General features: G+C 76.1%; 53 protein-coding genes. 28 read left to right on the plus strand and 25 right to left on the minus strand.

The window, feature by feature from the left end:
• Positions 1-135: 135 nt before the first annotated feature.
• Entirely contained in the window at positions 136-1,716 is a 1,581-nt protein-coding gene (locus tag ACI79V_RS18525; RefSeq protein WP_456891538.1) for a helix-turn-helix domain-containing protein, read from the minus strand.
• 89 nt (positions 1,717-1,805) lie between these two features.
• Here ACI79V_RS18525 and ACI79V_RS18530 point away from each other — a divergent pair, with 89 nt between their 5' ends.
• Complete coding sequence (locus ACI79V_RS18530) at positions 1,806-2,558, plus strand: SDR family oxidoreductase (RefSeq protein ID WP_456891539.1); 753 nt, start codon at positions 1,806-1,808, stop codon at positions 2,556-2,558.
• 101 nt (positions 2,559-2,659) lie between these two features.
• Positions 2,660-3,574, plus strand: coding sequence for a DMT family transporter (locus ACI79V_RS18535; RefSeq protein ID WP_456891540.1), 915 nt, complete (start codon positions 2,660-2,662; stop codon positions 3,572-3,574).
• Here the strand turns inward: ACI79V_RS18535 and ACI79V_RS18540 are convergent.
• The 5 genes from ACI79V_RS18540 to ACI79V_RS18560 all read right to left on the minus strand — a co-directional run bounded on the left by ACI79V_RS18540 (position 3,565) and on the right by ACI79V_RS18560 (position 6,111).
• Entirely contained in the window at positions 3,565-4,014 is a 450-nt protein-coding gene (locus ACI79V_RS18540; protein WP_456875298.1) for a pyridoxamine 5'-phosphate oxidase family protein, read from the minus strand. The two genes, ACI79V_RS18535 and ACI79V_RS18540, sit on opposite strands and share 10 nt — an antisense overlap.
• Positions 4,015-4,054: 40 nt before the next feature.
• Positions 4,055-4,903: a DUF998 domain-containing protein gene (locus ACI79V_RS18545; protein WP_456891542.1), complete on the minus strand. Its 849-nt coding sequence runs from the start codon at positions 4,901-4,903 to the stop codon at positions 4,055-4,057.
• Between the two features lie 38 nt (positions 4,904-4,941).
• Positions 4,942-5,355, minus strand: coding sequence for a hypothetical protein (locus tag ACI79V_RS18550; protein WP_456891544.1), 414 nt, complete (start codon positions 5,353-5,355; stop codon positions 4,942-4,944).
• A gap of 176 nt (positions 5,356-5,531) precedes the next feature.
• On the minus strand, positions 5,532-5,735 hold the full coding sequence (locus tag ACI79V_RS18555; protein WP_456875301.1) for a hypothetical protein: 204 nt from the start codon (positions 5,733-5,735) through the stop codon (positions 5,532-5,534).
• Between the two features lie 67 nt (positions 5,736-5,802).
• Positions 5,803-6,111: a hypothetical protein gene (locus tag ACI79V_RS18560; protein WP_456891546.1), complete on the minus strand. Its 309-nt coding sequence runs from the start codon at positions 6,109-6,111 to the stop codon at positions 5,803-5,805.
• A 218-nt stretch (positions 6,112-6,329) separates the two neighbouring features.
• On the opposite strand from ACI79V_RS18560, the gene ACI79V_RS18565 reads away from it, so the two are divergent.
• Positions 6,330-8,972 (plus strand): ExeM/NucH family extracellular endonuclease, encoded by a 2,643-nt coding sequence (locus ACI79V_RS18565; protein WP_456891548.1) that lies wholly within the window; start codon positions 6,330-6,332, stop codon positions 8,970-8,972.
• A 73-nt stretch (positions 8,973-9,045) separates the two neighbouring features.
• On the opposite strand, the gene malQ is transcribed toward ACI79V_RS18565, so the two are convergent.
• Positions 9,046-10,938: a 4-alpha-glucanotransferase gene (malQ, locus tag ACI79V_RS18570; RefSeq protein WP_456891550.1), complete on the minus strand. Its 1,893-nt coding sequence runs from the start codon at positions 10,936-10,938 to the stop codon at positions 9,046-9,048.
• Positions 10,939-11,031: 93 nt separating this feature from the next.
• On the opposite strand from malQ, the gene ACI79V_RS18575 reads away from it, so the two are divergent.
• From ACI79V_RS18575 to ACI79V_RS18590, 4 genes are all read left to right on the plus strand, one after another.
• Positions 11,032-11,697, plus strand: a complete 666-nt coding sequence (locus ACI79V_RS18575; RefSeq protein ID WP_456891552.1) for a hypothetical protein — start codon at positions 11,032-11,034, stop codon at positions 11,695-11,697.
• 59 nt (positions 11,698-11,756) lie between these two features.
• On the plus strand, positions 11,757-12,827 hold the full coding sequence (locus ACI79V_RS18580) for a TIGR03885 family FMN-dependent LLM class oxidoreductase (protein WP_456891554.1): 1,071 nt from the start codon (positions 11,757-11,759) through the stop codon (positions 12,825-12,827).
• 129 nt (positions 12,828-12,956) lie between these two features.
• Positions 12,957-14,627, plus strand: coding sequence for an alpha-amylase family protein (locus ACI79V_RS18585; RefSeq protein ID WP_456891556.1), 1,671 nt, complete (start codon positions 12,957-12,959; stop codon positions 14,625-14,627).
• A 43-nt stretch (positions 14,628-14,670) separates the two neighbouring features.
• Positions 14,671-15,252, plus strand: a complete 582-nt coding sequence (locus tag ACI79V_RS18590) for a hypothetical protein (protein WP_456891557.1) — start codon at positions 14,671-14,673, stop codon at positions 15,250-15,252.
• Between the two features lie 10 nt (positions 15,253-15,262).
• Here ACI79V_RS18590 and ACI79V_RS18595 read toward each other — a convergent pair whose 3' ends face one another.
• The 5 genes from ACI79V_RS18595 to ACI79V_RS18615 form a co-directional block, all read right to left on the minus strand.
• The gene (locus tag ACI79V_RS18595; protein WP_456875309.1) at positions 15,263-16,003 is read right to left on the minus strand and encodes a hypothetical protein; all 741 of its coding nucleotides are present in this window, start codon (positions 16,001-16,003) and stop codon (positions 15,263-15,265) included.
• Positions 16,004-16,070: 67 nt separating this feature from the next.
• Complete coding sequence (locus ACI79V_RS18600) at positions 16,071-16,835, minus strand: sulfite exporter TauE/SafE family protein (RefSeq protein ID WP_456891559.1); 765 nt, start codon at positions 16,833-16,835, stop codon at positions 16,071-16,073.
• 62 nt (positions 16,836-16,897) lie between these two features.
• Positions 16,898-17,671, minus strand: coding sequence for a sulfite exporter TauE/SafE family protein (locus tag ACI79V_RS18605; protein ID WP_456891561.1), 774 nt, complete (start codon positions 17,669-17,671; stop codon positions 16,898-16,900).
• A 21-nt stretch (positions 17,672-17,692) separates the two neighbouring features.
• Complete coding sequence (locus tag ACI79V_RS18610) at positions 17,693-18,277, minus strand: GNAT family N-acetyltransferase (RefSeq protein ID WP_456891563.1); 585 nt, start codon at positions 18,275-18,277, stop codon at positions 17,693-17,695.
• Entirely contained in the window at positions 18,268-20,829 is a 2,562-nt protein-coding gene (locus ACI79V_RS18615) for a DEAD/DEAH box helicase (protein ID WP_456891565.1), read from the minus strand. The genes ACI79V_RS18610 and ACI79V_RS18615 overlap by 10 nt, the downstream gene beginning before the upstream one ends.
• Positions 20,830-20,998: 169 nt before the next feature.
• Here ACI79V_RS18615 and ACI79V_RS18620 point away from each other — a divergent pair, with 169 nt between their 5' ends.
• Positions 20,999-21,136: a hypothetical protein gene (locus ACI79V_RS18620; RefSeq protein ID WP_456875314.1), complete on the plus strand. Its 138-nt coding sequence runs from the start codon at positions 20,999-21,001 to the stop codon at positions 21,134-21,136.
• Between the two features lie 114 nt (positions 21,137-21,250).
• On the plus strand, positions 21,251-22,108 hold the full coding sequence (locus tag ACI79V_RS18625) for an SDR family oxidoreductase (protein ID WP_456875315.1): 858 nt from the start codon (positions 21,251-21,253) through the stop codon (positions 22,106-22,108).
• A gap of 80 nt (positions 22,109-22,188) precedes the next feature.
• On the opposite strand, the gene mmuM is transcribed toward ACI79V_RS18625, so the two are convergent.
• Entirely contained in the window at positions 22,189-23,103 is a 915-nt protein-coding gene (gene mmuM / locus ACI79V_RS18630) for a homocysteine S-methyltransferase (RefSeq protein ID WP_456891567.1), read from the minus strand.
• A 36-nt stretch (positions 23,104-23,139) separates the two neighbouring features.
• On the opposite strand from mmuM, the gene arfB reads away from it, so the two are divergent.
• Positions 23,140-23,580, plus strand: a complete 441-nt coding sequence (gene arfB, locus ACI79V_RS18635) for an alternative ribosome rescue aminoacyl-tRNA hydrolase ArfB (RefSeq protein ID WP_456891570.1) — start codon at positions 23,140-23,142, stop codon at positions 23,578-23,580.
• Here arfB and ACI79V_RS18640 read toward each other — a convergent pair.
• The 5 genes from ACI79V_RS18640 to ACI79V_RS18660 form a co-directional block, all read right to left on the minus strand.
• Positions 23,552-24,769 (minus strand): RNA polymerase sigma factor, encoded by a 1,218-nt coding sequence (locus ACI79V_RS18640; protein ID WP_456891573.1) that lies wholly within the window; start codon positions 24,767-24,769, stop codon positions 23,552-23,554. The two genes, arfB and ACI79V_RS18640, sit on opposite strands and share 29 nt — an antisense overlap.
• A gap of 5 nt (positions 24,770-24,774) precedes the next feature.
• Positions 24,775-25,134: a YciI family protein gene (locus ACI79V_RS18645; protein ID WP_456891576.1), complete on the minus strand. Its 360-nt coding sequence runs from the start codon at positions 25,132-25,134 to the stop codon at positions 24,775-24,777.
• Positions 25,135-25,228: 94 nt separating this feature from the next.
• A complete protein-coding gene (locus tag ACI79V_RS18650; RefSeq protein ID WP_456875320.1) occupies positions 25,229-25,873 on the minus strand; it encodes an N-acetyltransferase in 645 nt (214 codons plus the stop codon).
• A gap of 122 nt (positions 25,874-25,995) precedes the next feature.
• Entirely contained in the window at positions 25,996-26,952 is a 957-nt protein-coding gene (locus tag ACI79V_RS18655) for a DUF2382 domain-containing protein (protein ID WP_456891578.1), read from the minus strand.
• 111 nt (positions 26,953-27,063) lie between these two features.
• Entirely contained in the window at positions 27,064-27,849 is a 786-nt protein-coding gene (locus ACI79V_RS18660; protein WP_456891580.1) for a TetR/AcrR family transcriptional regulator, read from the minus strand.
• A 268-nt stretch (positions 27,850-28,117) separates the two neighbouring features.
• On the opposite strand from ACI79V_RS18660, the gene ACI79V_RS18665 reads away from it, so the two are divergent.
• On the plus strand, positions 28,118-29,602 hold the full coding sequence (locus ACI79V_RS18665) for an aromatic amino acid lyase (RefSeq protein ID WP_456891582.1): 1,485 nt from the start codon (positions 28,118-28,120) through the stop codon (positions 29,600-29,602).
• A gap of 3 nt (positions 29,603-29,605) precedes the next feature.
• Here the strand turns inward: ACI79V_RS18665 and ACI79V_RS18670 are convergent, their stop codons facing one another.
• The 3 genes from ACI79V_RS18670 to ACI79V_RS18680 all read right to left on the minus strand — a co-directional run bounded on the left by ACI79V_RS18670 (position 29,606) and on the right by ACI79V_RS18680 (position 32,683).
• Entirely contained in the window at positions 29,606-30,397 is a 792-nt protein-coding gene (locus ACI79V_RS18670) for a hypothetical protein (protein WP_456891584.1), read from the minus strand.
• Between the two features lie 80 nt (positions 30,398-30,477).
• Positions 30,478-31,587 (minus strand): uroporphyrinogen-III synthase, encoded by a 1,110-nt coding sequence (locus tag ACI79V_RS18675; RefSeq protein ID WP_456891586.1) that lies wholly within the window; start codon positions 31,585-31,587, stop codon positions 30,478-30,480.
• A 46-nt stretch (positions 31,588-31,633) separates the two neighbouring features.
• Positions 31,634-32,683: an MBL fold metallo-hydrolase gene (locus ACI79V_RS18680; RefSeq protein ID WP_456891588.1), complete on the minus strand. Its 1,050-nt coding sequence runs from the start codon at positions 32,681-32,683 to the stop codon at positions 31,634-31,636.
• Positions 32,684-32,728: 45 nt separating this feature from the next.
• Between ACI79V_RS18680 and ACI79V_RS18685 the strand changes: the two genes are divergently transcribed.
• The 5 genes from ACI79V_RS18685 (at position 32,729) to ACI79V_RS18705 (ending at position 35,844) form a co-directional block, all read left to right on the plus strand.
• Positions 32,729-33,220 (plus strand): PH domain-containing protein, encoded by a 492-nt coding sequence (locus tag ACI79V_RS18685; protein ID WP_456891590.1) that lies wholly within the window; start codon positions 32,729-32,731, stop codon positions 33,218-33,220.
• Between the two features lie 336 nt (positions 33,221-33,556).
• A complete protein-coding gene (infC, locus tag ACI79V_RS18690) occupies positions 33,557-34,159 on the plus strand; it encodes a translation initiation factor IF-3 (RefSeq protein ID WP_456875328.1) in 603 nt (200 codons plus the stop codon).
• Positions 34,160-34,256: 97 nt separating this feature from the next.
• Positions 34,257-34,451: a 50S ribosomal protein L35 gene (gene rpmI, locus ACI79V_RS18695; RefSeq protein ID WP_456875329.1), complete on the plus strand. Its 195-nt coding sequence runs from the start codon at positions 34,257-34,259 to the stop codon at positions 34,449-34,451.
• A gap of 35 nt (positions 34,452-34,486) precedes the next feature.
• Positions 34,487-34,873: a 50S ribosomal protein L20 gene (gene rplT, locus ACI79V_RS18700; RefSeq protein WP_091367035.1), complete on the plus strand. Its 387-nt coding sequence runs from the start codon at positions 34,487-34,489 to the stop codon at positions 34,871-34,873.
• A gap of 179 nt (positions 34,874-35,052) precedes the next feature.
• On the plus strand, positions 35,053-35,844 hold the full coding sequence (locus ACI79V_RS18705; protein WP_456891592.1) for a TrmH family RNA methyltransferase: 792 nt from the start codon (positions 35,053-35,055) through the stop codon (positions 35,842-35,844).
• 16 nt (positions 35,845-35,860) lie between these two features.
• On the opposite strand, the gene ACI79V_RS18710 is transcribed toward ACI79V_RS18705, so the two are convergent.
• Together ACI79V_RS18710 and ACI79V_RS18715 are read right to left on the minus strand one after the other, a co-directional pair.
• Positions 35,861-38,215 (minus strand): diguanylate cyclase domain-containing protein, encoded by a 2,355-nt coding sequence (locus tag ACI79V_RS18710; RefSeq protein ID WP_456891594.1) that lies wholly within the window; start codon positions 38,213-38,215, stop codon positions 35,861-35,863.
• Between the two features lie 72 nt (positions 38,216-38,287).
• Positions 38,288-39,130 carry an EamA family transporter gene (locus ACI79V_RS18715; protein WP_456891596.1) on the minus strand — a complete coding sequence of 281 codons (843 nt, stop codon included), beginning with the start codon at positions 39,128-39,130 and terminating at the stop codon, positions 38,288-38,290.
• Positions 39,131-39,331: 201 nt separating this feature from the next.
• Here ACI79V_RS18715 and pheS point away from each other — a divergent pair, with 201 nt between their 5' ends.
• From pheS to ACI79V_RS18730, 3 genes are read left to right on the plus strand one after another with little or no spacing between them, the layout of a single operon-like run.
• Entirely contained in the window at positions 39,332-40,399 is a 1,068-nt protein-coding gene (pheS, locus tag ACI79V_RS18720; RefSeq protein ID WP_456875333.1) for a phenylalanine--tRNA ligase subunit alpha, read from the plus strand.
• Positions 40,399-42,876, plus strand: a complete 2,478-nt coding sequence (gene pheT / locus ACI79V_RS18725; RefSeq protein ID WP_456891598.1) for a phenylalanine--tRNA ligase subunit beta — start codon at positions 40,399-40,401, stop codon at positions 42,874-42,876. Before pheS ends, pheT begins: the two co-directional genes overlap by 1 nt.
• Entirely contained in the window at positions 42,869-43,675 is an 807-nt protein-coding gene (locus ACI79V_RS18730) for an SDR family NAD(P)-dependent oxidoreductase (RefSeq protein ID WP_456891600.1), read from the plus strand. The genes pheT and ACI79V_RS18730 overlap by 8 nt, the downstream gene beginning before the upstream one ends.
• An 85-nt stretch (positions 43,676-43,760) precedes the next feature.
• Here the strand turns inward: ACI79V_RS18730 and ACI79V_RS18735 are convergent, their stop codons facing one another.
• Complete coding sequence (locus tag ACI79V_RS18735) at positions 43,761-44,519, minus strand: hypothetical protein (RefSeq protein WP_456891602.1); 759 nt, start codon at positions 44,517-44,519, stop codon at positions 43,761-43,763.
• A 109-nt stretch (positions 44,520-44,628) separates the two neighbouring features.
• Positions 44,629-45,282, minus strand: coding sequence for a hypothetical protein (locus tag ACI79V_RS18740; RefSeq protein ID WP_456891604.1), 654 nt, complete (start codon positions 45,280-45,282; stop codon positions 44,629-44,631).
• A 290-nt stretch (positions 45,283-45,572) separates the two neighbouring features.
• On the opposite strand from ACI79V_RS18740, the gene argC reads away from it, so the two are divergent.
• Genes argC through tyrS form a run of 9 tightly spaced genes read left to right on the plus strand, consistent with a single transcriptional unit; the run spans position 45,573 to position 54,843 of the window.
• The gene (gene argC, locus ACI79V_RS18745) at positions 45,573-46,613 is read left to right on the plus strand and encodes an N-acetyl-gamma-glutamyl-phosphate reductase (protein ID WP_456891608.1); all 1,041 of its coding nucleotides are present in this window, start codon (positions 45,573-45,575) and stop codon (positions 46,611-46,613) included.
• Entirely contained in the window at positions 46,610-47,761 is a 1,152-nt protein-coding gene (argJ, locus tag ACI79V_RS18750) for a bifunctional glutamate N-acetyltransferase/amino-acid acetyltransferase ArgJ (RefSeq protein ID WP_456891611.1), read from the plus strand. The genes argC and argJ overlap by 4 nt, the downstream gene beginning before the upstream one ends.
• Positions 47,758-48,795, plus strand: coding sequence for an acetylglutamate kinase (gene argB / locus ACI79V_RS18755; protein WP_456891614.1), 1,038 nt, complete (start codon positions 47,758-47,760; stop codon positions 48,793-48,795). Before argJ ends, argB begins: the two co-directional genes overlap by 4 nt.
• A complete protein-coding gene (locus ACI79V_RS18760) occupies positions 48,792-49,982 on the plus strand; it encodes an acetylornithine transaminase (RefSeq protein ID WP_456891616.1) in 1,191 nt (396 codons plus the stop codon). Before argB ends, ACI79V_RS18760 begins: the two co-directional genes overlap by 4 nt.
• Positions 49,979-50,926: an ornithine carbamoyltransferase gene (argF, locus tag ACI79V_RS18765; RefSeq protein WP_456891618.1), complete on the plus strand. Its 948-nt coding sequence runs from the start codon at positions 49,979-49,981 to the stop codon at positions 50,924-50,926. Before ACI79V_RS18760 ends, argF begins: the two co-directional genes overlap by 4 nt.
• Complete coding sequence (locus tag ACI79V_RS18770; RefSeq protein WP_456891620.1) at positions 50,923-51,474, plus strand: arginine repressor; 552 nt, start codon at positions 50,923-50,925, stop codon at positions 51,472-51,474. The genes argF and ACI79V_RS18770 overlap by 4 nt, the downstream gene beginning before the upstream one ends.
• Positions 51,471-52,916 (plus strand): argininosuccinate lyase, encoded by a 1,446-nt coding sequence (gene argH, locus ACI79V_RS18775; RefSeq protein WP_456891623.1) that lies wholly within the window; start codon positions 51,471-51,473, stop codon positions 52,914-52,916. The genes ACI79V_RS18770 and argH overlap by 4 nt, the downstream gene beginning before the upstream one ends.
• Positions 52,917-52,933: 17 nt before the next feature.
• Entirely contained in the window at positions 52,934-53,560 is a 627-nt protein-coding gene (locus tag ACI79V_RS18780) for a DNA-3-methyladenine glycosylase (RefSeq protein ID WP_456891628.1), read from the plus strand.
• The gene (gene tyrS, locus ACI79V_RS18785) at positions 53,557-54,843 is read left to right on the plus strand and encodes a tyrosine--tRNA ligase (protein ID WP_456891626.1); all 1,287 of its coding nucleotides are present in this window, start codon (positions 53,557-53,559) and stop codon (positions 54,841-54,843) included. The genes ACI79V_RS18780 and tyrS overlap by 4 nt, the downstream gene beginning before the upstream one ends.
• The last annotated feature ends 308 nt before the right edge of the window (positions 54,844-55,151 follow it).

Below are 55,151 nucleotides of genomic sequence, written 5' to 3' on the forward strand. Positions count from 1 at the left end.
CCCCCCCCCCCCCCCCCCCCCCCCCCCCCCCCCCCCCCCCCCCCCCCCCCCCCCCCCCCCACCCCCCCCCCCCCCCCCCCCCCCGGGGCCCCTGGAGCGTCGAGATCGCGTGATCTCGACGAAGCGGGCCTCCGGCTAGTCGGAGAAGACCTCGATCGAGGCGCCCATCTCCACCAGCCGCTCGTAGAGGTGCTCGTAGCCGCGGGCGATGATGTCGACGTTGCGCAGCACCGACGTCCCGCGCGCGGCGAGCATCGCCAGCAGGATGCACACCGCGGGCCGCAGCGCCGGCGGGCACACGACCTCGGCGTTGCGCCAGCGGGTCGGCCCGGTGACCAGCACCCGGTGGGGGTCCATGAGGCGGACGTCGGCGCCCAGGCGGGTCAGGTCCGACAGGTGGATCGCCCGGTTGTCGTAGACCCAGTCGTGGATGAGCGTCGAGCCGGTCGCCGACGCCGCGATCACCGCGAAGAACGGCAGGTTGTCGATGTTGAGCCCCGGGAACGGCATCGGGTGGATCTTGTCGATCGGGGCCTTGAGCTGCGACGGGTGGATGGTGACGTCGGCCAGCCGGGTGTGGCCGTTGTCGGCCAGGTACTCCTCCGAGAGGTCGTACCGCAGCCCCATCTCGGCCAGCACCGCGAGCTCGATCTCCAGGAACTCCACCGGCGCGCGGCGCACCGTCAGCTCCGAGCCGGTCACGATGCCGGCGGTCAGCAGGCTCATCGCCTCGACCGGGTCCTCGCTGATCGTGTAGTCGACGTCGGCGTCGAGGACGGCGCGCCCGTGCACGGTGAGCGTCGTCGTCCCGAGGCCCTCGACCCCGACCCCGAGCAGCTGCAGGTACAGGCACAGGTCCTGGACCATGTAGTTGGAGCTGGCGTTGCGGATGACGGTGGTGCCCTCGGTGCGGGCCGCGGCCAGCAGCGCGTTCTCGGTGACGGTGTCCCCGCGCTCGGTCAGCACGATCGTCCGCCGCTCGGTCGCCCAGGGGTCGACGCTGGCGTGGTACTCGCCGGCGTGCGCCTCGATCGCCAGCCCGAACGGCCGCAGCGCGATCATGTGCGGCTCCACCGTGCGGGTGCCGAGGTCGCAGCCGCCGGCGTAGGGCAGCCGGAACTCGCGGGCCCGGTGCAGCAGCGGGCCGAGGAACATGATGATGCTGCGGGTCCGGCGGGCGGCGTCGGCGTCGATGCCGGCCAGGTCGAGCTCGTCGGGGACCTGCAGGGTCAGGTCGCGGCCGGCGGCGTCCCAGGTGGCCGAGACGCCGATCGAGCGCAGCACGTCGAGGATGCGGTCCACCTCGACGATGCGGGCCACGTTGCGCAGCGTCGTCCGGCCCCGGTTGAGCAGCGCGGCGCACAGCAGCGCCACGGCGGCGTTCTTCGACGACTTCACCGTCACGCTGCCCCGCAGCGGGGTGCCGCCGGTGACCCGCAGGTGCGTGGGCCCGGCCGGGCCGACGCTGATCAGCGGGCTCTCCAGCGCCTCGGAGAGGCGGCCCAGCAGGTCGAGGGTGAGGTTCTGGCCGCCCTGCTCGATGCGGGCGACGGCGCTCTGGCTGGTGCCCAGGCGCTCGGCGAGCTGCTGCTGGGTCAGGCCGCGGTGCCGGCGGGCGTCGCGCACCAGCGCGCCGATCCGCACGGCGGTGGCGGTGGAGGAGGGCAGGACGGTCGAGGGGGCCGTCGTCTCGGCCGTGGACTCGGTCGCGGTCACGGGGGTCCACGGTATCTCGTAGGTGAGATGCCCCGGCGAGCCACGCCGGGAGGGACCGGTCCGCCCGGGGCGGACGGCAGACTGTCGGCATGGAGGTCCTGGTCACCGGAGGCACCAGTCCGCTCGGTCAGAGGTTGGTGCCCGTCCTGCAGCAGGCGGGTCACGGGGTGCGGCAGATGTCCCGCCGCGGAGCGGGGCCCGGGGGTGTGCGCGCCGACCTGGCCACCGGCCGCGACCTGGCCGCGGCGGTGCGGGGCGCCGAGGTGGTCGTGCACGCGGCCAGCGCGCCGCGGGGCGACCACTGGCAGGTCGACGTCGCCGGGACCCGCCGGCTGGTACAGGCCCTCGACCGCGAGCGGTTGCAGCACCTGGTGTACGTCTCGATCGTCGGCGTCGACCGGGTGCCGTGGAACTACTACCGGGCGAAGTTCTCCGCCGAGCAGGTGCTGCTGGCCTCCGGGTTGCCGGTGACCCTGGTCCGGATCTCCCAGTTCCACCACTTCGTCGACGAGATGCTGGCCACCGCCCGCCGCGGTCCGGTGCTGCCGGTCCCGATGGGCTGGCAGGCCGCACCGGTCGACGTCGGGGAGGCGGCCGGGTTCCTGGCCGAGGTGGCCTCCGCCCCGCCGACCGGCGACGTCGTCGAGTTCGGCGGGCCCGAGGCGCTCTCGGCCGCCGAGCTCGCCCGCGCCTGGGCGGCCGCCCGCGAGCCGTCGGTGCGGGTGGTGGCCACGCCGCTGCCCGGCAGGCTGTCGGCGGCCTTCCGGGAGGGCGGCGTGCTGCCCGGCCCGCGGGCCCAGCGCGGGCGGCGCACCTACGCCGAACACCTGCGGCAGGGCTGAACCGCGCCGTTCCTGCCGAACTCCGCAGCGGGGCTGCCGGTGCGGGCGTGACGTCCGGAAGTCGCCAGCGGACCGTCGGTGGCGCTCCCTAGGTTCGGTCCGTGCCCTCCGCCCGCCCGGTGTCCCTGCCCGTGCTGTCCGCCGTCGCCGTCACCGTGCTGGCCTGGGCGTCCGCGTTCATCGGCATCCGCGCGGTGGGCGAGGACCTCTCACCCGGCGCCCTGGCGCTCGGGCGGCTGCTGGTCGGGACGGCGGTGCTGGCGCTGCTGTGCCTGGGCCGCGGCTGGGTGGCGCCCACGCGGCAGGAGTGGCGGCTGCTGGCGGTGTGCGGGATCGGCTGGTTCGGCGTCTACAACGTGGCGCTCAACGCCGCCGAGCGGCACCTCGACGCCGGGACGACGGCGATGCTGGTCAACGTCGGGCCGATCCTCATCGCGGTGCTGGCCGGGGTCTGGCTGCGGGAGGGGTTCCCGCGCCGGCTGGTGGCCGGACTCGCCGTCGCCTTCGCGGGGGTGCTGCTGATCGGGCTGGGCGGCCGGGGGAGCGGGGGTGACCTGCTCGGCGTCCTGCTGTGCCTCGTCGCCGCGGTGACCTACGCCGTCGGGGTGGTGGCGCAGAAGCCGGTGCTGCGCCGGCTGCCGCCGCTGCAGGTGACGGCGACCGCGTGCGCCATCGGGGCGGTGTGCTGCCTGCCCTGGGCCGGTGCGCTGGTGACCGGGTTGGCCGCCGCCCCGGCGTCGTCGGTGCTCGGCACGGTCTACCTGGGCGTGGTGCCCACGGCGCTGGCGTTCAGCACCTGGGCCTACGCGCTGGCGCGCACCGAGGCCGGCCGGCTGGGGGTCACCACCTACCTGGTGCCGCCGCTGGTGGTGCTCATGTCGTGGCTGCTGCTCGACGAGGTCCCCACGCCGCTGGCCGTGGCCGGCGGGGTCGTCTGCCTGGCCGGCGTCGCGATCTCACGCCGTCGCGGGACGGTCCGTGCCGCGGTCCGCGTGGCCGAGCCGGTTCACAGGTAGGCGCGGGGGTCGACCGCCGGGGGCAGCTCACCGGGGACGATCCGCCGGCCGGTGACCGCCGTCGGGATCAGGCGCAGCCAGTGGCCGTGCTCGCCGGGCGCCCACGGCTGCAGCCCGGTGGCCCGCGTGCGGGCGACGAGGTCGGCGCGGTGCTCCGGCCCGACCTCCTCGGCGACCCCGCGCACCAGGACGCTCCACCCGCTGCGGGTGCGCCGGTCGATCTCGTCCACCTCGAACGTCACGGCGGCGTGGTCGGCGGCGGCCAGCTTGGTGCCGGGCGAGGTGCGGATGACCACCGTGGTGCCGTCCATGGCGTAGTTGACCGGGAAGACCAGCGGGTGGTGCTCGGCGTTGACGGCGAGCCGGCCGATCTCCTGGGTGGCCAGGAGCCGGTGGCACTCGTCGACGGGGATCTCCTGCAGCGTGCTCTCGGCGCTCACGGGCCCATCGTGGCGGCGGCGCCGGACGCCCGCGACCGGTTCACCTCCGGCGCGGCCCCGCCCACGGGTCGTCGGGGTCGAGGTCGTCGTCGGGGTCGTCCCCGTGCTGGTCGGCGGGGTGGACCGGGTCGCCGGCGACGGCTCCCCGCGGGCCCGCGTCGGTGCGCCGGGCGGCGGCCTCCAGGGCGTCGTCGCGCTCGGCGGCGGCGCGGGCGCGGGCCAGCCGCTCCTGCTCCCGCTCCTCCGCGCGCAGCTGCCGGCGGCTGGGACGGCCGGTGACCGGCTCGGTGCGGCGGCGGGTGAGCCACCACAGCGCCGGCCCGGCCAGCGCCAGCCCGATCGGCAGGACGTAGGCCGCGGCCCGCTCGGTGCCGCCCTCGCCGAGCAGCCCGACCACGCCGGCGCCGTAGAAGACGGTCATCGCGGTGCCGAACAGGCCCAGCAGCACCACGGTCGTGCCCAGCGCCTCCGACCACGGCCGCACCGCGTACGCCAGCGCCATCAGCCCCAGCCCGCCGGCGAGCAGGTACAGGACCGCGCCGGTGGTGTGCAGCGACGGGCTGGTCAGCCGCGGGAAGACGCCGACCAGCAGCACACCCAGCGCGGCGGCGCCGAGCAGGGCCACCGCCGGGCGGGCGGCGCGGCCGCGCAGCGCCGGCAGCAGCGCGACCGCGCCGGCGGCGATCAGGGCGGCCTGCACGACGAACGAGGCGTTCATCAGCGTGGACCCGGGCCGGGTGGGGTCGCCCAGCGCGCTGATCGCCTCCGCCGACCGCGAGTAGGGCAGCTCGGAGCGCAGCTGCACGACCGTCTCGACGACGAAGAACTGCAGGGTCAGCACCCAGGCGAGCGCGCCCGCGGTGATCCGCTTCCTCGGCACACCTCCCATGGTCCCAGCCGCCGTGGTCCCGACCCGCCGCGGCGGGGTCAGTCGAGGGCGGCCAGGACGGCGGCGTACTGGGCCGGCGTCAGGTACGACGGGTTGCTGCCCGCCGGCATCCGCAGCACCTCGGCGTCCCGGGTGACCGGGTCGGCCAGCAGGTCGGCGCGCGGGAGCGGGACCCCGAGCAGGGTGAACCGGACGACGGCGACCGGTCCGCGCCCGTCGGAGCCGACCGGGCCCGCCAGCACCCCGGTGGCGTGCACGCCCGGGCGGTCGCGGCCGCTGCGCCACAGCAGGACCGGGTCGCCCGGCCGCATCAGCCCGAGCCGGTAGGAGGGCCGCAGGCAGCGGGTCACCTCGTGCGCCCGGCCGGGTGCCCAGCCCGGGACCACCGCCTCGGGCGGGCGCGCGGTCTTCACCAGCCAGCAGCCGACGTCGGCCCGGCCCAGTCGGGTCACCGGCCCATCCCAGCAGCCGGGCCGGGCGCGCGCCCGCCGTCGCCGGCCGGGGCCGGTCCGGCGACCGGGTGCGCGACGAGCTCGGCCGGGCGCGGCGCGGCCGCGGTTCCGCGACGCCGTGGGGGAGGTCGTCGCCGCCACCCTGACCGCCTCGGCGAGGCGGTCAGGGAGGGTCTTCAGTCGGTGGCGGAGTGGAACTCCGCGCCGGCCGGGTCGGCGTCGTCGGAGCCGACGGCCTGCCGCTCCTGCTCGGTGCGGTGCTGCAGCGCGTCGTCGTTGGGCCGGGGATCGGCCTTGCCGTGCTGCTGGCGGTCCCGGGGCGCCGACTCCTCGGTGTCCATGACGTCGTCGAGGGTGGGGCGGTCGGGTGGGGTGGTCATGGTGCTGCCTCCGCTGCGTCGTCGGTCGGTCCTGCAGGCCATAGCCGTCGCGCCCGGCCGGAAACCCTCAGCGCTGCTCCAGCGAGCCGGCCGGCAGCCACGCCTCGACCAGGACCGGCCCGTGCGCGCCGGGGACGGCGTAGGCCACCCGGCCCTGCCAGCCCCCGGGCCGCTGCCGCCACTCGACGAGCAGCCCGGGGACCCGGCCGGAGCTGCCGGGCGGGTCGTGCACCCAGCAGTGCCGTCCTGCGCCCTCCTCCCGGGGCCGCGGCTGGGGAGCGGCCTCGGGGAGCGGGCCGGCCGGACGGACGCCGGAGTCGGCGGCCCGCTCGCCCAGCGACGGTCGCGACGACCCCCGGTGCATCCCACCTGCCACCTCGGCAGTCTGGCACGGCGGTCGAACGCGCGTTCGATCGTCCGGTGCGGTCGCCGCGTCGGTAGTCGTCGGCGTGTCGACATGCCGACACGCCGACTTGCCTGTGATGTGGGTCACACCGCGCGCTGACCGTCACCCGGTCGTCACGTCCCGTTGTTGGACTGTGCACGACGGGTGCTCACCATGTGCAGGTCCCCGCACCTCTCGAAGGGTCATCCGTGCGTTCAACTCCCGGCTCCCGGCGCATGCTCGTGCGCCGCGCCGCACTCGGCACCACCGCCGCGTCCCTGGCCGTCGTGGGCCTGCCCACGGCCGCCGTGGCCGCGCCGCCCACCGCGCCGTACGTCTCCGAGATCCACTACGACAACACCGGCACCGACGCCGGTGAGTTCGTGGAGGTCCACCTCCCGGCCGGCACCTCGTCGGCCGGTCTCTCGGTCGTGCTCTACAACGGTGGCAACGGCACGGTCTACGACACGGACGCGCTGCCGGCGGTCACGGCTCCGGCGGACGCCCCGGCGGTCGCCACCGTCAGCTACCCCGCCAACGGCGTCCAGAACGGCGACCCCGACGGTGTGGCGCTCGTCCGGGGGACCGAGGTCCTCGAGTTCCTCTCCTACGAGGGGACCTTCACCGCGACCGACGGTCCGGCCGCCGGCAGGACCAGCACCGACATCGGCGTCCGGGAGGCGGGCACCGAGCCGACCGGGCAGTCGCTGTCGCGCACCTACGACGCCAGCGGCGACGCGCTCGTGTGGGCCGGTCCGGCCGCGGCGACCCCGAACGCGGTCAACCCCGCCGGCACCACGACCCCGCCGCCGCCGGTGACCGGCCCCTGCGAGACCACCCCGACCCACGAGATCGGCGCGGTGCAGGGCACCGGGCCGGCCACGCCGCTCAGCGGGCGGACCGTCACCGTCCGCGGCGTCGTCGTCGGTGACGTCCCCGGGCTGTCCGGCTTCTACCTGCAGGACCCCGACGGCGACGGCGACACCGCCACCTCCGACGGCGTCTTCGTGTTCAGCCCCGCCGCCGTGGACCTCGGCGACACCGTCGCGGTGACCGGCCAGGCCGGCGAGTTCGGCGGCCAGACGCAGATCACCGCGCGCACCGACGTCGACGTCTGCGCCGACGGCACCGGCGCGGACCTGCCGCAGCCCGCGGCGCTGGACCTGCCGGCCGACGACACCGCCCGGGAGCGGCTCGAGGGCATGCTCGTCCAACCGGCCGACGCCCTCACCGTCAGCGAGGTGTTCGACCTCACCTCCTTCGGCGAGCTGACCCTCTCCGAGGGCGGCCTGCTGGTGCAGCCCACCGAGCTGGCCCGCCCGGGCAGCCCCGAGGCGCAGGCCATTGCGACGGAGAACACGCTGCGCCGGATCGTCCTGGACGACGGCCTGAGCGCCCGGGTGAACGTCAACACCCGTCCGTACCTCTCGCCCACCACCCCGGTGCGCGTCGGCGACGAGCTGACCTTCACGCAGCCCACCGTGCTCGGCTACGGCTTCAGCCAGTGGCGGCTACAGCCGGCCGACGGCACCGCGGCGGGCACCTTCGCCCCGCAGAACACGCGGCCGGCGAGTCCGGACGAGGTCGGCGGTGACGTCCAGGTCGGCGCGTTCAACGTGCTGAACTACTTCGTCACCCTGTCCGGACCCAACGCCCGGGGTGCGAGCAGCCCGGCGGAGTTCGAGGAGCAGGCGGCCAAGATCGTCACCGCCATCGAGGCGCTGGGCGCCGACGTGGTCACCCTCATGGAGATCGAGGACACCGACTCCACGGGCACCTCGCCTGGCAACGCCGACGGCGCCCTCGCGGACCTGGTGCAGCGGCTGAACACGGCCGCCGGCTACGACAAGTGGAGCTACGTGCCGCTGGCCGACGAGCTCTACGCGGTCGACCGCGACGTCATCCGCAGCGCGATCATCTACCAGAACGACGTCGTGCAGCCGGTCGGCGACTCCGTCGGCCTGGTGGACGAGACCGTGTGGGACAACGCCCGCGAGCCGCTCGCGCAGACCTTCGTGAAGGACGGCGACGCGTTCACCGTCGTGGCCAACCACTTCAAGTCGAAGAACCCCGGCACCGACCCCGCGCCGACCGGCGACAACGTCGACGACGGTGACGGCCAGGGTGCCTGGAACGGCGACCGCGTGCGGATGGCCGAGTCCCTCATCGCGTTCACCGAGGAGCTCCGCGGGACCACCGGTGACGAGGACGTGCTCCTCCTGGGCGACTTCAACGCCTACACGCAGGAGGACCCGATGGTCGCCTTCTACGAGGCCGGCTACGACGACCTGGGTTCGTTGTTCGACGAGGGCCGGTACAGCTACGTGTTCGACGACATGTCCGGCTCGCTGGACCACGCCCTGTCGACCGGTGCCCTGACCGACAAGGTCACCGGGGTAGCGCACTGGAACATCAACTCGGTGGAGTCCTTCGCCTACCAGTACACCGGCGACCCGGCGCTCTACGCCCGCGACCCGTACCGGTCCAGCGACCACGACCCAGTGGTCCTGGGCATCGACCTGGAGGAGCGCTGCAACGGCCTCGTCCCGACGATCCGCGGCACCGAGGCGGGGGAGACCCTGCGCGGCACCGCCGGCGTCGACGTGATCATGGGCCTCGGCGGGAGCGACACGATCACCGGCGGGACCGCCGACGACGTCGTCTGCGGTGGCGCCGGTGACGACCGGCTGGCCGGTGAGAACGGCAACGACCGGCTGCTCGGCGGCTTCGGCGTCGACACCCTCGACGGCGGCAACGGCGACGACACGCTGGTCGGCGGGCCGGGGGAGGACGACGTCCTGACCCAGGGCCGTGGCACCGGCAGCAGCGAGCAGGAGGGCGCGGAGTCGTGAGCGACGGCTGATCCGCAGCCGAGCACCCGTCCGGCGCGGCCCCGGGGAACCGGGAGCCGCGCCGGACGTGTTCTCAGGAGCCCGTGCGGGCCTCCCCGCCGGCCTGCTCGCCGATCGCGTCCTCCTCCGGGTCGCTGGTGCGCCGCACCCCGTCGGCCAGGATGCGCGCGACCTCCTGGAGCAGCGCGTGCCCGGCGAGTTCCTCCACGGGCACCGGCAGCGGCAGCGACCAGTTGGGGCGCTCGGTGGTGCCCGGCACGTTCGGGCGGCGCCGCACGCCGAGGGCGTCGTCGAGCGTGGCCGACAGCAGCAGCGACGGTGCCCGCCCCAGCAGCTCGTGCGCCCGCTTCACCGCCGTCTCCGGCCGGGCGTTCTTCCGAAGGCCCGGCAGCTTCTCCAGCAGCGCCGTCCGGCCCCGCTCGAGCTCCTCGTCGGTCCCGGTGCCGTGCTCGCGCTGCTCCTCGACGTCGGCGCCGCTCCACAGGCCCGCGACGGTGGGCAGGTCGTGGGTGGTGACGGCGGCCATCGCCTCCTGCGGCCACTCGGCCGGGTCGTCGTCCTCGAACCACAGCAGCCGGTAACCCAGGATCCCGTGTTCGGCCAGGGCCTCGCGGACGCCCTCCTCCACCGTGCCGAGGTCCTCGCCGACCACCACCGCCTGCGCCCGGTGGCTCTCCAGCGCGACGATGTCGAGCAGGTCCTCGGCGGGGTAGCGGACGTAGGCGCCGTCGACGGCGCCGCCCTCGGCGGGGACCCACCACAGCCGGAACAGGCCCATCACGTGGTCGATGCGCAGCCCGCCGGCGCCGGCCATCGTGGCGCGGATCGACTCGACGAACGGCTCGTAGTCCGCCTCCCGCAGCCGCCACGGGACCAGCGGCGGGGAGCCCCAGTCCTGGCCCTGGGCGTTGAAGGCGTCCGGCGGGGCCCCGACGCTCACGCCCTGCGCCAGCACGCCCTGCCAGGTCCAGGCGTCGGCGCCGCCGCCGGCCACGCCGATGGGCAGGTCCTGGATGACGGTCATGCCCTCGGTGGCCCGCTCCAGCTGCAGCGACAGGCACCACTGCAGCCAGGCGTGGAAGGCGACGTCGCGCTCGTGCTCGGCGACGAACCGGCCGACCGCCTCGCTGCGCGGGTCGCGCAGCTCGTCGGGCCAGGTGTGCCAGTCGGGGCCGTGGACGTCGGCGAGCGCCGACCAGGTGGCCCAGTCCTGCAGCTTCTGGCCCTGGTGCCACCACCAGTCGGGGAAGGCGGGGTCGTCGCGTCCGGTGGCGTCGAAGACCCGGCGCAGCGCCTCGCGCTTGCGCGCCCAGATCGCGTCGCGGTCGATCAGCTCGCCGTCGGACAGTACCCGGCCGGCGTCGCCGTCGACGTCGACCCGGTCGGCGCCGGGGACCTCCTCGACGCGCAGGTAGACCGGGTTGCGGAAGCGGCGGGTGGCCGGCAGGTACGGGCTGGCCTCCTGCTGCGGGGTGGGCGCCACGGCGTGCAGCGGGTTGACCAGCACGAACCCGGCCCCCTGGTCGGCGGCCATCTCGCGCACGGCCCGCAGGTCGGCGAGGTCGCCGATGCCCCAGCTGCCCGCGCCGCGGGTGGCGTAGAGCTGCACCGCCCAGCCCCAGGCGCGGTCCGCGGGCAGCCAGCAGCGCCCCGGCGACACGACCAGCCGGCGCCGCGGCTCGCCGGGGGCCTGCAGCCAGTGGTAGCCCAGCGGGAAGTCCTCGGGCAGCTCGCCGTCGACGTGCCGGGTCGAGCCGTCCTCGAGGGTCACCTCGGCCTCGTCGACCTCCAGGACGTCGCCGGGCCGGGCCACGATGGGCGCCCGCTCCTCGAGGTCCTCCGGCGGCTCGCCGATCACCTCCCGCAGGCGGTCGATGGTGGCCGGGGCGACCTGGTGTTCCTCGTCGAGGGCGTCGAGCCAGGTGGCGTCGATGCCCCACCGGTCGGTGCTGGGGGTGCGTGTCACCCCCCGATCCTCACGGGGGGCAGGGCTGATCGCAGCGCAGGACGGGAGTGGCGCCCCCCACCGTGCCGTGGCCCGGTGCGGCATCCTCCCCGCGTGGACGGGGCCTGGCTGCTGGTGCACCCGCCGCTGCTGGGGCCCGCGGTCCTGGGACCGCTGGCCGCCGAGCTGCGCCGCCGCGGCGCGGAGGTCGCCGTGCCGGACCTGCGTGCCCGCGTGCAGGACCCCGCGTCACCGGCTCCCTCCGCGGCCGGCTGGGACCGGCGGTGGGCGGCGGGCGCGGGCGGGCGCGCCGACGTCGTCGTCGGGTTCTCCGGCGCGGGCATCGTGCTGCCCGCGGTCGCCGCCGCCGTCCGGGCGGGGCGGGTGGTGTGGCTCGACGCGGTCCTGCCGCCGGCCCCCGGGACGGCGCGGTGGCCGGCCGACGTCCGCGAGCGGGTGGCGCCGCTGACCGGCGACGACGGCCGGGTGGCCGACTGGACGACGTGGTGGGGCCCCGACGCGATGCGCGAGCTGCTCCCCGACGAGGAGGTGCGGACCGCCGTCCTCGCCGAGGGGCACCGGCTGCCGGCGGACCTGTGGTCGACCGGCGTCGCGGTGCCGCCGCTGACCGCCGAGCCCCGCTACGTGCACCTCTCGCCGGCCTACGACGCCGACGCCGCCGAGGCGCGGGCCCGCGGCTGGCCGGTCGCCGGGGACGGCCGCGGCGGGCACCTCGACGTCGCGACCGACCCCGCGACGACGGCCGGGCTGCTGGGCTGACCTTGCGGCACCCGCCGGTCCGCCGCGCGCGCCCTCCTGACCTGCGGTAGGCACGAGCGGTGACCGTGATCGGGTTCCACAACTCCCACGAGCAGGTGCACCCGGCCGATCTGCTGGCCGCCGTCCAGCACGCGGAGGAGGTCGGCTTCACCGCGGCCATGTGCTCGGACCACTTCGCGCCCTGGAACTCCGCGCAGGGGCACTCGGGGTTCGCCTGGTCCTGGCTCGGCGCGGCGCTGGCCACCACCGGCCTGCCCTGCGGCGTGGTCAACGCCCCCGGGCAGCGCTACCACCCGGCGGTCATCGCCCAGGGCGCCGCGACGCTCGCGGCGATGTTCCCGGGGCGCTTCTGGATGGCGCTGGGCAGCGGGCAGGTGATGAACGAGCGGATCACCGGCACCCCGTGGCCGCCCAAGCGGGTCCGGGACGCCCGGCTGCGCGAGTGCGTCGACGTCATCCGCGCGCTGCTGGCCGGCGAGGAGGTGACCCACCGCGGGCTGGTCGACGTCGAGCGGGCGCGGATCTGGACGCTGCCGGAGCAGCAGCCTGCGCTGATCGGGCCGGTGATGAGCGTGCCGACGGCGCGGCGGCACGCCGACTGGGCCGACGGCATGATCACGATCAACCAGCCGCACGAGACGCTGCGCGAGCTCACCGGCGCCTACCGCGACGCCGGGGGCCAGGGCCGGCTCGTGCTCCAGGTGCACCTGTGCTGGGACCCCGACCCGGAGCGGGCGAGGTCCGTCGCCTTCGAGCAGTGGTACACGAACACCTTCCCGCCGCCGCTGTGCTGGGACCTCGACGGGCCCGAGGCCTTCGAGCAGGCCAGCGTGTACACCCCGCAGGAGGCGGTCGAGGGCGCCGTGCGGGTCAGCTCGGACCTCGGGCAGCACGCCGCGTGGCTGGCCGAGTACGTCGACCTGGGCTTCGACGAGATCTACCTGCACCACGTCGGCAAGGAGCAGAAGCCCTTCCTCGACGCGTTCGGCGAGCACGTGCTGCCGCAGCTCGGCGTCACCCGGCCCCAGCCCGCGGTCGCGCTCGACGGGCCCGGCGGCCCCCGACGTCCGCGGCAGGAGCCCGAGCCCGGCCCGTCCTTCGTGCTGCCCGAGGGCCGCCCCGGCGGGTGACCCGGCGGTCCGGGCGTCCCCGGCGCCCCGAGAGCGCACCTGGTGCCGCTCGCGGCAGCGTGTCCGCACGTGTCACCGGCAGCAACCGACCACTCGACGCCCCGCGACACCCGAGCCGAGGGAGCCCGCATGAGGATCACCGACACGGCCGACCTGTGGTGGAAGACGGCGGTCGTCTACTGCCTCGACGTCGAGACCTACATGGACTGGAACGGCGACGGCGTCGGCGACTTCGAGGGACTGGCCCAGCGCATCGACCACCTGGCCGACCTCGGCGTCACCTGCCTGTGGCTGATGCCCTTCTACCCGACCGCCGAGCGCGACGACGGCTACGACATCACCGACTTCTACGGCGTCGACCCGCGCCTGGGCACGCACGGCGACCTGGTCGAGCTGATCCGCACCGCGAACGACCGCGGCATCCGGGTGATCGCCGACCTGGTGGTCAACCACACCTCGATCCGGCACCCGTGGTTCGAGCAGGGCCGGCAGGCCCGGGACGCGCCGTTCCACGACTTCTACGTCTGGCGCGACGACGAGCCGCCCGACACCTCCGACCAGGTGGTCTTCCCCGACCAGGAGGCGTCGACCTGGACCCACAACGAGCCGACGGGCGAGTGGTACCTGCACCGGTTCTACAAGGAGCAGCCCGACCTCGACGTCACCAACCCGCGGGTGCGGGACGAGGTCGCCAAGATCATGGGGTTCTGGCTGCAGCTGGGCCTGTCGGGCTTCCGCGTCGACGCCGTCCCCTTCTTCCTGGAGACCGAGGGCGGGGACACCGACGAGTTCCCCGAGCCGCACGACTACCTGCGGGCGCTGCGGTCCTTCCTCGGCCGGCGCACCGGCAGCGGGGTCCTGCTCGGCGAGGTGAACCTGCCGCACGAGCAGCAGCGGGAGTTCTTCGGCGGCGACGAGGGCGACGAGCTGACCATGCTGTTCGACTTCGTCGGCATGCAGGCCACGTACCTGTCACTGGCCCGCGGCGACGCCGGCCCCCTGGTGCGGGCGCTCACCGCCCGGCCCTCGCTCAACCCCGACAGCCAGTGGGCGACCTTCGTCCGCAACCACGACGAGCTCACCCTCGACAAGCTCTCCGAGGACGAGCGCAAGGAGGTCTTCGCCGCCTTCGGGCCCGAGGAGCGGATGCAGGTCTACGGCCGCGGACTGCGCCGCCGGCTGCCGCCCATGCTCGACGGCGACCCGCGCCGGGTGCGGATGGTCTACAGCCTGCTGTTCTCCCTGCCCGGCACGCCGGTGCTCTTCTACGGCGAGGAGATCGGGATGGGGGAGGACCTCGACGCCGAGGGCCGGCTCGCCGTCCGCACGCCGATGCAGTGGACGTCGGGCCGCAACGGCGGGTTCTCCTCCGCCGAGCCCGACCGGCTGCCCGGCCCGGTGGTCAGCGGCGGGTTCGCGCCGGAGTTCGTCAACGTCGCCGACCAGCGCCGCGACCCCGACTCGCTGCTGTCGTTCGTCAAGCTGCTGGTCCGCCGCTACCGCGAGTCCCCTGAGCTGGGCTGGGGGTCGTTCCGGGTGCTCGAGCAGCCGCACCGCGAGGTGCTGGCCCACCTCTGCGCGTGGGACGACGGCACGACGCTGGCGGTGCACAACCTCGGCCCCGAGCCGCGGACCGTGCCGCTCGTGCTGGAGGGCTGCGACGCGTCCTCCCGGCTGGAGGACCTGCTGGAGACCCGGACGACGCCGATCGGTGACGGCGGCGCGGTCGAGCTGACCCTCGACGGCTACGGGTACCGCTGGCTGCGGCTGGTCACCGAGGGGAGCCGCCGCCTGCCCTGACCCGGGCGGTGCCGCGCGACGGCGGCCCCTAGCCTGAGCGGCGATGACCGAGCCCAGCGTCCCTCCCGCCGCCCCTCCGGCCGTTCCCTCGGCCACCGCGCCGCCGACCGCACCGGTTCCCACGGGCGCCACCGCGGCGACCGCCGTGCCCGCCGCCGGACCCGCCGTCCCGCCGGACGGGTCGCTCCCGCCCGGGCAGCGGCCCACCGGCCCGCTGCCCGGCCGCCCCCCGGCGCCGCCCGCGCCCACGCCGTCCGCGGTGCCGTCCCCGGCCCACCGGCGCTCCGGCCCGATGACCCGGATGGGCCCGTGGGCGCCGGTCGCCGGGGCCGTGCTGGGCCTGGTCGCGGGTCTGCTCGCCGCGCTGCTGCTGGCCGGCCGCGCCGACGCCTTCGCCGAGGAGCTGGCGCTGGTGCTGCTCGTCGTCGGGCTGACGCTGCTCGGCGCGGCCGGGGTGCTGCTGGCCGACGAGGTGCGGCTGGTCCGCCGCGGCACCCGGGAGGCCGGCGTCCGCCCGTCCTGGGTCGAGGCCACGGCGGGGCTGGTCAACGGGCTCACGCCGGCGCGGCTGCTGCTGGCCACCTCGGCGTTCGTGCTGTTCCTGGCCGCCTACACCGGCCGCTGAACGGGTCCGCCTAGGCGACGGTGTCGGGGTCGCGCAGGGTCGCGGGGTCCAGCCGGCCCTCGACGATGTCGTCGGCGACGTCGTCGACCACCCGGCCGGTGGCGAAGGCGTGCGCGCGCAGCACCGTCAGGGTGTCGACGACGTCGAGGCCCAGCGCGACCGTGGCCACGCCGGTGGCCTGCCACACCCGGCTGCGGCGGCGGGCGTCGGGGGAGTCCCACCACCGGGCGCCCTCGTCGGCCGGCGCCGCCCCGGACGAGCGCACCATCTCCTCGGTCAGGACCAGCAGCGCGGCCTCGACGTCGTCGCGCGGCACGGACGTGAGGGTCTCCAGCTCGCGCGCGTAGAGGTCGACGATCACCGTCGGCCCCAGCGGCGGCGCCAGCGGCAGCGAGAACACCGCCCGGAAGGGCGTCTCGCCCAGCAGCGCGGTGTGCAGCTCCGGCCAGTTGCGGTTGATGTCCTCGATGTCGAAGACGATCGCCTGACCGGTGTCGTGGGCGCGCAGGCACGGGCCGTCGCCGGCGGTGAACTGCAGCTGCTCGGCGTGCGAGGTCGTGCGGTCGCTGGCGCCGATCGGCGTCCGAAGACCCGCGCCCTCGTGGATGCTCAGCGCGGCGCCGTCGACCCCGACCGCCTGGGCGAACGCCCGGGCCAGCCGCGAGGGCGCCATCTCCGGGCCGGTCTCGTCCTGGGTCGCGGGCTCCTGCAGCGCCTGGAGGAACCGTCCCGCCGCGTCGTTGCTCGTCACCGTCTGCCGTCCTCCTTCTCCGCCGTCCACCATCGTGCCCCAACCCCCGCGGCACCACCCGGGGGCCTCAGCGGTAGGCGTCCACCGCCAGCACCACCGCCAGGCCCAGCCCGGCCAGGCCGATCAGGCGGCGCAGCAGGGGCTGCGGCGCGCGGCGCACCACCCGCGGTCCCAGCCGGCCGCCGGCCAGGCAGCCCAGGGCCAGCGGGAGCACCGCGCTCCACACCACGGGGGCGAGCACCACGAAGCCGACGGCGGCCACCGCGTTGGCCACCCCCAGGACGACGTTCTTGAAGGCGTTGCTGCGCGGCAGGCCCTCGCCGGTGCCCAGCAGGAACAGCGCCAGCAGCAGCACGCCGGCCGCGGCGCCGAAGTAGCCGCCGTAGACGGCCACCAGTGCCGTCCCGGCGACCAGCCACCACGGGTCACGGCGTCGGTGCCGGCGCGCTCCCTCGGCGGCCAGCTCGCGCGGCGGGCGCTGCAGCACGATGGCCAGCGCCGCCCCGCCGATCAGCACGGGCACCAGCCGCTCGAACGCCTCGGCCGGCGTGACGAGCAGCAGCCCCGCGCCCGCGGCCCCGCCGAGCACCCCGGCGGCGACCAGGGGCAGCAACCGGCGGCCCTGCCCGGACAGCTCCGGCCGCGAGGCGCTCACCGACCCGACGCTGGTGAGCACCAGCGCCACGGTGTTGGTGACGTTGGCGGTCACCGGCGGCAGCCCGGTGGCCAGCAGCGCCGGGTAGCTGACCAGCGAGGCGAGCCCGGCGATGCTCCCCGACAGGCCCGCCCCGATCCCCGCCAGCACCAGCAGGAGCCACTCGAGGACGCTCACGGGCGTCGGGGTCGGCGGGCGGGCATCCGGACGAGCCTGTCACGGCGGCCGGCGCACACTCCTCACCGGGCCAGCAGCACGCCGACCGCGACCGCGCCGAGCACGACGATCGCCGCCCGCAGCACCGCCTGCGGCAGCCGCCGGCCGTAGCGCGCCCCGAGCGGCCCGCCCGCCGCGGAGCCGGCCGCGACCAGCGCCGCGGCCGTCCAGTGCACCCGGTCGGTGGCCACGGCGACGTAGACCAGCGCCGCCACCGCGTTGACCGTCGAGCTCAGCACGTTCTTCAGCGCGTTGAGCCGCTGCAGCGGCTCGGCCAGCAGCAGGCCGAACAGGCCCACCTGGAGCACGCCCTGGCTGGCGGCGAAGTAGCCCCCGTAGCTGCCGGTCGCGTACGCGGCGGCGACCAGCCCGGCCAGCCGCGGCCCGCGCGGGGGAGCGCCCGGCGCCGGCTGCCGCGCCGCCAGCCGGCGGGTCAGCAGCGGCTGCACCGCGACCAGCACCACGGCCAGCCCGACCAGCGCCGGCACCACCGCCTCGAACGCCGCCGCCGGCAGGTGCAGCAGCAGGACCGCGCCGGTGAGCGCGCCCAGCGCCGAGGCCGGCACCAGCCGCAGCAGCAGCCCGCGCTGCCCGGCCAGCTCCCGCCGGTAGCCCACCGCGCCGCCGACGCTGCCGGGCACCAGCCCGAGGCTGTTGGAGATGCTCGCCGTCACCGGCGGCAGGCCGGTGGCGAGCAGGACGGGGAAGGTCACCAGCGTCCCCGAGCCGACGACGGCGTTGATCGCGCCCGCGGCCAGTCCCGCGGCGGCGACCGCGAGCGCCTCCAGCGGGGTCACGCGGTCACCGCCGCCGGGCCGTCACGCCAGGCCGGTGACCGTGGCGAGCAGGGCGTCGTCGAGCGGCCGGTCGGCGTAGACCAGGCGGACGGCGGCCGGGTCGGGGTTGCCGGCGTCCGGGCCGCGCCAGGCCAGCGTCAGCCCGGCCCGCTCGGCCCGCGCCCGGGAGCGCTCGTTGTGCTCGAGCAGGTAGGCGACCACCGGGCGGTCCGGGGCGACGGCGTGCGCGGCGTCCAGCGCGGCGGTCACGAGCTCGGCGGCCAGCCCGTGGCCCCACGCGGGCGGGGTGAAGCGGTAGTAGAGGTTCCACCACGAGGTGCCGGGCGGGCAGGCGCAGCCGCCGGTGCCCACCACCTGGCCCGGCCGCAGCGCCGGCACGTCGGCGTCCTCGCGCAGGCGGGCGGTCCAGTAGCCGAGCCCGGCGTGCGCCCAGTCCGCCACGGAGTGCCCGATCCGGGTGGCGACCTGCTCGCGCGAGGTGACCCGGCCCGAGGGCAGGTGCGTCCAGGTACCGGGGTCGGACAGCAGCGCGTAGTGCTCCTCGAGGTCGCCCGGGACGACGGCGTCCAGCCGCAGCCGCGGGGTGGTGACCGGGCTCAGGTCCACGCGTCGTCCCTCCGGCCGGCGCCCACGACCCGCAGCACGAGCTCGCCTGCCTCGTCGGAGGCGCCGAGGTCGACCTCGGCGTCGATGCCCCAGTCGTGGTCGCCAGCCGGGTCGTCGACGATCTGCCGCACCCGCCAGAGCCCCGGCGTGCTGCGGTCCCACACCAGCAGGCCGGGCCCGCGGGCGTCGGCGCCGGTGCCCACCTCGTCGTGCTCGGCGAAGTAGGCCCGGACCACCTCGCCCCAGCGCTCGGCGTCCCAGCCCGCGCCCGAGTCGAGCTCGCCCAGGTCGTACCAGCGGCGCCGGGCCCACAGCTGCACCCGGGAGAACAGCGCGTTGCGGACCATCGCGGTGAACGCCCGCTCGTTGCCGGTGAGCGGCCGCGCCCGGGCCGGGACGGCCACCGGTTCGTCGAGGGGCTGGTCGGGGCTGGTCAGCTGCTCCCACTCGTCGAGCAGCGACGAGTCGACCTGCCGGACCAGCTCGCCGAGCCACTCGACGACGTCGGTGACCTCCTCGGTGCGCGCCGCGGCCGGGACGCCCGAGCGCAGCGCCTTCACCGCGTCGGACAGGTAGCGCAGCACCGCGCCCTCGGAGCGGGTGAGGCCGTAGACCGAGACGAACTCCCGGAAGGTCATCGCCCGTTCCCACATCTCGCGGACGACGGACTTGGGCGACGGGTGCGCGTCGCGGGCCCACGGGTTGCTGCGCACGTAGACGTCGAAGGCGTGCTCGAGCAGCTCCTCCAGCGGCTTCGGGTACGTGACGTCCTCGAGCAGCTCGATGCGCTCCTCGTACTCGATCCCCTCGGCCTTCATCTGCGCGACCGCCTCGCCGCGGGCCTTGTTCGCCTGCGCGGCCAGCACCTGCCGCGGGTCGTCGAGGGTGGCCTCCAGCACGCTGACGACGTCGAGGGCGAAGGTGTCCGAGTCGGGGTCGAGCAGCTCGACGGCGGCCAGCGCGAACGTCGACAGCGGCTGGTTGAGGGCGAAGTCCGGGGGCAGGTCGACCGTCAGCCGGTAGCGCCGGCCGTCCGGCTCGGGCTCGTCGAGCCGTTCCAGGACGCCGGCCTGCAGCAGCGAGCGGGCGATCCCGACCGCCTCGCGGACGTGCCGCAGCTGCCGCTTGCGTGGCTCGTGGTTGTCGGTGAGCAGGCGGCGCATCGCCGCGACGGGGTCGCCGGGCCGGTCGACGACGTCGAGCAGCATCGCCGTCGACACCCGGAAGGAGCTCGACAGCGGCTCCGGCTCGGCGGCGACCAGGCGCTCCATCGTCGCCTTCGACCACGGCACCATCCCCTCGGGCGCCTTCTTCCGCACCAGCTTGCGGCGCTTCTTGGGGTCGTCGGCGACCTTCGCGAACTGCCGCAGGTTCTCCACCTCGTGCTCGGGGGCCTGCACGACGACGGTGCCCGCGGTGTCGTACCCGGCGCGGCCGGCCCGCCCGGCGATCTGGTGGAACTCGCGGGCGTAGAGCAGCCGGGTGCGGGTGCCGTCGTACTTGCTCAGCGCGGAGAACACGACGGTGCGGATGGGCACGTTGATGCCGACGCCAAGGGTGTCGGTGCCGCAGATGACCTTGAGCAGGCCGGCCTGGGCGAGGGTCTCCACCAGCCGCCGGTACCGCGGCAGCATCCCGGCGTGGTGGACGCCGATGCCGTGGCGCACCAGCCGGGAGAGCGTCTGCCCGAACGCCGAGGTGAACCGGAACCCGCCGATCGCCGCGGCGATGGCCGCCTTCTCCTCCTTCGAGGAGACGTTGACGCTCATCAGCGCCTGCGCCCGCTCCAGCGCCTGGGCCTGGGTGAAGTGGACGACGTAGACCGGCGCCTGCCGGGTGTCGAGCAGCTCCTGGATCGTCTCGTGCGCGGGCGTCGTCGCGTACCAGTGGTGCAGCGGGACCGGGCGCTCGGCGGAGGCGACCAGCGCGGTGGGGCGGCCGGTGCGGCGGGTGAGGTCCTCGCGCAGCCGGGTGGTGTCGCCCAGCGTCGCGCTCATCAGCAGGAACTGCGCGCGGGGCAGCTCCAGCAGCGGCACCTGCCAGGCCCAGCCCCGGTCGGGGTCGCCGTAGAAGTGGAACTCGTCCATGACGACCAGGCCGACGTCGGCGTCGGCGCCCTCGCGCAGCGCCACGTTGGCGAGGATCTCGGCGGTGCAGGCGATGACCGGGGCGCCGGCGTTGACGCTCGCGTCGCCGGTGAGCATGCCGACGTTGGCCGCGCCGAAGACGCCGCACAGCGCGAAGAACTTCTCGCTGACCAGCGCCTTGATCGGCGCGGTGTAGAAGCTGCGCCGCCCGGCGGCCAGGGCCGCGTACTGCGCGCCGGTGGCCACCAGCGACTTGCCCGACCCGGTCGGCGTCGCCAGGACGACGTTGGCGCCGCTGACCAGCTCGATCAGCGCCTCCTCCTGGTGCGGGTACAGCGGCGTGCCGCCGTCCTCGGCCCAGCCGGCGAAGGAGGTGAACAGCTCGTCGGCGTCGTCGCCGCGCGCGCGCAGCGCCGAGAGGTCGCCGGGGTCGTCGAGCAGGGGGAGGGGAGCCGTCGCGGTCATCGTGTGGACAGCGTGCCCGACGGCCGCGGCCTTCCCGCCGGGGCTCCCGAGCGGGGTCCCGGCAGGATCTCCGGGTCACGAAACGGTAACGACCGGTGCAGATCGGGTGTGAGGTGGCCGACTCGGGCAGAGAAGGTGAACAATGGGTTAACGGGAGGTGGATGCAACCATGCGAGTCGAGGAACGACCCCTGATCCGGTGGGTGCCCGTCGTGGACCGGCACGGTCACCGGCACATGGAGATGCGCTGGGACGCCGTCGCGCTCGGCGCGCCGGCCGAGGCCCCGCGGCTGGGCAAGACGGCCTGACGGCCGGTCGGGTTCTGCCGCCGGGTGTGCGGGTAGGCGGACGGCGACGCGGTACGGGGGAGACCACCCCGTCCACCGCGCGCCGCCCGCCTGTCCGCGCACCGAGGAGCACCCGTGTCGTCACCCCGCCCCGAGTCCCAGCCCGAACAGCAGCAGACCCCGCCCGGCACGCTGGGCGAGATGGACCCGAAGCCCGACCACGGCGAGGAGACCTACCGCGGGTCGGGGAAGCTGACCGGCAAGGCCGCCGTGGTCACCGGCGGCGACAGCGGCATCGGCCGCGCGGTCGCGATCGCCTTCGCCCGCGAGGGCGCCGACGTCCTGATCAGCTACCTCAGCGAGCACGAGGACGCCGAGGACACGAAGAAGTACGTCGAGGAGGCCGGCCGCACGTGCGTGCTGGTGCCCGGTGACATCTCCGACCGGGCGCACGCGAAGACGATCATCCCGAAGGCCGTCGAGGCGTTCGGCAAGGTCGACGTCCTGGTCAACAACGCCGCGTTCCAGATGAGCCACGACTCGCTGGAGGAGGTCCCCGACGAGGAGTGGGACCACACCCTCGCCACGAACCTGACGGCGATGTTCGTGCTCTGCAAGGACGCGATTCCGCACATGCCCTCGGGCGGGTCGATCATCAACTCGTCGTCGGTGAACTCCGACATGCCGAGCCCGAGCCTCGCGCCCTACGCGATGACCAAGGCCGCCATCGCCAACTTCACCGCGAGCCTGGCGCAGATGTACGCCGAGAAGGGCATCCGGGCCAACAGCGTGGCGCCCGGACCGGTGTGGACGCCGCTGATCCCCTCGACCATGCCCGAGGAGAAGGTGGCCAGCTTCGGCCAGCAGGTGCCGATGGGCCGCGCCGGGCAGCCGGCCGAGCTCGCGCCGGTGTACGTGCTGCTGGCCAGCGACGAGGCGTCCTACGTCTCCGGCGCCCGGGTCGCGGTTACCGGCGGCAACCCGATCCTGTAGCGGCGCGCCCGCGACGATCAGGGTCCCTGATCCCCGGGCGTCCTCCCTCACGTCCCACCGTGGGGGAGGACGCCGCACGATCAGGGACCCTGATCGTGGCGCAGTGCCCCCGCGAGCCCCGCGATCCCGGCCGGGCCGACCCGGCAGCAGCCGCCCACCAGCCGGGCGCCGGCCGCCACCCACCCCGGGACGGCGGCCGGGTCGACCCCGCCGGTGCCGGTCCAGCGCCGCGCCACGGCGTCCCAGCCCTCGCCGCTGTTCGGGTAGGCCACCAGCGGCAGCCCCGCGCCCGCCGCCGCCCGCAGCGCCGCCGGCACGCCCGCCGGGTCGGTGCAGTTGACCCCGACCGCGACCACGGCGCCCACCCCGCGCGCCATGCCGAACACTTCCGCCGCCGGCTCCCCGCGCCGGGTGCGCGCGACGCCGTCGCCGTCGACCACCGTGGTCAGCGACAGCCACACCGGCACACCCAGGGCCTCGGCCTCGGCCAGCAGCGCCTCGGCCTCGGCCGCCGCGGGCACCGTCTCGCAGGCCAGGACGTCGGCCCCGGCCTCGGCGAGCGTGGCCATCCGCGGCCGGTGGAACGCCCGCAGCCGGGCGACGCCGACCTCGTCCGCATAGGCGCCGGTGTACTCGGAGCCGTCGGCGAGCGCGGCGCCGTAGGGCCCCACCGAGCCGGCCACCCAGGACCCCGGTGCCCCACGCCGCGCGAGCTCCACGGAGCGGGCCACCAGCGCCAGCGCCTCCGCGCGGTCGAGGCCGGCGGCGGCGAACCCCTCGACGGTCGCCTGGTAGCTCGCCGTCGTCGCCACCTGTGCGCCGGCCGCGGCGAACGCGGCGTGCGCGGCCACGACGGCGTCCGGGTCGTCGCGCAGCAGCCGCGCCGACCACAGCGCCGAGGACACGTCGTGCCCGCGCGCCTCGAGCTCGGTGGACAGCCCGCCGTCGAGCAGGACCGGACCGGCGGCCAGCGCGGCCGGCAGGGGGGTGGTCACCGCACCATCCTGCGCCCGCCCGGCAGACTGGACGGCGTGCCCGCTGCCGACGACGCCGCCGGTGACCTCCCGGTCACCGGCTCCCTCGTCGTCCCCGCGGCGGCGCTGTCGTGGCGGTTCTCCCGCTCGTCGGGCCCCGGCGGGCAGGGCGTCAACACGGCCGACTCGCGGGTGGAGCTGTCGGTGTCGCCGCTGGAGCTGCCGACGCTGACCGACGCGCAGCGCGACCGGCTGGCCCGGCGGCTGGCCGGCCGGCTGGTCGACGGCGTGCTGACCGTCACCGCGAGCGAGCACCGGCAGCAGCTGCGCAACCGGCAGGCCGCGCGCGAGCGGCTGGCCGCGGTGCTGCGCGCTGCCCTGGCGCCGCCGCCTCCCGCCCGCCGTCGCACCAAGCCGACCCGCGGTTCGCAGGAGCGGCGCATCCAGGCGAAGAAGCAGCGCGGCGAGCTCAAGCGGTCCCGCCGCCGGTGGAACTGACCTCCGCCCGGCGGCGCTCCAGGAACGCCCGCTCGGTGGCGTTGCCGACCAGCGCGATCGCCTCGCCGTAGGCCGCGGCCGCCTCGGCGTCCCGGCCCAGGCGGCGCAGCAGGTCGGCCCGGACGGCGGGCAGCAGGTGGTGGCGCGGCAGGTCGAGCGCGTCGGCCAGCGCCAGCCCCGCCGCGGGCCCCTCGACCTCGGCCACCGCCACCGCCCGGTGCAGCGCCACGACCGGTGAGGGGGCCAGCGCCATCAGCAGGTCGTAGAGCGCGACGACCTGCCGCCAGTCGGTTGGCGGGTCGCTGTGCACCGCCTGGATCGCGGCCTGCACCTGGTAGGGCCCGGGCGCGTCCCGGCGCAGGCAGCGCCGGACGAGGTGCTGCCCCTCGGCGACCAGGGCGGCGTCCCAGCGTCGCCGGTCCTGCTCGGCCAGTGGCACCAGCTCCCCGGACGCCGACACCCGCGCGGGCCGGCGGGACTCCACCAGCAGCATGAGCGCGAGCAGGCCCAGGGCCTCGGGCTCGTCGGGCATCAGCTCGACCAGCGCCCGCCCCAGCCGGATCGCCTCGGCGCACAGGTCGGTGCGGACGAGCTCCGGCCCGGCGCTGGCGGTGTGCCCCTCGGTGAAGACCAGGTAGACCACGGCGAGCACGCCCGCGAGCCGGTCGGGCAGGTCGGCCTCGGCGGGCACCCGGTAGGGGATCCGGGCGTCGCGGATCTTCGCCTTCGCCCGCACCAGGCGCTGCGCCATCGTCGCCTCGGGGACGAGGAAGGCGTGCGCGATCTCGGCGGTGGTCAGCCCGCCGACCAGCCGCAGCGTCAGCGCGACGCGGGCGGCGGGCGCCAGCGCGGGGTGGCAGCAGGTGAACAGCATGCGCAGCCGGTCGTCGCGCACGGCGCCCTCCTCGGGCGGGGGATCCGGGTCGTGCAGGAGCGCCGCGGCGCGGTGGCGGTCGGCCCGGCTCGACTCGCGGCGCAGCCGGTCGATCGCCCGGTTCCGCGCGGTGGTGACGATCCACCCGGCCGGGCTGGGTGGCACGCCGTCGGCCGGCCAGCGCTGCACGGCGGTGGCGAAGGCGTCCTGGACCGCCTCCTCGGCGGCGTCGATGTCGCCGAGGAGGCGGGTGAGGACGGCGACCGCGCGCCCGTAGGACGCGCGGAACACCGCCTCGACGTCCGGTGCGGGCATGCCGCTCAGGGGCGGCCCGAGCCGTCGTGGAACGGCCGCACCTCGATGGGCAGGGTGGTCGCGGCGACCAGGCGCCGGCCCCACACCAGCGCGGCGTCGAGGTCCGGCACGTCGATCACGGAGAAGCCGCCGACGTGCTCCTTGCCCTCGGCGAACGGCCCGTCGACGACCAGCACGTCCCCGTCCCGGGGTCGCAGGGTCGTCGCGACCGCCGGCGGGAGCAGGCCGCCGCCGAACACCCAGCAGCCGGCGTCGACCATCGCCCGGTGCACCGCGTCGGTGTCCCGCACGATCGGCTCCAGGACCTCGGGCGGGGGCGGGGTCCCGTCCCCGGGCTGGACCACGGTGAGCAGGTAGTGCGGCATGGGATCTCCTCGGGTGGGCGGCCGGCACCGTACCGGCCCTGCACCCCCTGTACGAACGAGGCAGCCCCGGATCGACAGCCCGCCCGGGACGGTCCTACAGCTCGGGCATCGGGACGCCGGGCGGACGGACGGCGACCCACAGCGGCAGCGCGCCGTCGGCCGAGCGCGTCGCCTGCACCACCTCGAAGCCCAACCCGCGGGCGAAGCGCACCACCGCCCACGCGGGGGCGACCAGCGCGGCGGGGACGCCGTCGCGGTCGCAGCGGGCCAGCACCGGCGCGAGCACCGCGCCGCCGAGGCCGCGACGGCGGGACCGCGGCCGGGTGGCGAGTGCGCGCAGCCGCCAGTGCGGCCCGTCCGGCAGCACCGCGGCGAGCGCGGCGTCGGTGGCCGCGACCGCGCCGGCGCGGTCGGCGTGCAGCCGCGGCACCTCGCGGTCCAGCGCCGCGGCGACGTCCCGCGGCAGCGGGGCGGCGGCTCCCTCGGGGGCCTGCCAGGAGGCGACGGCGTCGGCGTCCGCGCTGACCCAGGTCGTTCCGGTGGCCACCCCGCGGTGGGCGTCGAGCTCGGCGAGCCGGGTCAGCCGCTGCGTGCGCCCATCGGCCGGCAGCGCCCAGCGCACCCAGCGCGACTCCGCCAGCGCCACGGTCAGGGTGACCGCGATCCGCGGCACGTCGCGCGGCTCGGCCGGCCGGACCACGGGGACGCCGACGTGCACGGTCGGCCCGGGCTCGCTCATGCCGCCATGACACCACGGGTGCGGCGGCCGGGCCCGGACACGGCGACGGGGCCGGCCCGTGGTGGGCCGGCCCCGTCGGGGTGCTGCTGTGCCGTGCTGGCCCCCCGGCAGGGGGGCCGTGGTCAGCGGCCGATCTTGCCGTCGTTGTCGCGGTCGAGGGCGTCCTTGGCCTTCTGCACGAAGCCGCGCTCGTCCCGCCCGGTGGTCCCGGTCGTGGTGCCGGTGCCGGCCACGCCGGTGGTGCCGCCGTCGACCTCGATCTCCTCCTTGCGCACCTGCTCGGTGACCTGCTGCTGCTCGGTCACCGTCTGGGTGTCCAGGCGGACCCGCTCGACCGGGGTGGCCTCCTTGGACACCACGGGGCGCTCGGCGTGCAGGACGACCTCGTGCTCCTCCTCGGAGATGGCCGGCCCGTCCATCGCCTTGCCGTAGTTGGCGTCGGTGATGGGCTCGCGCTCGACCCGGACCTCCTCGTGGGAGACCGGCACGGTCTGGGACACGTTCTCGGTGACCACGTACTTGCGCAGCCGCGCCCGGCCGGCCTCGACCCGCTGGGTGCCCACGTTGAGGTGCTCCTCGGAGCGGGTCATCGCCGTGTCGGTGGTCGGGCCGGAGGTGTCGTGACCCACGGTGCCGCGGGTCTCGAGGTCGTCGCGGATGCCGTCGCGGTCCCGGTCCACGCCGAGGCCGGCGGTGCCGGTCGTCGTGCCGGTCGTGGTGCCGGTCGTCGTGCCAGTGGTCATGGCCTGGCCGGTCGTGGTGCCCGCGGTGCCCACGCCGTAGTACCGGTACAGCTCCTGCTCCTCCTGCGGGGACAGGTGGCCGTCGGTGTCGATGCGCGGCGCGTCCTTGATCTTCGCCTTGTCGTACGGGAAGCGGACCTGGTTGCCGCTGACCTCGGCCTGCGCCAGCGGGACGAAGGTCTCCTTGGTGCCGAACAGGCCGGTGTTCACCGTTGCCCACTCCGGGCGGCCGGTCTCGTCGTCGAGGTAGACCTCGCCGATCTTGCCGATCTTGTCGCCGTCGTTGTCGATGGCGGTGGTGCCGATGACGGTGCTGATCTGCTGTTCGGTGATCACGTGCACTCCTCACGGGTGGGGATCAGGTACGGCCGGCTCCCTCAGGCGTCCGGATGCCGGGGTCAGCGGGCCAGGACAGTCATGCCCCGGCGCTTTACGACGTAAACCCGTTCACCCGGAGTTCTCGCCGGGGACACGTCCCTCGGCCCGCACCGACGCCAGCCGCTCGAGCAGGTTCTCGAGCGACTCCTCGAACTCCGCCGCGGACTCGTCCCGGGACAGCAGCTCCTCCAGCTCGACCACCAACGGGTACTCGCTCAGGTCGGTGCCGGTGCCCGGGACGCCCTCCGGGGCGTCCTCCGCGTTGATCTGTACCCCCTTCTGGGACACCTCCAACAACAGGTGCCCGAGCAGGAAGCTGGAGTAGGCGCGGTAGGCCGCCACCGCCGCCTCGGCGCTGAACCCGTTGTCGGTCAGCACCGTGAGGAAGGACTCGATCCAGCGCAGGCTGCGCAGCGGGGGGCGGATCCACGGGGCCGCCGGGGGTCGGGTGGCGACCAGCGGGAACACCTCCGGGTGGGCGAGGGCGATGCGCCGGACGCCGTGGGCCAGGCGCTGGAGGTAGTCCTGCCAGCCGTGCGCGGCGTGCAGGTGCACCTCCGGGTCGCCGTAGAGCTCGTCGACGACGGTCTCGACGACGCCGTCGAGCAGCTGCTCGCGGCCGGGCACGTAGCGGTAGAGGGCCATGGCCTCGACGCCGAGGTGCGCGCCCAGGCGGCGCATGGTGAGCGCGGCCAGGCCGTGCCGGTCGATGTACTCGAGGGCTGCGCCGAGGATGCGCCGGCGGTCGAGCCCCGTCCGGCCGGTGACCGGGGGACCCGCGGGCACGACGATCCTGCGCCCCTCCGGGGAGTCGCGGTCGGGGCGCCACATCGGGATGGTGTCCTCGCCGTCCACGTGCACCTCCCGCCGCCTCGTGTCCCGGGCCCCCGTGGCACCGGGTGTCATCCTCCTCGCGCGGCGTCCGCACCAGGGTCGGTGCCCGCGCGGCGGTCCTCCGGAACGCGCCGTGACGGTCGTCGTCGGCACGCGGTGTGCCCACGTCGCGGCCGAGAGGCGCCCGTGGCCGCGGTACGTGCACGGAGCGCGCACGGTCGCCGGGCGCCCGGTACCACCCCGCCGGAGCCGCCCCGACCGTAGGCTCGGCCCGCCCCGGGAGGCGCCCATGACCGTCGTGCGGATCAGCACAGCGCCGGTGTCGGTCGACGACCTGCTCGCCGTCGTCGACGGCGCCCGGGTGGAGCTGGACCGGCCGGCGCTCGACCGCGTCGCCGCCGCGCGGGCGGTGGTCGACGACGCCCTCGCCGCCGGCACCGCCGTCTACGGCCTGACCACCCAGGTCGGCCACCTGCGCGACACCCGGCTGACGGCGGAGGAGATCCACCGCGAGCAGCAGTTCCTCGTCCTGTCGCACGCCGGCGGGATCGGGCCGCCGCTGCCGGTGCCCGTGGTGCGCGCCGCGCTCGTCGTGCGGCTGGCCGGCATCGCCCGCGGCGGGTCGGGTGCCTCGCCGGCGGTCGCCGAGACGCTGGCGGCGATGCTGAACGCCGGGGTCCACCCGGTCGTGCCGGGGACCGGCTCGGTGGGTGCGGCCGACATCGGGCAGATGGCCGGGATGGCGCAGGTCGCCGTCGGGCTGGGCCGGGCCGAGTACCAGGGGCAGGTGCTGGCCGGCGGGGAGGCGTTGCGGCGGGCCGGGATCGCGCCGCTGGTCCTCGCCGGCAAGGACGGGCTGGCGCTGATCTCGGCCAACGGGGTGTCGGTGGGCCAGGCGGCGCTGGTGGTCGCCCGGGCGGCGCGCGCCGCGGAGGCCGCCGACGTCGCGGCGGCGGTGTCGATGGAGGCGACGCGGGCCAACCCCTCGGTCCTGCACCCCGCCGTCGGCCGGGCCAAGCCGGTCCCCGGGCAGGTCGCCGCCGCCGACCACCTCCGGCACCTGCTGGCCGGCAGCGCGCTGCTCGGGCCCGACGGCGCCGCGTCGGTGCAGGACGCGCTGTCCTTCCGGGTCGTCCCGCAGGTCCACGGGGCGCTCCGGGAGTACGTCACCGTCCTGCGCACGGCGGTGGAGACCGAGCTGGCCGCCGCGGCGGACAACCCGCTGGTGTCGGTCGAGGACGGCACGCTGCTCAGCAACGGCAACTTTCACCCGATGGTGCTCGCCATCGCCGCCGACGCGCTGCGCATCGCCCTCGCCCAGGTCGGCCAGCTCAGCGAACGCCGCCTGGGCCACCTGTGGACGGCGTTCTTCGGCCAGATGACCGGCCCGCCGTCCTCGGCGGCGTACGGCCTGGCGCTGCGCTACCCCGCGGCCGCCGTCATGTCCGAGCTCCAGCAGCTGGCCGCGCCCGCGACCCTGGACACCCCGCCGCTCGACCTGGGCATCGAGGACCACGCCACCGGCGCCCCGGTGAGCGTCCGCAAGGCCGACGCCGCGCTCGGGCTGCTGGAGGACGTCCTCGCCGTCGAGCTCCTGCTGGCCTCCGACGTCCTCGCGACGGCGCCGGCCCGGGCCGCCCTGGGCGCGGGGACGTCGGTCGCGGTGGAGCTGGTCGCGGAGACGGTCGCCGCGGCCGAGCCGTACCCCGACGCCGTCCACCGGGCGCTGCGCGCACGCTTCCCCGGTCCCGCGCGGGCGGGCACCGGCTCCTGAGGATCAGGCGAGGTCGGCCAGGGCGGCGGCGACCGCCTGGTCGCGGACGAAGTCCAGCGCCAGCAGCCGGTGCACCAGCACGCCGCGGCGGGTCAGCCGCAGGTCGGCCGGGCGCAGCCGCGGCAGGGCGGCACCGCCCGGGCGCGGGGTGGCCGGCGGCGGGTCGAGCAGGCCCCCGCGCTGCAGGTCGCCGAGGTCCTCCAGGGCGCCCCAGGCGGTCCAGCCGCGCGGGTCCTGCGGCACCGGCGTCATCGGCAGCGGGGTGCGCTCGCGCCGGCCGACGGCGGCCAGCAGCACCAGCTGGCGTCCGGTGAGGGCGCCGGCCAGGGACAGGCCGCGGGCGACGACGGCGGCGTCGAGGTCGGGGGAGACGGCGGCCTCGGCGAGCAGGTAGCCCAGGTGCCGCACCCGCCACTCCTCGGTCGCCGCCCGCGCGGCCAGCACCACCGCCTCGCCGATCTCGTCGGCCGGCGCGCGGCCGCCGGGCCCGGGGGCGAGGAAGCCGTCGGTGCGCACCGCCCGGCCCTGCGCGGCGCGGGTCACCGACAGCTCGGCGGCGAAGGCCAGCGCGGCGCCGGCCCGGCAGCGGGCGCGGGAGGAGACGGGTGCGGACGGGTCGGCGTCGGCCGCGGCCGCGGTGCGGCGCAGCCACGCCGCCAGCCCGCCGTCCAGCCGCACCCGGGCCGAGCCGTCGTCGAAGACCAGGCCGGCCGCCGTGCGCGCCATCGACCCGGCCACCAGCTCGCCGGCCTCCACCAGGGCCCGTCCCGGTGCGGTGTCCGTGTGCTCAGCCACGGCGACGATCATCGCCCGCCGCGCTCCCCGCCGTCGGCCGGGGAGTTCGTCCCCTCCCCACAGCGGGGCAGTCGGCCCGGTCACCCGGCCAGGCGGTGCCCGTCCTCGACGGTCTCGACCAGGCCCGGCCCGAGCGCCGAGCGGAGCCGCGCCAGCGCCGGTGCGACCGCGCCGCCGTCCGGCAGTGCCCGCGCCAGGTCGGCGTCGGCCACCACGGCACCCGGGTGCGTGGCCAGCGCCCGCAGCACCGCCAGCGGACCGGGCGGCAGCTCCACCAGCCGGCCGCCGACCACGGCGACGTGCCCGCGCACCTGCAGGTCGGTGCCGCCGGCCCGCAGCACCGGGTCGCGGGCGGGCAGCCGGGCCACGACCTCGCGGGCCAGCGCGCCCAGCCGCGCCCGCTCGGGCTGCACGGTGCTGACGCCGGCGGCCTCCAGCGGCCCTGCCGTCACCGGGCCGACGGCGACCGGCAGCACCCGGTCGCGCAGCGCGGCCACGAGGTCCGTGCGCCGGCCCAGCCCGTCGGCCACCGACAGCAGCGCGGCCGCGGCCGGGGCGCTGGTGAAGGTCACCGCGTCGACCTCGCGTGCGGCCACCGCGCCGACCAGCCGGTGCAGCGGCGCGAGGTCCGCGGGCAGCACCCAGCGGTAGACCGGCACGGTGAGCACCTCGGCACCGGCGGCCCGCAGCGCCGCGACGAACCCGTGCAGCGGGTCGCCGTGCAGCTGGACGGCGACCCGGCGCCCGGCCAGCGGGCTCTCGGCGCCCGACAGCAGGTGCTCGAGCACCTCGTCCGACGACTCCGACGCCGGCGACCACGCGTCGACCAGCCCGCCGCCGCGGATGGCGCCGCGGGCCTTGGGACCGCGGGCGAGCACCCGGGCGCCGCGCAGGTGCTCCACCAGCGGCAGGCCCCGGCCCGCGGCCGCCTCCAGCCACCCGCGGAAGCCCACGCCGGTGGTGGCCACGACGCGGTCGACCGGTGCGGCCAGCACGGCCCGGGTGGCGGCGGCCAGCTCGGCGTCGTCGGCCAGCGGCACGATCCGGATGGCCGGCGCGTACACGACCCGCGCGCCGCGGCGCTCGAGCAGCGCACCGAGCTCCTCCCGCCGCCGCTCGGCGGTGACGGCGACGGTGTAGCCCGCCAGCGGGGCCGGGCCGGTCGGGTCGGCGTCGGGCAGCGCGGTCACCCGACCATGGTGCGCGGCCGCCGGGGCCGGTGTCGGCCGGGCCCGCTCAGCGCGGCCGCGCCGCCGTCCAGGTGGGCACCGCCCCGCCGTCGCCCACCACCAGGCCGCGGCTGGCCAGCAGCCGCAGGTGGGCGTCGGTCTCGGTGACGGCGAAGATCCGCATCCGCCGCGCGTACTCCGACCACGGCCGCGACCAGGTCAGGTGCGCGGCCAGCTGCCACGGGGTGCTGCCCGGGTGCGCGCGCACGGCGGCCAGCAGCTCGCCCAGCCGCCGCTCGTGGTGGGCGCACAGCTCCTGCGCCCGCTCGGCCAGCCCGCGGAAGCGCCACTCGTGCCCCGGCAGCACCTCGGCGGCCGGCTGCGCGGTGACCGCCTCCAGCGAGCCGAGGTAGTCGCGCAGCGGGTCGGCGGCCCCGCCCGGGTGGGTCGACACGTTCGGGCTGATCCGCGGGAGCACGTGGTCGCCGGAGAAGAACAGGCCGTCGTCCTCGTCGGCGAAGCACAGGTGGCCGGGGGTGTGCCCGGGCGTGTGCACGGCGCGCAGCGACCAGCCGGGCAGGTCGGCGCGGTCGCCGTCCTCGAGCAGCCGGTCGGGCCGGGCGAGCCGCCGCCAGCCCACCCGCTGCTCGGGCGTGCCGGCGTCGGCGCGGGCGTCGGCCTCGGGGGCGCCGAGGCCGACGAGGAAGGCCACCTCGCGCTCGATCGAGGTCTCGGGGGAGCGCTCGCGCAGCGTGGCCAGCGCCGCCGCGTCGGCCGGGTGCATGGCGATCCACGCGCCGGAGGCCTCGCGCACCCGCGCGGCCAGCCCCACGTGGTCGAGGTGCATGTGGGTGACCAGGACGCCGCGCACGTCGGAGACGCCGGCGCCCAGGCCGGTCAGCCCCGCGCACAGCGCCGCCCAGCTGTCGTCGGCGTCCCAGCCGGTGTCGACCAGGCCGAGCCCGCCGCCCGCGAGCTCCAGCACGTAGGCGTTCACCCACCGCAGCGGGCCGCCCATGGGCACCGGCACCGACCACAGCCCCGGGCGCACCCGCTCGACCGCGGGCACGGTCCGCTCGCGCCACGCCGTCCGCTGCGCCTGCCCGGTCACCTCCACGCCCGGGCACTCTGCCAGCCACCGCCCGGCGCGGGGACTGGGAGCATGAGGGACGTGCCGACGACGCCCGCCGCCGTGACCGCCGTGCCGCGCCGCCTGCGCCTGATGTGCGGGATCGCCGCCGCACTGGTCGTGGGCGTCATGACGGTCGTGGCCGTGCTGCTGACGTCGTCGTCGACCGGGGTGATCACGTTCGGCCTGGTCGACCAGGTCGCGATCGCCGGCCTCGGGCTGTTCGTCGGCGCCGCCGTCCTGCTCGCCGGCGCCTCGCGGGTGGACGCCGACACCGCCGGGGTGCGGGTGCGCAACGTGCTCGTCCGGCACGAGCTGCCGTGGGAGGCGGTCCGGGCGGTGCGCTTCGACCGGCACTCGTCCTGGGCCTCCCTGGAGCTCGCCAACGGCGACGAGATCGCCGTGCTCGCCGTGCAGGCGGTCGACCGCCGGCGGGCCCTGGACGCCGTCGACGGGCTCCGGGCACTGCTGGCCGCGCACCAGGCGCAGCAGCCCGCGAAGCCCCCGCTCCTCTACGACGACTGACGAGGACCTTCCTCGCCCAGGACGGCGGCGGGGAGGGAATGACCGGCGTCCTCGCGACGCTGTAGCATGGGCACGCCTCCCCGCTACACGAGGCGCGTGAACCACCATCCAGCGGCCCTGCCCCGGGCCGCTGACCAAGAGGAGCCCGCTCCCACCTGGCGCCGTCGAGGTGCCCAGGTCCCGGTTCGCGGAGGACCGTCCCACCCGGGCCGGTCCCTCGCGACGTGCACGGCCCGGCGACGGGTCCCGTGCCGCACCGGCGAGACGGGCCCTGTGAGCACACCGCTCACGGGGCCCGAGTCCTTCCCGGTGCCGGATGGGCGCGACTCCTCCCGTGTGAAGAGCAGAGGAGAGGCCATCACCGAGCCCCGTATCAACGACCGTATCCGCGTCCCCGAGGTCCGCCTGGTCGGGCCCGAGGGCGAGCAGGTCGGCATCGTGCCGATCGGCGAGGCGCTGCGACTGGCGCAGGACTCCGAGTTGGACCTCGTCGAGGTCGCGCCGATGGCCCGTCCGCCGGTCGTCAAGCTGATGGACTACGGGAAGTTCAAGTACGAGTCCGCGCAGAAGGCCCGCGAGGCCCGGCGGAACCAGGCGCTCACCGTCATCAAGGAGATGCGGCTGCGCCTGAAGATCGACCCGCACGACTACGAGACCAAGAAGGGCCACGTCGAGCGCTTCCTGCGGAGCGGCGACAAGGTCAAGATCACCGTGATGTTCCGCGGTCGCGAGCAGTCGCGGCCCGAGATGGGCTACCGACTGCTGCAGCGGCTGGCCGCCGACGTCGCCGAGCTCGGCGTCGTCGAGTCCAACCCGAAGCAGGACGGCCGCAACATGGTCATGGTGATCGCCCCGCACCGGAACCAGGCCGCCACCGACGGCGCCCGGCGCCAGGCGAAGGCCGACCGGGCCGCCGAGGGACAGACCCCGACGGCCTGAGGCCACGCAGGACCGCACCACCGAGACGGCCGGCGCCGTCGCGGCAGTCCCGTGCTGCCGCGCGGCGCCGACAACCACGAACGAGGACGACGAGGACATGCCGAAGCAGAAGACCCACAAGGGCACCGCCAAGCGGGTGCGCGTGACGGGCACCGGCAAGCTCATGCGCGAGCAGGCCAACAACCAGCACAAGTTCGAGCACAAGTCCTCGCGGCGCAAGCGCCGGCTGGAGAAGGACCAGGTCCTGAGCCCGGCCGACTCGAAGACCCTCAAGAAGCTGCTGGGCATCTGAGCCCCCGCCTCCCGTAACCAGTAAGGAGTTCTCACGTGGCACGCGTGAAGCGGGCGGTCAACGCCCAGAAGAAGCGCCGCACCGTCCTGGAGGCCGCCAGCGGCTACCGCGGTCAGCGCTCGCGCCTGTACCGCAAGGCCAAGGAGCAGATCCTCCACTCGGCCACCTACAACTACCGCGACCGCAAGGTGCGCAAGGGTGACTTCCGCAAGCTGTGGATCACCCGCATCAACGCCGCGGCGCGGCAGAACGACATGACCTACAACCGGTTCATGCAGGGCCTCAAGCTGGCCGGCATCGAGCTCGACCGCCGCGTGCTCGCCGAGCTCGCGGTCAACGAGCCGGCCGCCTTCGCCGCGCTGGTGGAGACCGCCCGCGCCGCCGTCGCCGCGGCTCCGGCCGGCGGCGAGCAGGCCGCCTGAGGCAGGGCCGTACCGGCACCACGTGACGCCGCCGGCGTCCGGTCCCTCGGGGCCGGCGCCGGCGGCGTCGCCGTGTGCGGGCACGCTCCTCCCGGTCGAGATCACGTGATCTCGACGGCCGAGAGCGCCGTAGACGTCGACATCGCGTGATCTCGACGGGACAGGGGAGGGACGACGACGTGCGCGAGCTGCTGACCGAGCGGTCGGCGCGGGTCGCCGCCGCGCGGAAACTGACCCGGCGGGCCGGCCGCGACGCCACGGGCGCCTTCCTCGCGGAGGGCCGTCAGGCGGTGTCCGAGGCGCTGGCCACCGCGCCCGGCGACGTCCGCGAGGTCTTCGCCACCGAGGCCGCCGCGGCCGCGCACCCCGACCTGCTGGCCGCCGCCCCGGTCCCCGTCCGGCTGGTCACCGAGAAGGCCGCCGCCGGGCTGTCGGAGACGGTGACGCCGCAGGGCCTGGTCGCCGTCTGCGCGCTGCGCGACGTCCCCGCCGACCGGCTGGCCGCCGACCCGCCCGCGCTCACCGTCGCCCTCGCCGGCCTCGCCGACCCCGGCAACGCCGGCACCGTGCTGCGCACCGCCGACGCCTGCGGGGCCGGCGCGGTGGTCTTCGGCGCCGGGTCGGCCGACCCCTACGGCGGCAAGGCGGTGCGCTCGAGCGCCGGGAGCCTGTTCCACCTCGACGTCGTCCGCGGGGCGCCGCTGGGCCCGCTGGTCGCCGGCCTGCAGGGGCGCGGGGTCACCGTGCTCGCGGCCGACGGCGGCGGTGAGACCGCCCTCGACGAGCTGGGGACCACGCTGGCCGGGCGGGTGCTGTGGCTGTTCGGCAACGAGGCCCGCGGCGTGCCACCGGAGCTGGCCGGCGCCGCCGACGCCCGGGTGCGCATCCCGATGCGCGGCCGCGCCGAGAGCCTCAACCTGGCCGCCGCCGCGGCGATCTGCCTCTACGCGACACAGCTCGCGCAGGGCTGACCGCCGCGGCGGGGGATCAGGGCAGCGCGGGCGCCGCCGGAGGGGGCACCGCGGCGGCCGCGGCCCGCGCGGTCGCCGCGCGGGCGGCCGCGCCGCGGGTGGCGGCCTTGCGGTCGTACATGCGCAGGTCGGCCCGGTGCAGCAGGTCGGCGAACACCACGCCGTCGTCCGGGCACACGCCCACGCCGATGCTCGCGCCCAGCGAGACCTCGGTGCCGCGCAGCGTGACCGGTCGGCGGATCGAGGCGGCGAGCTCGTCGGCCACCCGGCCCGCCTCGGCCGCCGCGGTCTCCGGCCGCAGGTCGGGCAGCGCGACGAGGAACTCGTCCCCGCCGAGCCGGGCGAGCAGGTCCCGCCGCCGGACGCGGTCCCGCAGCCGCCCGGCGACCACCTGCAGCAGCTCGTCCCCGGCCGCGTGGCCCAGGGCGTCGTTGACCGCCTTGAACCCGTCGAGGTCGACGAACAGCAGGCCGAGCGCGTCGCCGCGGGCGCGGGCCTCCCAGATCGCCGTCTCCACCTGCTCCTCCAGGCGTCGCCGGTTGGGCAGGCCGGTCAGCGGGTCGGTGTAGGCCAGTTCCTGGATGCGCGCCAGCGCGGCCTGCGTGCGGTCGCGCTCGCGCACCAGGGCCCGCTCGGCCTCGACCCGGGCGGTGACGTCGACCTGCACGCCGATGTACTGCACGACCGACCCGTCGGCGTCGTGCACGGGGGCCAGGTGCAGCTCGTTCCACCACGGCGTGCGCTCGGGGCCGCGCAGGTTGAGCACCGTCTCCCGGCAGGAGGCACCGGCCTCGACCGCCGCGCGGATCCGGGCCACGGCACCCTGGTCGGTGTCGGGGCTCTGCAGCAGCCGGCAGTTGCGGCCGAGGATCTGCTCGGCGGACAGGCCGGCCAGCTCCCGGAACGCCGCGTTGGCGTAGACGATCGGCTGGTCGGGCAGCCGCATGTCGACCACGGTGACCCCGCTCGGCGTGGCCTCCAGCGCCCGGCGCAGCAGCACCTCGGCGTTCGTCGTCCCCACGGCCAGCCCGCCCGCGGGCCGGCCCGCCGGTGCTGCCGCCGGGGGCACGTGCCCGGCCGGGGGCTCCGGCGCCGCACCGGCCCGCGGGGCGACCCGCGACAGCAGCGAGGACGCCGCCCGCGACACGGTGTCCCGGTCGTAGGTGAGCGCGTACTCGAAGGTGCGCTCGGCGTCGGGGCCGTCGTCGCCGAGGTCGCGGGCGAGCAGCGCGGCGCTGAAGTGCGGGGACAGCACGGCGACGTCCCACTCGCCGCGGACCGGGTCGGCCGGGTCGAGGTGGGCGCCGCGCAGGCCGGGCAGCGGCTCGACCGGCAGGTCCTCGCCCAGCGCGCAGACGAAGCCGGTGCGCTCGACCAGGTCGCGGTAGCGCTGGGTGGTGGAGACGGTGAAGTGGCGCGCCTCCTGGAAGGTCGCGGCGACGACGCAGGTCTCGCCCAGGCGCAGCGCCTCCCGCTCCAGCTGCTTGGACAGCTCGATCAGCAGCGCCTTGGGCGCCCGCCGCAGCGGCGTGCCGTCGGGCAGGCAGGCGAACGGCGACACCGCGCCGAGCACGCCGGCCGGCAGGCCCGCGCCGGGCAGCACCAGCTCGCCGACGGTCAGGTCGGGCGCGGCGCCGGGGGCCGGGCGGCCGAACAGCCAGCCCTGCGCCAGCGTGGCGCCGAGGCCGCGGGCGGTGCGCAGGTGGCGCTCGTCCTCGATGCCCTCGGCCAGGACGACGGCGCCGCTGCGCTCGGCGTAGGCGTTGACCGCGTTCATGATCTCGGCTATCTGCGGACCCGGGCGCTCCTGCACCAGCCGCAGGTCGAGCTTGACGACGTCGGGGCGCAGCAGCGGCAGGAACGCCAGCGACATCGACTCCGCGCCGACGTCGTCGACGGCCACGGCCCAGCCCAGCTCGCGGACCCGCTCGACGGTGCGCAGCAGCTCGGCCGGTCGTGCGGCGATCGCCCGCTCGGTGATCTCCATGACCACGCGGACCTGCCCGGGGGCGCTCTCGGCGATGGCCATCAGGTCCTCGAGGGGAGCGGTGTCGAAGACCTCGGGCTCCACGTTGACGAAGAGGGTCAGGGGCGCGACCAGCCCGGCCTCGACCGCGCCGCGGAAGGCGGCGGCGCGGCAGGCCTCGTCGAGCTCGGCGAGCCGGCCCGCGGTGCGCGCGGCGGCGAACAGCGCGTCGGGCCGCTCCAGCGGGCCGACCGGGCCGCGGGCGAGCGCCTCGTAGGCCACCACCCGCCCGGTGTCGATCTCGACGATGGGCTGGAAGACGCTGCGCACCCCGCGGATGGCGGCCTCCAGCACGGCGTCGGTCGTGGGTCCGGGCTGCCCGGGTGCCTGCGCGGGAACGGTCACGGAGGAGTTCTCGGCAGCGGTGGCGCCGGACGCACCCGGCCGGCCGGCGGGGTCACCCCGAGGGGGCAGGGCTCAGGACGGCAGGGCGATCAGCACCACCGCCGCGGCCGCGACGGCCAGGCCCGCCCGCTGGGCGCCGGCCAGCCGTTCTCGCAGCAGCACCTGGGCCAGCACGACCGTGCTCACCGGGTACAGCGAGGCGAGCACCCCGGTGATCGCCAGCTGACCGCCGGCCTGGGTGGCGAGGAGGAACAGCGCGTTGGCCGCCATGTCGCCCACCCCGGCCAGCAGCACGACCGGCAGCACGCGCCGCGGCACCCGCGGCGACCGGACCGTCGCCAGGGCCAGCCCGCCGACCAGCAGCACCGACACGACCCGCGCCGCCGCCAGCGGGGTGAGCCCGGCGTCGTCGCCGGTGCGCTCGAGCAACACGAAGAACAGCCCGAACCCGGCCCCCGCCGCCAGCGCCGGCGCGACGGTGCCCAGCCGGGCCGCGCGCAGCGACGCCAGGCCGCCCTCGGCGGCGACCAGGACCACCGCGACCAGCGCCAGCACGATCCCGACCGCGGCCGCCGGGCCGAGCCGCTCGCCGAGGGCCAGCCCGCCGAGCACCGGCAGCGCGGCCGCCGACACCGCCGTCACCGGTGCCACCACGCTCATCACCCCGGCGGCCAGCGCCCGGTAGAACAGCAGCAGCCCGGCGCCCCCGGCGACGCCGGCCACCGCTCCCCACGCCAGGTCGGCGCCCGCGGGCTCCCCGCCCAGCCAGGGCAGCAGCAGCGCGACCACCACCAGCCCGGCGGCCTGCGACACCGCGACGACGGTGGCCGCGGCCGCCCGCCGGCTGGCGAGACCGCCGCAGAAGTCGGCCACCCCGTAGACGACGGCCGAGGCCAGCGCCAGCAGCAACGCCATCCGGTGCGCCTCCCCGTCTCGCTCCTGCCGCCGATCCTGGCAGCCGCCACCGACACCGCCCCGCTCGTCGGTCGAGAGCGCGCGATCTCGACGCCGTGGGGCCCCCGGAGCGCCGAGATCACGTGCTCTCGACGGGGGAGGGGCCGGCCGTCCGCAAACCCGGCAGCGGCCGCGCGGGACCGGCGGGCAGAATGGCCTCCCGTGTCCGGCGCCAACGACCCCTACGACCCCAAGCAGGTCGCGGCCCTCTCCGCCGAGGCCCTCGACGCCGCCGTCGCCGCGGCCCGCGAGGCCTTCGGCAAGGCCGGCGACCTCGAGGAGCTGGCCGCCGTCCGCCCGGCCCACCTCGGCGACCGCGCGCCGGTGCCGCTGGCCCGCCGCGAGCTCGGCGCGCTGCCCCCGGCCGCCCGCGCCGACGCCGGCAAGCGGGTCAACGCCGCCCGCCAGGCGGTCACCGCGGCCTTCGACACCCGCCGCGCGGAGCTCGAGGCCGAGCGCGACGCCCGGGTGCTGGCCGAGGAGCGGGTCGACGTCACCCTGCCCTGGGACCGCACCCCGCGCGGCGCGAGGCACCCGATCACCACGCTGATGGAGCGGATCGCCGACGTGTTCGTCGGCATGGGCTACGAGGTCGCCGAGGGCCCCGAGCTCGAGGCGGAGTGGCTGAACTTCGACGCGCTGAACATGCAGCCCGACCACCCGGCCCGCACGATGATGGACACCTTCTTCGTCGCGCCGGAGGACTCCGGCCTGGTGCTGCGCACGCACACCAGCCCGGTGCAGGCCCGCACGATGCTCGCCCGCACGCCGCCGATCTACGTCGTCGCGCCCGGCCGGACCTACCGCACCGACGAGCTCGACGCGACGCACACCCCGGTGTTCCACCAGGTCGAGGGCCTGGCCGTCGACCGCGGGCTGACGATGGCGCACCTGCGGGGCACCCTCGACCACCTGGCCCGGGCGCTGTTCGGCGCCGACGCGCGCACCCGGTGGCGGCCGTCGTACTTCCCGTTCACCGAGCCATCGGCGGAGTTCGACGTGTGGTTCCCCGAGCACCGCGACGGCCCGCGCTGGGTCGAGTGGGGCGGCTGCGGCATGGTCAACCCGCGGGTGCTGGTCGCCTGCGGCATCGACCCCGAGGAGTACAGCGGCTTCGCCTTCGGGATGGGCATCGAGCGGGCCCTGCAGTTCCGCTCGGCGGTCGGCGACATGCGCGACATCGTCGAGGGCGACGTCCGGTTCACGCGAGCGTTCGGAGTGGAGCAGTAGTGCGGGTCCCCATCGGCTGGCTGGCCGAGCACGTCGACATCCCGCAGGGCACGACCGTCGAGCAGCTCGACGCCACCTTCGTGCGGCTGGGCCTCGAGGTCGAGGAGGTCCACCACCCGGCCGAGGTCACCGGCCCGCTGGTGGTCGGCCGGGTGCTGGAGATCGAGGAGCTGACCGGCTTCAAGAAGCCGATCCGGTACTGCCGGGTCGACGTCGGGGAGGCCGAGCCGCGCGGCGTCGTCTGCGGCGCCACCAACTTCGCCGTGGGCGACGCGGTCGTCGTCGCGCTGCCCGGCGCGGTGCTGCCCGGGGGCTTCGAGATCGCCGCCCGCACCACCTACGGCCACGTCTCCGACGGGATGATCTGCTCCGCCCGCGAGCTGGGCATCGGCGAGGACCACGCCGGCATCCTGGTGCTGGCCACCGGCGGGGAGGGCCCCGAGCCCGGCGCCGACGCCCGCCCGGTGGTCGGCCTCGACGACGTCGTCATCGAGCTGGCCGTCACCCCCGACCGCGGCTACTGCCTGGCCATGCGCGGCATCGCCCGCGAGATGGGCGCCGGCCTCGCCGTCGGCTGGCGCGACCCGGGCGCGGCGACGCCGGCGGTCGAGGCCCCGGGCGGGCCGGCGTGGGAGGTCACGGTCGCCGACCCCGACCGCTGCGACCGCTTCTCCATGGTCGCGATGGAGGGGCTCGACCCCACCGCGCCCAGCCCGTGGTGGATGCGCCGCCGGCTGACCCAGTCGGGCATCCGGTCGATCTCGCTGGCCGTCGACGTCACCAACTACGTGATGCTCGAGCTCGGCCAGCCGATGCACGCCTTCGACCGCGACGCGGTGACCGGCCCGATCGTCGTCCGCCGGGCGCGGGAGGGGGAGCGGCTGACCACCCTCGACGGCGCCGACCGCGTGCTGACGCCCGACGACCTGCTGATCACCGACGACACGGGCCCGATCGGGCTGGCCGCGGTCATGGGCGGCGCCTCCACCGAGATCGGCGACGGCACCCGGAACGTGCTGCTCGAGGCCGCGCACTGGGAGCCCACCGGCGTGGCCCGCACCGCGCGCCGGCACCGGCTGCCCAGCGAGGCCGCGAAGCGCTTCGAGCGCGGCGTCGACCCGGAGATGACCGTCGTCGCGCTGGCCCGCGCCGCGGCGCTGCTGGCCGAGTACGGCGGCGCCCGCGTCGTCGGCGGCCCGGTCGACGTCGACACCCGCGCCCCCCGCCCGGCGATCGCGCTCGACGCCGACCGGCCCGGCCGGGTCGCCGGGGTGCCCTACGCCCCGGAGCGGGTGGTCGAGCTGCTCGAGGCGGTGGGCTGCGACGTGGCGGCGGACGGCGGCTCGCTCACCGTCACCCCGCCGTCCTGGCGCCCCGACCTCACCGACCCCGCCGACCTGGTCGAGGAGGTCGTCCGGCTGGCCGGCTACGACGACGTCCCCTCGGTGCTGCCCACCGCCCCGCCCGGCCGCGGCCTGACCGAGGACCAGCGCCGCCGCCGCAGCCTCGGCCGCACGCTGGCCGAGGCCGGTTACGTCGAGGCCCTGGCCTACCCCTTCGTCGGGCTCGGGGTGTTCGACGCGCTCGGCCTGGCCGACGACGACGAGCGCCGGCAGGTCGTGCTCGTGCGCAACCCGCTGTCGGAGGAGGAGCCGGCGCTGCGCACCACGCTGCTGCCCGGGCTGCTCACGACGCTGGCCCGCAACCTCGCCCGCGGCCAGCGCGACATCGCCGTCTTCGAGCACGGCGCGGTCTTCCCCGGCGGCCGGCGCACCCCCGCGCCGGTCCCCGGCGTCGACCGGCGGCCCGACGACGAGACCCTCGCCGCGCTGCTGGGCGCCGTCCCCGCCCAGCCCTGGCACGTCGCCGTCGCCCTGACCGGCGCCCGCGAGCCGCGCGGCTGGTGGGGCCCGGGCCGGCCGGCCGGCTGGGCCGACGCGGTGCAGGCCGCCCGGCTGGTGACCCAGGCCGCCGGGGTCGAGCTGTTCGTCCGCCCCGGCGAGCGGGCGCCCTGGCACCCCGGACGCTGCGCGGAGCTCGTCGTCGACGACCGGGTGGTCGGCCACGCCGGGGAGCTGCACCCGCGGGTGTGCGCGGCGCTGGACCTGCCCGCCCGCACCTCCGTTATGGAGCTCGACCTCGACGCCCTCCCGCCGCCGCCGGTGCCGGTGGGCCCGCGGATCTCCGCCTTCCCCCCGGTCCTGATCGACCTCGCCTTCGTCGTGCCCGACGAGCTCACCGCCGCGCACGTGGAGTCGCTGGTGCGCGGAGGTGCGGGCGAGCTGTTCGAGGCGGTGCGCCTGTTCGACGTGTACTCCGGCCCGCCGGTGCCGGCGGGGTCGCGGTCGCTGGCGTACTCGCTGGTGCTGCGCGCGCCCGACCGCACGCTGACCGCCGAGGACGTCGCCCGCGTGCGCGAGGGCATCGTCGCCGTCGTCGGGATGCAGGGGATCACCCTGCGGAGCGGGGATGCCTGACCTGACCGGGCTCGTCGCGCTCGTCACGGGGGCATCGGCCGGCATCGGCCGGTACCTGGCCGAGGGGCTGGCCGCCCGCGGCGCCGCCGTCGCCGGGCTCGCCCGCGGCGGCGACCGGCTGCGGACCGCGATGGCCGAGGTCGCCGCGGCCACCGGCGCGCGCACCCTCGCGGTCCCCGCCGACGTCACCGACGCCGCGGCCGTGGACGCCGCCGTCGCGCAGGTGACCCGGGAGCTGGGCCCGGTCGGGCTGCTGGTCAACAACGCCGGCCTGATCGACGCCGCCGAGGTGCCGCTGTGGGAGGCCGACCCCGACCAGTGGTGGTCGGTGGTCGAGAGCCAGGTCCGCGGCCCGTTCCTCGTCGCGCGCGCCGTCCTGCCCGGGATGCTCGCCGCGGGCGGCGGCCGGGTGGTGGGGCTCGCGAGCGGGATCTCCACGCGGGCCAACCCGCACTACAGCGCCTACTCGGCCGGCAAGACCGCGCAGGTGCGGATCACCGAGTCGATCGACCTGGCCGGCGCGCCGCACGGTGTGCGGGCGTTCGACCTGGCGCCCGGGGTGGTCGACACCGCGATGACCCGCGCCATGCCGATGCACGCCGGGCGCACCGAGTGGACCCGCCCCGAGGACGTGGTCGACCTGGTGGTGGCGATCGCCGCGGGCGAGCTCGACCACTGGTCGGGCCGGTTCTTCCGCGCCGGGGCTGACGCCCTCGACACGCTGCGCGCCACGACGCCGGCCGGCGACGCGCGGCGGCTGCGGCTGGTCCCCTACGGCGAGGGCGACCCGCTCGCCTGAGGCCCGGAGCGCTCAGTCGTCGACCGATGGGCGCGTGCCCGCTCGGTCGCGGGACGGGTCGGGCGTCGGGAGTCTGCGACCCCTGTCACCCCGATTCGACAGGAAGTGCCCGGGAGCGCAGGTCCCTCAGTGACGCCGTGAGTGAACCGTCGTTCCGTACGGCGATCACGCACTGTTGGGCTCCTGCCGGGCCACGCGGCGAGACCGACAGCTCGAAGACGTGCTCCGACAGGTCAGTGGCCGTGTACGCGTCAGCGCGACGATGGCAGTCCAGGTCCTCCCCGTCAGATGGCGGATCGCTGACCACCTCTGCCGTGTGGGGCTCGCCGCACGACACGTTCCTGCCGGATCGGTCGTCGATGCACCAGCGCCACTCGTCTCCCCGGCCGTCGATGAGCGCGTCACGCGCGTGCGCGGTCAGGACCACCCCCGCGCCCCTGTGGCCGATGCAGACGGAGGAGCCCCCGATGTCCGTGACGGCGACTCCCGCGTCGGGCGTGAGCACGTCGACCCCGGCGAGCCCTCCCAGGTGACGTACGAGCGTGGACTCACTGCAGTCGGACGCGGGACCGATCACCTCCGCGAGGTGGGGGCCGTCGCAGGGCAGTGGGTCGTCGGTCGCCGACAGGCAAGCGCCGACGACGGCTGTCGGGCTCGCGCTCGTGCCAGCCGGGTTCGAGGTCTGTGACTGGCCAGGGGCCCCGGTCGCGGGAAGCGGGGCAGGAGCCGTGGCGGAGGGTGGGCTGGCGGACGAGCCGCCGTCGTCCTCCGGCGCCACCCAGAGGGGCACCAGGACACCGGCGACGGCGGCCAGGAAGCCGCCCACCCCCAGGAAGGCCTGCACGGCGGGACTCTGAAACCAGGACCTCTGTGCCGGAGCGGGTGTCGGTGCCGGCTCTGCCGGCGGGGGAACCCGGCTCTCGTCCTGGTCTTCAGCCACGGGAGACGCCCGACTACGACACGGACACGTCGTGGACGACCCCGATGACCGACCCCCTGCAGTCGGGGTTGTCGGGGTTCAGGTAGGTCTGGACCTTCAGTGCGTTGACGGCCCGGACGGGGATCTCGAACTCCTGGATCTGGTTGAAGGGCACCTGGCGGATCTCCACCTGCTCGTTGTTCGCCAGGACCTCGACGGTGAGCTCTTGATCGGACGACTCGGAGTCGTTCGACTGTCCGACCTTGAACGTCAGGTTCTCGAAGCTGTTGCTGAGCCGGAGTTCGAGCGTTCGCGTGTAGTTGGAGCCGCAGCCCGAGGCGACCGCCGCCATGCCCTGCACGTCCGGCTGATCCGCGATGTCGAACCGGTTCTCCTGCCAGTGCGCCTCGTTGGGCTGGAAGAAGTCCTCGAGTCCGAGTTCCTCGCCCGAGCTCTCAGGCTCGAGGACGCCTCCCGTGGGAGTGAGTGACGGCGACGTGGTCGTCTGGCTGGACGACGTCGACGTCGACGTCGACGTCGGTGCCGTGCTCGTGCTGGAGTCTTGGGTTGCCGTTGTCGTCGCGCCGGAGGCGCTCGGCGGAGTGACCTCTGCGCCGCTGCAGGCTGCCACCAAGGGTGCGAGGCAGGCCGTCATCACGACGAGCGTTCGGGCATGGCGCTTGAGCATCTCTCGTCCCCCGGATCCCCGTACTGGCTCGAGCGGCATGATCGCGCGCGACGCTTCTGGAACGAGGTCGACGCGCCGACGCCGCGGCGCCCGCGGCCCGGCCTGCCTGCCGGCTGGCCAGGGCCCGATCTCCGTCCACCACAGCGGCAGCAGGGCACGACGCGCGGGGGGTGAGCCGCCGGCTCCGTCGTGCTCTGCTCCCCATGCGGAGCAGAGCACGACCGCGCGCGGGAGTACACCTGGCCGGGTGACTGTGGAAGGTCATGCACGGCCTTGTATGGTCATGCATCATGAGTGCAGCGCGGACGTGGACGGTCGGGGTCACCGGCGCCACCGGGTACGCCGGGGGAGAGGTGGTCCGGCTGCTGGCCGGGCACCCTGACCTGCGGCTGACCGGGGTGCACGCCAGCTCGAGCGCCGGCCGACGCCTGGGCGAGCTGCAGCCGCACCTGCTGCCCTTCGCCGACCTGGAGGTGCGGCCCAGCGCGCCGGAGGACCTCGCCGGCTACGACGTCGTCGTCCTCGCCCTGCCGCACGGGGAGTCCGCCGCCGTCGCCGCGACCCTGCCCGAGGACACGCTGGTGATCGACTGTGGCGCCGACCACCGGCTCGAGGACCCGGCCGCCTGGGAGCGCTGGTACGGCTCGGAGCACGCCGGGAGCTGGCCCTACGGCCTGCCCGAGCTGCCCGGTCAGCGCGAGCGGCTGGCCGGGGCCCGGCGGATCGCCGTCCCGGGCTGCTACCCGACGGCGGTCACCCTGGCCCTGGCGCCCGCGCTGGCCGCCGGTGTGGCCGGGCCCGACGTCGTCGTGGTCGCCGCCTCCGGCACCTCCGGCGCGGGCAAGAAGGCCGCGCCGCACCTGCTCGGCAGCGAGGTCATGGGGTCGGTCACCGCCTACGGCGTCGGCGGGGTGCACCGGCACACGCCCGAGATGGTGCAGAACCTCTCCCGGGCGGCCGGCCGGGACGTCACCGTCAGCTTCACCCCGACGCTGGTGCCGATGAGCCGGGGCATCCTCGCCACCTGCACCGCCCCGCTGGCCGGCGGCGCGAACGAGGCCGACGTCCGGGCCGCTTACGAGAAGGCCTGCGCCGACGAGCCGTTCGTGCACCTGCTGCCCGAGGGCCAGTGGCCCACGACGGCGCAGGTGCTCGGCGCCAACACCGTCGCGCTGCAGGTCGCCGTCGACCCCGACGCCGGCCGGCTGGTCGTCGTCGCCGCCGTCGACAACCTCACCAAGGGCACCGCGGGCGCGGCGGTCCAGTGCGCCAACCTGGCCCTCGGCCTGCCCGAGACCACCGGCCTGCCGGTCGTGGGGGTGGCGCCGTGAGCGTCACCGCGCCGCAGGGGTTCCGGGCCGCGGGCGTCGCCGCGGGGCTGAAGAGCTCCGGCGCGCCCGACGTCGCCCTGGTCGTCAACGACGGCCCGCGGGACGCCGCCGCCGCCGTCTTCACCACCAACCGGTTCCCCGCCGCGCCGGTGCTGTGGAGCCGGCAGGTGCTCCTCGACGGGCGGCTGCGGGCGGTCGTGCTCAACTCCGGGGGCGCCAACGCCTGCACCGGCACCGACGGCTTCGGTGACACCCACGCCACCGCCGAGCACACCGCCGCCGAGCTCGGGCTGGGCGCGATCGACGTCGCGGTGGCCTCCACCGGCCTCATCGGCGTCCGGCTGCCCATGGACCGGCTGCTGCCCGGGGTCACCGACGCGGCGAAGGCGCTGTCGGCCGACGGCGGCCCCGACGCCGCGCGGGCTGTCATGACCACCGACAGCGTGCCGAAGACGACGGTCGTCGAGCGGGACGGCTGGTCGGTCGGCGGCATGGCCAAGGGCGCGGGCATGCTCGCCCCGAGCCTCGCGACGATGCTCGTCGTCCTCACCACCGACGCCGTGGTCGAACCGGCCGTGCTGCAGGACGCGCTGAAGACGGCCACCGGCGTCAGCCTCGAGCGCGTCGACTCCGACGGCTGCCTGTCCACCAACGACACCGTGGTCGCGATGGCCAACGGCGCGAGCGGGGTCACCCCGACCGCCGCGGAGGTCACCGAGGCGCTCACCGCCGCGGCCACCGACCTGGCGATGCAACTGCTCGCCGACGCCGAGGGCTCGACCAAGGACATCGCGATCACCGTGCGGAACGCGGCGACCGTCGAGGACGCGCTCACCGCCGGCCGGGCGTGCGCGCGCAACAACCTGCTCAAGACCGCGCTGTTCGGCAACGACCCCAACTGGGGCCGGGTGCTCGCCGCGATCGGCACCACCGACGCCGCCTTCGAGCCCGACCGGGTCGACGTGACCATCAACGGCGTCACCGTCTGCCGGGGCGGCGCGATCGGCGACCCCCGCGAGGGCGTCGACCTCACCGGCCGGGCGGTCACCATCGACGTCGACCTCCGGGCCGGCACCGAGCAGGCCACGATCTGGACCAACGACCTGTCCATCGCCTACGTGCACGAGAACTCGGCGTACTCGACGTGACCGCCGACGCGACCCCCCAGGACACCCACGAGGACCCCACGCCCCCCGACGTCCGGGTCGACGAGGCGCCGCCACCGCCGCGCCGGCGCATCGGCACCCGGCGGGTCATGCGGACCCACGACCCCGAGGGCGACGCCCGCCGGATCGCGGTCCTCACCGAGGCGCTGCCCTGGCTCAAGGAGTTCCACGGCAACGTCGTGGTGATCAAGTACGGCGGGCACGCGATGGTCGACGACGCGTGCCGCCGGGCCTTCGCCGAGGACATGGTCTTCCTGCGGACGTGCGGCATCCTGCCCGTCGTCGTGCACGGCGGCGGGCCGCAGATCACCGGCATGCTCGGCCGGCTCGGCATCGAGAGCGAGTTCCGCGGCGGCCTGCGGGTGACCGACGAGGAGACCGTCGGCGTCGTCCGCATGGTGCTCACCGGCCAGGTCACCCCGGAGGTGGTCGGCCTGGTCAACCAGCACGGCCCGCTCGCGGTCGGCCTGTCCGGGGAGGACGGCGGGCTGTTCACCGCCGAGCGGACGGCGGCGGTCGTCGACGGCGAGCCGGTCGACGTCGGCCTGGTCGGCGACGTCGTCGCCGTCGACCCCACGCCGGTCACCGCGCTGCTCGAGCGCGGCAAGATCCCGGTCGTGGCCACCGTGGCGCCCGACCGCGACGGCGTGGTGCACAACGTGAACGCCGACACCGCGGCCGCGGCGCTGGCCGTGGCGCTGGGCGCGGTCAAGCTCGTCGTCCTCACCGACGTCGAGGGCCTCTACGCCGACTGGCCCGACCGCGACTCGCTGGTGCAGAAGATCGACACCGTCGAGCTGGCCGAGATCCTGCCCACCCTGGACGCGGGCATGGTCCCGAAGATGGCCGCCTGCCTGCGGGCGGTCGAGGGCGGCGTGCGGCGGGCCACCGTGGTCGACGGCCGCACCCCGCACGCGCTGCTGCTGGAGATGTTCACCACCGAGGGCACCGGGACGATGGTCGTCCCCGCCGCCACCGCGACCGACGACGCACCGACCGGGGAGGAGCCGGCATGACCCGCACCGAGGAGCTGGCCGGCCGCTGGTCGGCGGTGATGATGGGCAACTACCGGACGCCGCCGGTCGCGCTGGCGCGCGGCGCGGGCGCGGTCGTCTGGGACGTCGACGGCCGGGAGTACACCGACCTGCTCGGCGGGATCGCGACGACGATCCTCGGCCACGCGCACCCGCGGGTGACCGAGGCGATCACCCGGCAGGCGCAGACCCTCGGGCACGTGTCCAACCTGGCGATGCACGAGCCCGGCGTCACCCTCGCCGAGCGGCTGCTGGAGCTGGCCGGCCGGCCCGGGCGGGTGTTCTTCTGCAACTCCGGCGCCGAGGCCAACGAGGCCGCGTTCAAGATCAGCCGGCTGACCGGGCGGCCCGAGGTGGTCACCGCCGAGGGCGCGTTCCACGGCCGGACGATGGGCGCGCTGGCGCTCACCGGCCAGCCGTCCAAGGCCGCGGCCTTCGCGCCGCTGCCCGGCGGCGTCCGGTACGTCCCCTACGGCGACGCCGCCGCGCTGGCCGGCACGGTCGGCGACGCGACGGCGATGGTGCTGCTCGAGCCGGTGCTCGGCGAGGGCGGCGTGCTGCCCGCGCCCCCCGGGTACCTCGCCGCCGCGGCGGAGACGGCGCGGGCCGCGGGCGCGCTGTTCGCCGTCGACGAGGTGCAGACCGGCACCGGCCGCACCGGCCACTGGTTCGCCCACCAGGCCGACGGCCTGCAGCCCGACCTGGTCACCCTGGCCAAGGCCCTCGGCGGCGGGCTGCCGCTCGGCGCCACCCTGGCCTTCGGCGACGCCGCCGACCTGATGACCGCCGGCTCGCACGGCTCCACGTTCGGTGGCAACCCGATCGCCGCGGCGGCCGCGCTCGCCGTCCTCGACACCATCCGCGACGAGGGCCTCCTGGAGCGTGCCAAGCAGCTCGAGCACCGGTTCGCCGCCGGTGTCGAGGGCCTCGGGCACGCCGGCGTGGCCGGGGTGCGGGGGAGGGGCGCACTGCTCGGCGTGGTCCTCACCGCGCCGGTCGCCGCCGGGCTGGAGGCCGCGCTGCGCGACGCCGGCTTCCTCACCAACGCCGTCGCGCCCGACGTGCTGCGCCTGGCGCCGTCCCTGGTCGTCACCGACGCCCAGGTCGACGCCTTCGTCGCCGCGCTGCCGGCCGCCCTCGACACCGCCCTGCAGGAGACCGACCAGTGACCCGGCACCTCACCCGCGACGACGACCTCACCCCCGACGAGCAGGCCGAGGTCCTCGCGCTGGCCGCCGAGCTCAAGCGCACCCGGCACACCGACGCCGCCCCCACCCCGCTGCGGGCCCCGAACGGCGTGCCGCGGGCGGTCGCGGTCGTGTTCGACAAGCCCTCCACCCGCACCCGGGTGTCGTTCTCGGTCGGCGTCGCCGAGCTCGGCGGGTACCCGCTGGTCGTCGACGCCGGCACCAGCCAGCTCGGCCGCGGCGAGCCGGTGGAGGACACCACCCGGGTGCTCGACCGGCAGGTGGCCGCGATCGTGTGGCGCACCTTCGGGCAGGACCGGCTCGAGGCGATGGCCGCCACCAGCCGGGTGCCGGTGGTCAACGCGCTCACCGACGACTTCCACCCCTGCCAGGTCCTGGCCGACCTGCAGACGGTCGCCGAGGTCCACGGCACGCTCCCCGGGCGGACGCTGGCCTACCTCGGCGACGGCGCCAACAACATGGCGCACTCCTACCTGCTCGGCGGCGCCACCGCCGGCCTGCACGTGCGGATCGGCTCCCCGGAGGGCTACCAGCCCGCCCCCGAGGTGCTGAAGCGGGCGGGGGAGATCGCCGCGGAGACCGGCGGGTCGGTGCAGTGGACCGCCGACCCGGCGGCCGCCGCCGACGGCGCCGACGTCCTCGCCACCGACACCTGGGTGTCGATGGGCCAGGAGGGCGAGTACGAGGCGCGGATCGCGCCGTTCCGGCCCTACGCCGTCGACGAGTCGGCGCTCGACCGGGCCGCCGCCGGCGCCGTCGTCCTGCACTGCCTGCCGGCCTACCGCGGCAAGGAGATCGCCGCGGCGGTCATCGACGGGCCGCAGAGCGCCGTCTGGGACGAGGCCGAGAACCGGCTGCACGCGCAGAAGGCGCTGCTGAGCTGGCTGCTGGAGCGGTCCGGGTGACCGGAGCGCTGACCCGGTCGGCGCGCCAGGCCCGCATCGTCGAGCTGATCACCGCGCAGCCGGTCAGCTCGCAGACCCAGCTCGCGGCGCTGCTGGCCGCCTCGGGCGTCGAGGTCACCCAGGCCACCCTCTCCCGCGACCTGGAGGAGCTCGGCGCGGTCAAGCTCCGCGGCACCGACGGCGCCCCGGCGTCCTACGTGCTGCCGCCGGAGAACGCCCCGCTGCGCCCGGCGCAGACCGCGCCGGCCCGGCTCACCCGGCTGCTGGCCGACCTGCTCACCAGCGCCGAGGGCAGCGCCAACCTGGCCGTGCTGCGCACCCCGCCCGGGGCGGCGCAGTTCCTCGCCTCGGCCCTGGACAAGGTGGGACTGCCCGACGTCCTGGGCACCATCGCCGGGGACGACACGCTGCTCGTGGTCTCCCGCGACCCCGACGGCGGCCCGGCGCTGGCCGAGCGGCTGCGCGCGCTGGCCGCCCGCACGCCGGCGGTCTACCCCGAGCTGCACACCGACCTCACCGACGACCCGCCCGGAGGAACCGCCCCGTGACCGACCCGTCCGGCCCCGCCTCGCCGACCCGGCTCTGGGGCGGCCGCTTCGGCGGCGGGCCGTCGCCGGCCATGGCGGCGCTGTCGAAGTCCACCGACGTCGACTGGCGGCTGGCGCCCTACGACCTCGCCGGCTCACGCGCGCACGTCCGGGTGCTGCACCGCGCCGGCCTGCTCACCGACGACGAGCTCGCGCAGCTGGTCGGCGCACTCACCGAGCTGTCGGCGGAGGTCGCCGCGGGCACCTTCGGCCCCGTCGAGGCCGACGAGGACGTGCACGAGGCGCTCGAGCGCGGCCTGCTGGGCAAGCTCGGCCCGCTCGGGGGGAAGCTGCGCGCCGGTCGCTCCCGCAACGACCAGGTCGCCACCGACCTGCGGCTGTACCTGCGGCACAACGTGCGGGCGCTGGTCGGCGAGCTCGCCTCGCTGGAGTACGCGCTGCTCGGCCTCGCCGAGCGGTACCTCGACGTCCCCGCGCCGGGCATGACCCACCTCCAGCACGCCCAGCCGGTGCTCGTCAGCCACCAGCTGCTCGCCCACGCCCACGCGTTCGCCCGCGACGTCGACCGGCTGTCCGACTGGGACCGCCGGGCCGCCGTCAGCCCGCTGGGCTCCGGAGCGCTGGCCGGGTCGTCGCTGCCGCTGGACCCCGACGCCGTCGCCGCCGAGCTCGGCTTCGACCGCGCGGCCGACAACTCCGTCGACGCCGTCAGCGACCGCGACTTCGCCGCGGAGTTCTGCTTCGCCGCCGCCCTGATCGGCGTGCACCTCTCCCGGCTGGGGGAGGAGGTCGTGCTCTGGACCTCCACCGAGTTCGGCTGGGCCCGGCTCGACGACGCCTGGGCCACCGGGTCGTCGATCATGCCGCAGAAGAAGAACCCCGACATCGCCGAGCTCGCGCGCGGCAAGTCCGGCCGGTTCGTCGGCAACCTCACCGGTCTGCTGACGATGCTCAAGGGCCTGCCGCTGGCCTACGACCGCGACCTGCAGGAGGACAAGGAGCCGGTCTTCGACTCCCTCGAGCAGCTGCTGCTCCTGCTGCCCGCGGTCACCGGGATGGTCGCCACGCTGACCCTGCGCCCCGAGGTCCTCGAGGCCGCCGCGCCGCAGGGGTTCGCCCTCGCCACCGACGTCGCCGAGTGGCTGGTCCGGCAGGGCGTCCCCTTCCGCTCGGCGCACGAGATCTCCGGCGCGATGGTCTCCTTCTGCGAGGAGGCCGGCCTGGAGCTCGGCGAGCTCGACGACGACCAGCTCGCCGGCATCGACGAACGGCTCACCCCGGAGGTGCGCGCGGTGCTGTCGGTCCGGGGGGCGCTGGAGGCGCGCGACACGCGCGGGGGGACGGCGCCGGCGCGGGTGGCCGGGCAGCTCGCCGCCCTCAAGGACGTCGTCGCCGCGCACGGCCGCTGGTCGGCCGGCTCGCCCGTGGCGGCCGCGCTCTGAGGTCCGCGGGCCGCCTGCTGACGGCGGGGGAGCTCCTCGGGCCCGTCGACGCCGTCGCGCCGGCGCTGCTGGGCTGCTGGGTGGTCACCGAGCGGCCCGAGGGCACCGTCGCGGTGCGGCTGACCGAGGTGGAGGCGTACTCGGGGGAGGGCGAGGACCCCGCCTCGCACGCCCACCGCGGGCCGACCCCCCGCGCGGCGATCATGTTCGGCCCGCCCGGGCGGCTCTACGTCTACTTCAGCTACGGCGTGCACTGGTGCGCCAACGTCGTCGTCGGGCCCGCCGGTCGCGGCTCGGCGGTGCTCCTGCGGGCCGGCGAGGTCGTCGCGGGGGAGTCGGTGGCCGCCACCCGCCGGCCCTCGGCGAAGGTGCCGCGCGACCTCGCCCGCGGCCCGGCTCGGCTCACCGCCGCGCTCGCCATCGGCCCGGAGGACGGCGGCGCCGACGTCCTGGACCCGTCGTCGCCGGTGCGGCTGCACGCCGGCGCGCCGCCGTCGGCCGTGTCGGCCGGTCCGCGGGTGGGGATCAGCCGGGCCACCGAGCTGCCGTGGCGGTTCTGGGAGACCGGCGCGCCGTCGGTGAGCGCCTTCCGCCCGGGCGGGCAGCGCCGCCGTCGCGCCGCCGGGCAGGATGGGCACCCGTGACCGACGTCCTGTCCGACCTGCACCGTCGCGGGCTCATCGCCCAGAGCACCGACGAGGAGGCGCTGCGCGCGCACCTCGCCGCCGGCCCGGTCACCTACTACTGCGGCTTCGACCCCACCGCCCCGAGCCTGCACGTCGGCCACCTGGTGCAGGTCATGGTGCTGCGGGCGCTGCAGCGCGCCGGGCACCGGCCGGTCGTCCTCGTCGGCGGCGCCACCGGGCTGATCGGCGACCCCCGGCCGACCGCGGAGCGGCAGCTCAACGACCGCGCGACGGTCGCCGGCTGGGTCGACGGCATCCGCCGCCAGCTCTCGCCCTTCCTCGAGCTGCCCGCCGAGCGCGAGGGCCTGGCCGCGCCGGTCTACGTCGACAACCTGACCTGGACCGAGCCGCTGTCGGCCATCGACCTGCTCCGCGACCTCGGCAAGCACTTCCGGGTCGGCCGGATGCTCGCCAAGGAGGCCGTCGCCGCGCGGCTGAACTCCGAGGCCGGCATCAGCTACACCGAGTTCAGCTACCAGATCCTGCAGGCCCACGACTTCCTGCAGCTGTTCCGCCGTCACGGCGTGACGCTGCAGACCGGCGGCTCGGACCAGTGGGGCAACCTCACCGCCGGCATCGACCTCGTGCGCCGGGTGGAGGGCGCGACCGTGCACGCCCTGTCCACCCAGCTGGTCACCAAGTCCGACGGCACCAAGTTCGGCAAGACCGAGGGCGGCGCGGTGTGGCTGGACCCAGCCCTCACCTCGCCCTACGCGTTCTTCCAGTTCTGGCTCAACGCCGACGACGCCGACGTCCGCGCCTGGCTGCCGCTGTACTCCGAGCGCCCGGCCGAGGAGGTCGAGGCGATCCTCGCCGAGAGCGCCGAGCGACCGGCCTCCCGGGCGGCGCAGCGCGCCCTGGCCGAGGAGCTGACCGCGCTGGTGCACGGGCCGGAGGAGCTGCGCCAGGCCGAGGCGGCCGGGCGGGCGCTGTTCGGCCGGGACGACCTCACGACGCTCGGCGCCGAGACGCTCGGCGCCGCCCTGCGGGAGGCCGGCAGCGTCACCGTCGACGGTGAGACGCCGACCGTCGCCCAGCTGCTGCAGCGGTCCGGTCTGGTCGCGAGCCTGTCCGAAGCGCGCCGGACGGTGAAGGAGGGCGGCGCGTACCTCAACAACGAGCGGGTGACCGACGCCGACGCCGTGCCCGGGGAGGACGCCTGGCTCCCCGGCGGGTGGCTCGTGCTGCGCCGCGGGAAGCGGGCGGTCGCCGGTGTCCAGCGGGTGCCCGCGGGCCGGTAGCCGGCGGCGGCGCCCATGTGAACGCCAGGTGACACGCCGGTCTCGGAACGGTGTCGGTCGTCACGGCGGAGCCGGTTTGACACGGGTACGACAGCCACGTAACTTCTTCTCTGCGCGCCGCACGGCCCGGGAGGGCGAGCGGGAAGGCCCCAGCAGGAGCCCCCGTTGCGGGCGTACAGTAGGACAAGCCGCGATCGACGAAGCCCGGAAGGGTGGAGTTGGTGTGCGTCCGTTCCTTGAGAACTCAACAGCGTGCCGAAAGTCAGTGCCAAGTAACAAACCCCCGTGGCCTGGTCGGTTGTCCGGTC

This window comes from Geodermatophilus sp. SYSU D00700, from assembly GCF_054050255.1.

Coding starts and splice junctions, on each gene's coding strand:
- ACI79V_RS18615 (WP_456891565.1), bottom strand. CDS start 20,829: ATGACCGCGACGGCTCCCCTCCCCCTGCTCGACGACCCCGGCGACCTC.
- argC (WP_456891608.1), top strand. CDS start 45,573: ATGAGTGCAGCGCGGACGTGGACGGTCGGGGTCACCGGCGCCACCGGG.
- ACI79V_RS18555 (WP_456875301.1), bottom strand. CDS start 5,735: ATGACCACCCCACCCGACCGCCCCACCCTCGACGACGTCATGGACACC.
- ACI79V_RS18645 (WP_456891576.1), bottom strand. CDS start 25,134: ATGCCGCACTACCTGCTCACCGTGGTCCAGCCCGGGGACGGGACCCCG.
- ACI79V_RS18530 (WP_456891539.1), top strand. CDS start 1,806: ATGGAGGTCCTGGTCACCGGAGGCACCAGTCCGCTCGGTCAGAGGTTG.
- ACI79V_RS18620 (WP_456875314.1), top strand. CDS start 20,999: ATGCGAGTCGAGGAACGACCCCTGATCCGGTGGGTGCCCGTCGTGGAC.
- rpmI (WP_456875329.1), top strand. CDS start 34,257: ATGCCGAAGCAGAAGACCCACAAGGGCACCGCCAAGCGGGTGCGCGTG.
- ACI79V_RS18715 (WP_456891596.1), bottom strand. CDS start 39,130: ATGGCGTTGCTGCTGGCGCTGGCCTCGGCCGTCGTCTACGGGGTGGCC.
- ACI79V_RS18640 (WP_456891573.1), bottom strand. CDS start 24,769: ATGCCCGCACCGGACGTCGAGGCGGTGTTCCGCGCGTCCTACGGGCGC.
- ACI79V_RS18730 (WP_456891600.1), top strand. CDS start 42,869: ATGCCTGACCTGACCGGGCTCGTCGCGCTCGTCACGGGGGCATCGGCC.
- ACI79V_RS18545 (WP_456891542.1), bottom strand. CDS start 4,903: ATGGGAGGTGTGCCGAGGAAGCGGATCACCGCGGGCGCGCTCGCCTGG.
- ACI79V_RS18760 (WP_456891616.1), top strand. CDS start 48,792: ATGACCCGCACCGAGGAGCTGGCCGGCCGCTGGTCGGCGGTGATGATG.
- ACI79V_RS18650 (WP_456875320.1), bottom strand. CDS start 25,873: ATGAGCGAGCCCGGGCCGACCGTGCACGTCGGCGTCCCCGTGGTCCGG.
- ACI79V_RS18740 (WP_456891604.1), bottom strand. CDS start 45,282: ATGCTCAAGCGCCATGCCCGAACGCTCGTCGTGATGACGGCCTGCCTC.
- ACI79V_RS18665 (WP_456891582.1), top strand. CDS start 28,118: ATGACCGTCGTGCGGATCAGCACAGCGCCGGTGTCGGTCGACGACCTG.
- ACI79V_RS18585 (WP_456891556.1), top strand. CDS start 12,957: ATGAGGATCACCGACACGGCCGACCTGTGGTGGAAGACGGCGGTCGTC.
- ACI79V_RS18590 (WP_456891557.1), top strand. CDS start 14,671: ATGACCGAGCCCAGCGTCCCTCCCGCCGCCCCTCCGGCCGTTCCCTCG.
- ACI79V_RS18685 (WP_456891590.1), top strand. CDS start 32,729: ATGAGGGACGTGCCGACGACGCCCGCCGCCGTGACCGCCGTGCCGCGC.